Origin of the sequence: Phenylobacterium sp. 58.2.17, from assembly GCF_026411515.1 — a bacterium.
Classification (GTDB): Bacteria; Pseudomonadota; Alphaproteobacteria; order Caulobacterales; family Caulobacteraceae; genus Phenylobacterium.
In genome coordinates this window covers 1-42,678 of the sequence record NZ_JAPMTQ010000028.1, presented here as the reverse complement: position 1 = coordinate 42,678, position 42,678 = coordinate 1, and the positions used below count along the sequence as shown (strand labels likewise).

Annotated in this window: 40 protein-coding genes, 4 tRNA genes and 1 pseudogene (1 of these 45 only partly in view); 18 read left to right on the top strand and 27 right to left on the bottom strand. The window is 67.1% G+C overall.

Annotated features, from left to right (window positions below; genetic code table 11):
- The 4 genes and pseudogenes from OUA97_RS16060 to OUA97_RS16045 form a co-directional block, all read left to right on the top strand.
- Positions 1 to 53 (top strand) — tRNA-Asp (locus OUA97_RS16060) (it extends 119 nt beyond the left edge of the window).
- Between the two features lie 216 nt (positions 54 to 269).
- Positions 270 to 346 (top strand) — tRNA-Asp (locus tag OUA97_RS16055).
- Between the two features lie 685 nt (positions 347 to 1,031).
- A pseudogene (locus OUA97_RS23470) lies at positions 1,032 to 1,160 on the top strand (PEPxxWA-CTERM sorting domain-containing protein); the annotation flags it as partial.
- 113 nt (positions 1,161 to 1,273) lie between these two features.
- Positions 1,274 to 1,891, top strand: a complete 618-nt coding sequence (locus tag OUA97_RS16045; protein WP_267233037.1) for a Pr6Pr family membrane protein — start codon at positions 1,274 to 1,276, stop codon at positions 1,889 to 1,891.
- Here OUA97_RS16045 and OUA97_RS16040 read toward each other — a convergent pair.
- The 6 genes from OUA97_RS16040 to OUA97_RS16015 all read right to left on the bottom strand — a co-directional run bounded on the left by OUA97_RS16040 (position 1,888) and on the right by OUA97_RS16015 (position 7,756).
- Positions 1,888 to 2,463: an NADPH-dependent FMN reductase gene (locus OUA97_RS16040; RefSeq protein WP_267233036.1), complete on the bottom strand. Its 576-nt coding sequence runs from the start codon at positions 2,461 to 2,463 to the stop codon at positions 1,888 to 1,890. The genes OUA97_RS16045 and OUA97_RS16040 overlap by 4 nt on opposite strands.
- A gap of 81 nt (positions 2,464 to 2,544) precedes the next feature.
- Entirely contained in the window at positions 2,545 to 2,955 is a 411-nt protein-coding gene (locus tag OUA97_RS16035; protein WP_267233035.1) for a GFA family protein, read from the bottom strand.
- Positions 2,956 to 2,965: 10 nt separating this feature from the next.
- Positions 2,966 to 4,885 carry a flavin-containing monooxygenase gene (locus tag OUA97_RS16030; protein ID WP_267233034.1) on the bottom strand — a complete coding sequence of 640 codons (1,920 nt, stop codon included), beginning with the start codon at positions 4,883 to 4,885 and terminating at the stop codon, positions 2,966 to 2,968.
- 82 nt (positions 4,886 to 4,967) lie between these two features.
- The gene (locus OUA97_RS16025; protein WP_267233033.1) at positions 4,968 to 6,227 is read right to left on the bottom strand and encodes a cytochrome P450; all 1,260 of its coding nucleotides are present in this window, start codon (positions 6,225 to 6,227) and stop codon (positions 4,968 to 4,970) included.
- A gap of 120 nt (positions 6,228 to 6,347) precedes the next feature.
- Positions 6,348 to 6,815: a nucleoside deaminase gene (locus OUA97_RS16020; RefSeq protein ID WP_267233032.1), complete on the bottom strand. Its 468-nt coding sequence runs from the start codon at positions 6,813 to 6,815 to the stop codon at positions 6,348 to 6,350.
- A 5-nt stretch (positions 6,816 to 6,820) separates the two neighbouring features.
- Positions 6,821 to 7,756 carry an aldo/keto reductase gene (locus OUA97_RS16015; RefSeq protein WP_267233031.1) on the bottom strand — a complete coding sequence of 312 codons (936 nt, stop codon included), beginning with the start codon at positions 7,754 to 7,756 and terminating at the stop codon, positions 6,821 to 6,823.
- Positions 7,757 to 8,260: 504 nt separating this feature from the next.
- Between OUA97_RS16015 and OUA97_RS16010 the strand changes: the two genes are divergently transcribed.
- Positions 8,261 to 8,818, top strand: coding sequence for a sigma-70 family RNA polymerase sigma factor (locus OUA97_RS16010; protein WP_267233030.1), 558 nt, complete (start codon positions 8,261 to 8,263; stop codon positions 8,816 to 8,818).
- A gap of 47 nt (positions 8,819 to 8,865) precedes the next feature.
- Positions 8,866 to 10,182 carry a transporter gene (locus tag OUA97_RS16005; RefSeq protein WP_267233029.1) on the top strand — a complete coding sequence of 439 codons (1,317 nt, stop codon included), beginning with the start codon at positions 8,866 to 8,868 and terminating at the stop codon, positions 10,180 to 10,182.
- A gap of 2 nt (positions 10,183 to 10,184) precedes the next feature.
- On the opposite strand, the gene OUA97_RS16000 is transcribed toward OUA97_RS16005, so the two are convergent.
- From OUA97_RS16000 to clpX, 11 genes are all read right to left on the bottom strand, one after another.
- Positions 10,185 to 10,742: a hypothetical protein gene (locus tag OUA97_RS16000; protein WP_267233028.1), complete on the bottom strand. Its 558-nt coding sequence runs from the start codon at positions 10,740 to 10,742 to the stop codon at positions 10,185 to 10,187.
- A gap of 4 nt (positions 10,743 to 10,746) precedes the next feature.
- On the bottom strand, positions 10,747 to 11,418 hold the full coding sequence (locus OUA97_RS15995) for a C39 family peptidase (RefSeq protein WP_267233027.1): 672 nt from the start codon (positions 11,416 to 11,418) through the stop codon (positions 10,747 to 10,749).
- Between the two features lie 61 nt (positions 11,419 to 11,479).
- Complete coding sequence (locus OUA97_RS15990) at positions 11,480 to 11,866, bottom strand: hypothetical protein (protein ID WP_267233026.1); 387 nt, start codon at positions 11,864 to 11,866, stop codon at positions 11,480 to 11,482.
- 74 nt (positions 11,867 to 11,940) lie between these two features.
- Positions 11,941 to 12,522 carry a hypothetical protein gene (locus OUA97_RS15985; protein WP_267233025.1) on the bottom strand — a complete coding sequence of 194 codons (582 nt, stop codon included), beginning with the start codon at positions 12,520 to 12,522 and terminating at the stop codon, positions 11,941 to 11,943.
- 138 nt (positions 12,523 to 12,660) lie between these two features.
- Positions 12,661 to 12,737, bottom strand: a tRNA-Val gene (locus OUA97_RS15980).
- Positions 12,738 to 12,807: 70 nt separating this feature from the next.
- Positions 12,808 to 13,080, bottom strand: coding sequence for an HU family DNA-binding protein (locus OUA97_RS15975; protein ID WP_267233024.1), 273 nt, complete (start codon positions 13,078 to 13,080; stop codon positions 12,808 to 12,810).
- Between the two features lie 159 nt (positions 13,081 to 13,239).
- Positions 13,240 to 15,639, bottom strand: coding sequence for an endopeptidase La (lon, locus tag OUA97_RS15970; protein ID WP_267233023.1), 2,400 nt, complete (start codon positions 15,637 to 15,639; stop codon positions 13,240 to 13,242).
- A gap of 205 nt (positions 15,640 to 15,844) precedes the next feature.
- Entirely contained in the window at positions 15,845 to 17,293 is a 1,449-nt protein-coding gene (locus tag OUA97_RS15965; protein WP_267233022.1) for an amidohydrolase family protein, read from the bottom strand.
- A gap of 85 nt (positions 17,294 to 17,378) precedes the next feature.
- Complete coding sequence (locus OUA97_RS15960; protein WP_267233021.1) at positions 17,379 to 17,975, bottom strand: DUF3011 domain-containing protein; 597 nt, start codon at positions 17,973 to 17,975, stop codon at positions 17,379 to 17,381.
- An 82-nt stretch (positions 17,976 to 18,057) separates the two neighbouring features.
- A complete protein-coding gene (locus OUA97_RS15955) occupies positions 18,058 to 19,488 on the bottom strand; it encodes a DHA2 family efflux MFS transporter permease subunit (protein ID WP_267233020.1) in 1,431 nt (476 codons plus the stop codon).
- 72 nt (positions 19,489 to 19,560) lie between these two features.
- On the bottom strand, positions 19,561 to 20,823 hold the full coding sequence (gene clpX, locus OUA97_RS15950) for an ATP-dependent Clp protease ATP-binding subunit ClpX (protein ID WP_267233019.1): 1,263 nt from the start codon (positions 20,821 to 20,823) through the stop codon (positions 19,561 to 19,563).
- A gap of 339 nt (positions 20,824 to 21,162) precedes the next feature.
- Between clpX and OUA97_RS15945 the strand changes: the two genes are divergently transcribed.
- The 4 genes from OUA97_RS15945 to OUA97_RS15930 are packed head-to-tail and all read left to right on the top strand — an operon-like array spanning position 21,163 to position 22,823.
- Complete coding sequence (locus OUA97_RS15945; RefSeq protein ID WP_267233018.1) at positions 21,163 to 21,828, top strand: HAD-IB family hydrolase; 666 nt, start codon at positions 21,163 to 21,165, stop codon at positions 21,826 to 21,828.
- Positions 21,829 to 21,851: 23 nt separating this feature from the next.
- Positions 21,852 to 22,169, top strand: coding sequence for a helix-turn-helix domain-containing protein (locus tag OUA97_RS15940; RefSeq protein WP_267233017.1), 318 nt, complete (start codon positions 21,852 to 21,854; stop codon positions 22,167 to 22,169).
- Entirely contained in the window at positions 22,166 to 22,558 is a 393-nt protein-coding gene (locus OUA97_RS15935) for a nucleoside triphosphate pyrophosphohydrolase (RefSeq protein WP_267233016.1), read from the top strand. Before OUA97_RS15940 ends, OUA97_RS15935 begins: the two co-directional genes overlap by 4 nt.
- A 4-nt stretch (positions 22,559 to 22,562) precedes the next feature.
- Positions 22,563 to 22,823: a hypothetical protein gene (locus tag OUA97_RS15930; RefSeq protein WP_267233015.1), complete on the top strand. Its 261-nt coding sequence runs from the start codon at positions 22,563 to 22,565 to the stop codon at positions 22,821 to 22,823.
- Here OUA97_RS15930 and OUA97_RS15925 read toward each other — a convergent pair.
- The 6 genes from OUA97_RS15925 to OUA97_RS15900 form a co-directional block, all read right to left on the bottom strand.
- Entirely contained in the window at positions 22,813 to 23,298 is a 486-nt protein-coding gene (locus OUA97_RS15925) for a hypothetical protein (RefSeq protein WP_267233014.1), read from the bottom strand. The two genes, OUA97_RS15930 and OUA97_RS15925, sit on opposite strands and share 11 nt — an antisense overlap.
- Positions 23,299 to 23,344: 46 nt before the next feature.
- Positions 23,345 to 23,959 carry an ATP-dependent Clp protease proteolytic subunit gene (locus OUA97_RS15920; RefSeq protein ID WP_183770180.1) on the bottom strand — a complete coding sequence of 205 codons (615 nt, stop codon included), beginning with the start codon at positions 23,957 to 23,959 and terminating at the stop codon, positions 23,345 to 23,347.
- 161 nt (positions 23,960 to 24,120) lie between these two features.
- The gene (gene tig, locus OUA97_RS15915) at positions 24,121 to 25,479 is read right to left on the bottom strand and encodes a trigger factor (protein ID WP_267233013.1); all 1,359 of its coding nucleotides are present in this window, start codon (positions 25,477 to 25,479) and stop codon (positions 24,121 to 24,123) included.
- Positions 25,480 to 25,644: 165 nt separating this feature from the next.
- Complete coding sequence (locus tag OUA97_RS15910) at positions 25,645 to 26,652, bottom strand: AraC family transcriptional regulator (protein WP_267233012.1); 1,008 nt, start codon at positions 26,650 to 26,652, stop codon at positions 25,645 to 25,647.
- A gap of 101 nt (positions 26,653 to 26,753) precedes the next feature.
- Entirely contained in the window at positions 26,754 to 27,983 is a 1,230-nt protein-coding gene (locus OUA97_RS15905) for an MFS transporter (protein ID WP_267233011.1), read from the bottom strand.
- A 127-nt stretch (positions 27,984 to 28,110) separates the two neighbouring features.
- Positions 28,111 to 28,195, bottom strand: a tRNA-Leu gene (locus OUA97_RS15900).
- A gap of 203 nt (positions 28,196 to 28,398) precedes the next feature.
- Between OUA97_RS15900 and OUA97_RS15895 the strand changes: the two genes are divergently transcribed.
- Both OUA97_RS15895 and OUA97_RS15890 read left to right on the top strand, forming a co-directional pair.
- On the top strand, positions 28,399 to 28,578 hold the full coding sequence (locus OUA97_RS15895) for a hypothetical protein (RefSeq protein ID WP_267233010.1): 180 nt from the start codon (positions 28,399 to 28,401) through the stop codon (positions 28,576 to 28,578).
- 53 nt (positions 28,579 to 28,631) lie between these two features.
- The gene (locus OUA97_RS15890; protein ID WP_267233009.1) at positions 28,632 to 28,784 is read left to right on the top strand and encodes a hypothetical protein; all 153 of its coding nucleotides are present in this window, start codon (positions 28,632 to 28,634) and stop codon (positions 28,782 to 28,784) included.
- Between the two features lie 7 nt (positions 28,785 to 28,791).
- Here the strand turns inward: OUA97_RS15890 and OUA97_RS15885 are convergent, their stop codons facing one another.
- From OUA97_RS15885 to OUA97_RS15870, 4 genes are all read right to left on the bottom strand, one after another.
- Positions 28,792 to 29,412, bottom strand: coding sequence for a LysE family translocator (locus tag OUA97_RS15885; protein ID WP_267233008.1), 621 nt, complete (start codon positions 29,410 to 29,412; stop codon positions 28,792 to 28,794).
- 252 nt (positions 29,413 to 29,664) lie between these two features.
- On the bottom strand, positions 29,665 to 31,116 hold the full coding sequence (locus OUA97_RS15880; protein WP_267233007.1) for an NAD(P)H-hydrate dehydratase: 1,452 nt from the start codon (positions 31,114 to 31,116) through the stop codon (positions 29,665 to 29,667).
- Positions 31,117 to 31,135: 19 nt separating this feature from the next.
- Positions 31,136 to 31,705, bottom strand: a complete 570-nt coding sequence (locus OUA97_RS15875; protein ID WP_267233006.1) for a histidine phosphatase family protein — start codon at positions 31,703 to 31,705, stop codon at positions 31,136 to 31,138.
- Between the two features lie 4 nt (positions 31,706 to 31,709).
- Positions 31,710 to 33,245 carry an acetyl-CoA acetyltransferase gene (locus tag OUA97_RS15870; protein WP_267233005.1) on the bottom strand — a complete coding sequence of 512 codons (1,536 nt, stop codon included), beginning with the start codon at positions 33,243 to 33,245 and terminating at the stop codon, positions 31,710 to 31,712.
- Positions 33,246 to 33,488: 243 nt separating this feature from the next.
- On the opposite strand from OUA97_RS15870, the gene OUA97_RS15865 reads away from it, so the two are divergent.
- The 6 genes from OUA97_RS15865 to OUA97_RS15840 form a co-directional block, all read left to right on the top strand.
- Positions 33,489 to 33,827: a P-II family nitrogen regulator gene (locus tag OUA97_RS15865; protein ID WP_267233004.1), complete on the top strand. Its 339-nt coding sequence runs from the start codon at positions 33,489 to 33,491 to the stop codon at positions 33,825 to 33,827.
- A gap of 38 nt (positions 33,828 to 33,865) precedes the next feature.
- Positions 33,866 to 35,278: a type I glutamate--ammonia ligase gene (gene glnA / locus OUA97_RS15860; RefSeq protein WP_267233003.1), complete on the top strand. Its 1,413-nt coding sequence runs from the start codon at positions 33,866 to 33,868 to the stop codon at positions 35,276 to 35,278.
- Positions 35,279 to 35,545: 267 nt separating this feature from the next.
- Positions 35,546 to 37,855, top strand: a complete 2,310-nt coding sequence (locus OUA97_RS15855) for a penicillin acylase family protein (protein ID WP_267233002.1) — start codon at positions 35,546 to 35,548, stop codon at positions 37,853 to 37,855.
- A gap of 137 nt (positions 37,856 to 37,992) precedes the next feature.
- Positions 37,993 to 40,050 carry a DNA topoisomerase IV subunit B gene (gene parE / locus OUA97_RS15850; RefSeq protein ID WP_267233001.1) on the top strand — a complete coding sequence of 686 codons (2,058 nt, stop codon included), beginning with the start codon at positions 37,993 to 37,995 and terminating at the stop codon, positions 40,048 to 40,050.
- A 70-nt stretch (positions 40,051 to 40,120) separates the two neighbouring features.
- Positions 40,121 to 41,251, top strand: coding sequence for an acyltransferase family protein (locus OUA97_RS15845; protein WP_267233000.1), 1,131 nt, complete (start codon positions 40,121 to 40,123; stop codon positions 41,249 to 41,251).
- Positions 41,252 to 41,477: 226 nt separating this feature from the next.
- Positions 41,478 to 42,678, top strand: a 1,201-nt coding sequence (locus tag OUA97_RS15840) for a DEAD/DEAH box helicase (protein WP_267232999.1), incomplete at its 3' end; no start/stop codon positions are given.

Genomic DNA, 42,678 nt, shown 5'->3' with positions numbered 1-42,678 from the left:
GCGCCGGCCTGTCACGCCGGAGGTCGCGGGTTCGAGCCCCGTCATTCGCGCCACTTCTTCTTTCCCCACAAGAACTTAACGCAAGGCGCAGCGTCGCTGAGCCGACTTGGCTGCGCCGCACAGAACGCCATTTTAGCGGGCTCCATACCGGTCAAGCCTCCGCCACGCGTCTGCGACTGACCGACGGCTCTCACATCCCCGCACCTAGACCCTTCCGATTCCGATTCAGGTGGGGTATCAGACGCCCCTCGCGGCGACGTCGCCGTCACGCGGATGTAGCTCAGTTGGTTAGAGCGCCGGCCTGTCACGCCGGAGGTCGCGGGTTCGAGCCCCGTCATTCGCGCCACTTCCCCCCGAAAACTCAAGAACATAGGGCAAAGCGGCCACTGCTGGCGCGCGCGTCGTTTCCCACGAAAAACTTGAAATGGCTCCGCTTGACTTGAGGTAGCGCCGGGCGTCCGCTTCTCCCAATGAGGGAGGACGCTATGCCAAGAATTCATGCGCCGGCAGTCGCCATTGCGGCGGCGGCCTGCTTCTGGGCCGGATCAGCCGAGGCGGCCCGCTACTATGAGATCACGCTCAAGGGCGAGCTGGTGAGCGAATTGGGCTACGGCCCATGGGAACTCAACACTGGGGTCGATCAAAATCTGGCGGTGGGCGACATCGTCACGTTGACCGCGCGCTTCAACGCCGATTGGGCCTTCGACCAGGGCGGAGGCTTCGTGGCCGGGCTATATGGCCTGCCGACCGGTGGCGAGGAGTTCTGGCGCCTCGACGTCGGCGGCCTCACCTGGAATTCGATTCACGAGATGTACGACGGCTTCCCGATCTACGTGGATGACGAAAACTATTACGCCGATCCGTCGATCCGCTTCGCCGGCGGCAAGGTCACTGGCGTCTCCGGCGAGATGGTGCCGACCTCGACCGACACGATCCCGGTCTTCCGGCTCTCCGACTTCCGCATCGAACCGGGCGAAGGGCTATATGGAAACACCTACGGGACCCAGGGCTTCAAAGGGACCTGGGACTACGCCAGCTCGTCGGCGATCCTCTCGGGCGTGCCGGAGCCGGCGACCTGGGCGATCATGATCGTCGGGTTCGGCATGACCGGGGCGACGATCCGGGCCGCCCGCCGCCGGGCCAAGACCGCCCACGCCTAGCAACCACCTCCGGGGCGGCGGCTCTCCCGCCCCGGAGCACGCCCCTGGATCCCTGAGACTTGACCATTCCCTCCGACGCGCGGACACCTGCACTGTCGACGGAGGATGCGCGCATGAGGACCTACCGCAGTCTGGCGGCGCTGGTGGTTTGGTTCGGACTGCTGCTGCATTACTTTCTGATGGTCCAGGGGCAGGCAGGCGCGGACTTCGCCACCCGGACCGTCAATTTCTTCAGCTACTTCACCATTCTCAGCAACCTGCTGGCGGCGCTGGCCATGTCGGCCCCGACGCTCGCCCCGGCAAGCCCGCTCGGTCGCCTCTTCGCCGCCCCGGCCGCGCGCACTGCGGTCGTGCTCTATACGAGCGTGACCGCCCTCACCTACATCGCCGTGCTGCAGGGCCTTTGGAAGCCGCAGGGCCTCCAACTGATCGCCGACATCACCCTGCACTACGTGACGCCGGCCATGCTTCTGCTCGACTGGCTCGCGTTCACGCCCAAGGGCGCCCTGCGGCCGTCGATGGCGCCCGCCTGGCTCGTCTTCCCCCTTGGTTTCGGCATCTACAGCCTGGCGCGCGGTCCGTTCGCAGGCTTCTACCCCTACCCCTTCCTTGACGTGTCCGATCTCGGCTACGCGCGGGTGCTGGCGAACATGGGGGTGATGGCAGCCCTGTTCCTGGCGTTCGGGCTGGGCTTCGTGCTGCTCAACCGTCTCCTGGGCCGCAGGGCTTAGGCCGCCCCCTCACGCATTCCCTTCAGCGCCGCGGCCCAGCGAGCCAACTCGTCCAGCATGGTCTTGGCCGAGCCCAGGTGGATATCGTTGGGCGTAAAGCGCTTCTCTTCGTCCAAATGCTGGCTGAACATCGGGATCATCACCTGCTCGGGCAGCGGCATGATCTTGAAGCTGGTCATCATCAGCTTCTCGGTCTGGGTGGCGCGGATACCGCCTGACACCCCGCCATAGCTGACGAAGCCGGCGACCTTGTTGTGCCACTCGAGCACCAGGTAGTTCATCGCATTCACCAGCGAGGGCGGCGGCCCGAAGTTGTATTCGGGCGTCACGAACACGAAGGCGTCGGCGCTCTCCACGCTCGCGCTCCAGGCCTTCGTGTGGGCGTGTTCATACTTGCGCAGGCGCGGATGGTGAGGCTCGTCGAAGACCGGCAGGGCGTAGTCGGCCAGATCTTCGAGGCTGACATCGAAGCCGCCATGCTCCTTGGCGTAGGTTTCGAACCACCGACCGATCGAAAGACCGACACGTCCAGGGCGGGTCGAACAGACGATAACGTTGAGCTTCAGGGCCATGGCGATTCTCCGAGCAAGCCTATCGCCCCCAGCATAGCCGCCCCGGGGCCTCGAAGTCGTCCGCTGGAATGACGCGCGCGCCTATCCGGGCGGCCCGCGCTCGAACACGGGCAGGCCGGGCGTCATCTGGTGCCAGGACGGCGCGTCGACGGTCCAGATGTGCATGCCCGGCGACAACGCCGACGGATCGTCGAGGCCGCCCAGTTTCACGGCCAGGAACGGCAGCACCACCGGGTCGGAGTAGAGCGGCGTGCCGCAATCGGCGCAGAACGCCCGCAGCACGTCCTGCCCGCTGCCGCCGGGACTGACGAACGCCTTCGGCTCGCCCTGCGTCACCTCGAAGGCCTCGCGCATCACCAACGCCACGTAATTCGGGCCGCCGCCGGAGCTGTACTGACATTGCCGACAATGGCAGACGCCCACCCCCATCGGCGCCTGGCTGACCCGGAAGCGGATCTTTCGACAGGCGCAACCGCCTTGAAGTTCACTCATCACCCCGCCCCTAGCCGACCAGTTCGGCGCTCTTCGTCAGCACGAAATCATCCGGGTCGGGCGCCAGCGTCGCACGCCAGTAGTCGACCAGAGCGAAGGGCCAGTTCTGGCTCACGCGGCCGCTCTCGCTCTTGTACCAACTGCTCACCTGCGGCGCGCCCCAGGCCATCAGGCTGTTGCCTGCGTCCACCCGCTCGTTGAACGCATCATGCACCTCGCGGCGCGGCTCCATCGCCGTCGCCCCGGTCTGGGCCAACAGCTTCAGGCACCCGACGATGTAGCGGACGCTGCACTCGGAGAAGAAGATGATCGAGCCGTTGACGACGATGTTGGTGTTCGGTCCGTAGATCATGAACAGGTTCGGGAAGCCTGGCGTGGTCATGCCAAGATAGGCGCGCGGGTCGGCGCCCCAGGTCTCGTGCAGATCGGCCCCGCCGCGCCCCTTGACCTTCATCGGCCACAGGAACTTCGATGCATGGAAGCCGGTGCCATAGATGATCACGTCGAAGTCGCGCGACTTGCCGTCGGCGGTGGTGACGCCCGTCTCGGTGATCTCGGCGATGGAGTCGGTGACCAGCTCAACGTTCGGTCGCTGCAGCGCGGCCATCCAGACGCCATTGTCGAGCAGCGAGCGCTTGCCGCCAACCGGATAGGTCGGGATCACCTTCTCGATCAGGTCGGGCCGGTTCGGGGCCTGCTCGGCGATGGCCATCGCGATCATGTCCCGGAAGCCCTGGTTGAGTTCGCTGACCGCGGTCGGCGGGCCGTTCCAGCCAGGATCGGCGGTGACCATCGGCAACAGGCCGTCCGTCACCATCCAGAACATCCAGAAGCGGTACCATTTGTCGTAGAACGGCACGTGCTCCATCAGCCAGTTCATCCCCTCGGGGACGTCCTCGTGATAGTGCGCCACCGGGAACCCCCAAGGCGGGGTGCGCTGGAAGACGGTCAGGCTGGCGACCTTGCCGGCGATCTCCGGCACGAACTGATAGGCGCTGGCGCCGGTGCCGATGACGGCCACGCGCTGGCCGGTCAGGTCGACGTCGTGACGCCATTCGGCTGAATGGAAGGCCGGTCCGGCGAAGCGCTCCCGGCCCTTGATCTCCGGATATCGCGGCCGGTTCAGCTGGCCGACCGCAGTGACGACGGCGTTCGCCTCCACATGCTCGACGCCCTCCGGGGTCTTCAGGCGGACCTTCCAGACGCCGCGATGATCGTCCCAGACCATCTCCTCGACCGTGGTCGAGAAGCGGATGTGCTTCTTCAGGTCATGCTTGGCGGCGACGCCGCGGAAATAGTCCAGCAGCACGGGCTGGGTGGAGAAGTGCTGCGGCCAGAAGTGGTTCGGCTCGAAGCTGTAGGAATACATGTGGTTCGAGGAGTCGACGCGGCAGCCGGGATAGGTGTTCTCGAGCCAGGTCCCGCCAACGTCGGCGTTCTTGTCGACCACCTGGAACGGCACGCCGGCTTGCTCGAGTCGCAGCGCAGTCAGCAGGCCCGACATCCCGGCCCCGACCACCAGGACATGCAGCCGGCGCGCGACGGTCTTCAGCTCCGGCGACCAGTCGGGATCCTTCGAGGAGTGGCCGTCCAGCGCCAGTTCGTCGGTGAGGAAGTCGCCATAGCTGTCGGGGATGTCGGCCCCGGCCACGAAGCTCATCATTTCCCGGACCATGGCCGGCGACGGCGTCGCCGCCATCGGGGTCTTGCCCGTCAGGTAGTCGGTGATCGCCGTCTTGGCGAGCGCTCGCATCTTCGCTTGCTCGACCTCCGGCACCCCGGTCTCGCCCCGCGAGAGCGGCGTGTAGGCCGGCCGCCACTCGGGCCGCAGCCAACTGGGATCGCCGGTCAGGTGCACGAGCGCCGCCGAGAGCGCCGGCAGATGCGCCGTCGCCAACGCCTGGTCGAGAGGCCCGAGGTCCACCGCCATGACACGTCTCCGCCCTGGTGATCGTTGTTATGCGAGGAGACTACGCCTCTCGCGCCCCAGGGAAAGGGCGCCGCCACGTCAGCTAGGCATGAATGCGGACCGGCAGCGTCTCATAGCCCTTCACGAAGCTGGAGCGGACCCGGCGCGGTTCGCCGACGACCTCCACATGCTTGAAGCGCTTCAGAATCTCCTCCCAGACGATGCGCAGCTGCATCTCGGCCAGGCGGTTGCCGACGCAGCGGTGGATGCCGAAGCCGAACGACAGATGCTGGCGCGGCCGCTCGCGGTCGATGACGAAGGCGTCCGGATTGGCGATCACCTCGTCGTCACGGTTGCCCGAGACGTACCACATGACCACCTTGTCGCCCTTGCGGATCTGCTTGCCGGCCAGCTCGATGTCTTCCAGCGCCGTGCGGCGCATGTGGGCCAGCGGGGTCTGCCAGCGGATGATCTCCGAGACCATTGACGGGATCAGCGCCGGATTCGCCTTCAGCTTGTCGTACTGTTCGGGGTTCTGGTTGAGCGCGAGCAGCCCGCCGCTGATCGAGTTGCGGGTGGTGTCGTTGCCGCCGACGATCAGCAGGATGATGTTGCCGAGATACTCGTCGGGACTCATGTTCCGCGTCGCCTCGCCATGGGCGAGCATCGAGACCAGGTCTCCCGCCGGCGGGCGGTTGACCCGCTGGTTCCAGAGTTCGGTGAAGCTGGCCAGGCATTCCATCAGTTCGGCCTGCCGCGCCTCTTCGGTCTCGCACAGCCCCCCCGGCATCGGCAGGGTCGTCGCCACGTCCGACCACCGCGTCAGCCGTCGCCGATGCTCGAACGGATAGTCGAACAGCGTCGCCAGCATCTGGGTGGTCAGTTCGATCGACACCCGGTCGACCCAGTCGAAGGTCTCGCCGACCGGCAGTTCGTCGAGGATGCGCCCGGCCCGCTCGCGGATGATCGGTTCCAGCACCTGCAGGTTGGCGGGCGAGACCACTGGACTGACCGTCTTGCGCTGCACGTCGTGTTTGGGCGGATCCATCGAAATGAAGCTGGGGCGGCGCAGGTCCGGCCGCGCGTCGCGGATCGTGATCCCGCCCAGGGCGGCTTCCGATGAAAAGGTCCCGTGGTTGGTGTCCACGGCCATGATGTCGTTGAACTTGGTGACTGACCAGTAGGGGCCGAACTCGCTGTCCTTGCACCAGTGGACCGGGTCCTCGCGCCGCAGCCGCTCGAAGTAGGGCCAGTGAGTATCGGTGCGGAACAGATCAGGGTCGCCGGGATTGAACTCCTCCAGCGGCAAGGAATAGGCCCTGGCCTTGGCCTCGTCGGCCAGCTTCATGGCGCCGTCAGCCATCGCGCGATCTCCCTGTGTGATCGACGCCTGGTCGCAGCTGCCGCCGGCGCCGTTGGACCGATGAAAGCCCAATCCGCCGGTCCCCACAACAAACCTTTGAATCCAAACTAAGTTCGGTTCTCAGCGAGCCTGTCGCGACTTCCAGACCGCATAGAGCGAGGGCCCGTCGCAAGGGACCGCCTGCTGGCGGATGTCGATCGCCTGGGCGTCCAATGGCATGGCCATCTGCGCGTAGACAGCGGCCGTGGACAGGCCGAACGCCTCGGCCTCGTCGTTCGAGAAGCAGAAGCGCACCGCCGCCACCCCGGTCATGTGCATCGCCGCCAGGCACATTGGACATGGCTGGCCGCTGGCGTAGATCACGCAGCCGTCGAGCCGCGGGACGCCCAGCGCCTGCGCCGCCCTGCGCATCGCCGTCAGTTCGGCGTGGGCGGTCGGATCCCCCGTCGCGCCGATTTCGTTGACGCCGGTGGCGATCACCTCGCCGTTCTTGACCACCACCGCGCCGAACGGCCGTCCGCCATCGTCGAGGACATTTGCCGTCGCCAGGTCCACGGCTTGCGCCAGGAAATCCGCCTCGGTCGGCATCGCCGCTACTCCACGCCTTGGGCGCGCCGGATCTGATCCATGACCGCCGGCGACAGGGTGACGCCGGAGGCGCCCAGATTGTCGATCAGGTGCGCCATGCGCGTCGTCCCGACCACCGCACAGGACACATGAGGGTCGGCCAGCACGTAGGCCAGCGCCGCTTGCGACGCCGACAGGCCATCCAGCCGCCCCAAGAAGCCGAACCGCGCGCCCTTGGCGATGTCGCCACGGTGGTTCTTGAGCGCGCGCAGGGCATACCAGACGTCCCGCGGCGCGCGCAGGCGCATGACCTGCCGATTGGCGTGCCCCATGGCCAGCGCCATCCCGGCCAGCACGCCCTTGCCCTGCTGCGCCGCCCGAGCGATCAACGCCGCGCGTTCGGGCCGCAGGACGTTGTAGTCGACCATCACGACGTCAAAGACGGCCAGCCCGATGATGTGGTCGATCACCGCCGGGTCGAAACTGTTGGCGCCGACCGCGCCGACGAGCCCGCGCCGCTTCAGCTCCTCCAGCGTCGCCAGCATCTCGTCGTCTAGCTCGGAGATCGCAGGGCCGTGCAGCTGCAGCAGCGGCAGACGCTCCAGGCCGAGGTTGCGCAGGCTCCGCTCGACGCTGGCGATGATCGCCTGCGGCCGGAAATCGCGCGCCACCCGGCGGCCATCGTGAAACGTGCCAGCCTTGGTGGCGACCACCACCCGCTCGAGGTTCCTGCCCTTCAGCGCTCGGCCAAGCCGCGGCTCGGCCCCGCCGCCGGAATAGGCGGCCCCCGTGTCAAGGAAGGTGACTCCACGCTCCAGGGCGGCATGCACGAGGTTCACCGCCTCCCGCTCGTCGAACGCCTTCTGTCCCCACCAACTCGCACAGCCGAGGCCAATCTCGGAAACACTGAGGCCGGTGCGGCCAAGGGCGCGAGAGCGGACGGGATCGGCGAGGCTTGGCAAGGTCTGGTCCGGGACGGCGCCTAGAATTCGCGTTGGCGCGCGCAACGCTTGCGTTAGTCACCGCGTGGGTAGCCGGTTCAGCGCCTTGGATGCAAGCCCGACCCAGCCGCCGCCGCTATCTGAAACCGGCTCACCACAACGGCTTGAGGCGCCGCCGGCCGACCCCAAAGGAATAGACACCACCCGTTACACATAAGTTTTATTTACACGATATCGCGTTCTTTTCCAAACGAAGGAAAATACCACTACCAATATTTCGCCTTAACACTTCGTAACAAGCCAGACCATGAATCGACGCCAACTGACACGTTTCTGACATGGTTGCAGCACTCACCTCAGGTCGAAACCCCACAACACCATCGCTGGCCTTGAATACGAAAACCGCAGAGAATAATAACAACGTTATTCGATACGGGCGCTGCGGACTTCGCACCGCAGGTCGAAAGGGGGAGGCGTAAAGGACGGGGGCCCGCAGAGCCCTCGCGACCAGGAGGGCTACCCCCGATGCGCGACGTGTTCCCAGACGCCGTCATCGCCCTGATTCCGATGATGCGCGGCTATGCCATGAGTCTCACACGCTCCAGATCGGAGGCAGACGACCTGGTTCAGGACACCCTCGTGAGGGCCTGGAGATTCCGCACCGCCTACGAACCCGGAACCAACCTGAAGGCCTGGCTCTACAAGATCCTGCGCAACATCTTCTATTCGAACCATGCCCGTCGCCGCCTGGTGGTTCAGGACGCCGACGGCAAGCTGACGGCCCAACTGTCCTGCACGCCGGAGCAGGAGTGGCAGGTCGAATTCGGCGACCTGCTGCGCTCGCTGGACCGTCTGACGCCGGACACCCGCGACGCCCTGCTGCTGATCGTCGTCGCCGGGCTGAGTTACGATGAGGCCGCCGAAGTCTGCGGCTGCGCGACCGGCACCCTGAAGAGTCGCGTCAGCAGGGCGCGCGCCCGTCTGGCCGAACTGCTCGACTACGACCTGCCCGCCGCGCGCCGCCATCTCGCGCGCCGTCCCGCCGCCCCTCGGGGTGCGAATGAACTCCCAGGTCGGGCCTGACGTTTAGTCGCCGGCTAAGGGGCTCTCCACAGTTCGGATCCGAGCAGATGACCACAGCACCCTCCCGCTCCCTGCGTCGCCTGGCGATCATCGGCGCTGCGATCGTCACGTTCGCGACCACCGCTCCGGCCCGGGCCCAGGAGGACGTCTCCGCCAAGCTCGCGCGCATCGAAGCGTTGCTGATCGACCAGTCCTCGCGGTTGTCGGTCCAGGAGCGCAGATTGGCCGAACAGGCCGCTCTCATTCAACAGCAGGAGCTGGAACTGCGGGCCCTGCGCGCCACACGGGACGAGGCCCTATCGGATATCCGCGCTGGCCGGGCTGCGGCTCCCCAGCAGGCCACGCCGCTCAATCCGCCGTTGGGGCCGGCGCCGACGACGACGGCCGCCGCCCCAATGCCGCCCCGGCCGGTGGGCGAGGCCCCGCCCGCAGCGACCACCGAACAGAAGGCGCGCGAGGTCGCCGCCATCCCAGAACGCCTCGGCGTGCTGACGCCGGCCGGCCGCTTCGTGTTCGACCCGACCGTCGAGTATGTGCGCAGCAGCACGAACCGCCTGACCTTCAGAGGGGTCGAAATCGTGCCGGGGATCAATCTCGGCCTGATCGAGGCGGGCGACGCCGATCGCGATTCCGTCGTCGGCACGCTGGCCGCGCGCTATGGCCTGAGCAGCCGGCTGGAAGTCGAGGCCCGCGTCCCCTACGTCTATCGCCACGACCGCATCACCACCGTCGCCGCGGCCGACCGCGCCGTCACCCGCACCATGGAACTGGACGCCAACGACCTCGGCGACGTCGAGGTGTCCGGGCGCTACCAACTCAACAGCGGCGACAACGGCTGGCCGATCTTCGTCGCCGGCCTCCGGGTCAAGTCGGACACTGGCGTTGGCCCCTACGACGTCGACTTCGATGACTTTGCGGTCGCCAAGGGCCTGGCGACCGGCTCCGGCTTCTGGGCGACCGAGCTTGGGCTGACGATGCTCTACCCCAGCGATCCCGCAGTGATCTACGGCGGGATCAGCTACCTGCACAACTTTGCTGGTTCGGTCGACAAAGCGGTCGGCAACAACATCTTCGTCGGCGAGGTGGACCCAGGCGACGGCGTCAACGCCAGCATCGGGTTCGGGCTCGCCCTCAATCCGAAGTTCTCCGTCTCGTTCGGCTACTCCCACCACTACATCTTCCCGACCGACACTGAGATCAACAACACGACGCAGAGCTCCAACAGCCTCTCGATCGGCGCCCTTCAGATGAGCCTCTCCTACCGCCTGAACCGACGCCTCACCCTGATCAACAGCTTCGAATTCGGGGTGACCAGCGACGCGCCGGATATGCGGCTGACGGTGCGCGCGCCCTACTCCTTCTGATATCAGGGACGGACGGCGTCGCGCAGCGCCGCGCCGACCGCCTCCATCATGCGCATGTTGGCGCGCTCCTGCACCGCCGTCTGCTGGAACTGCGTCAGCTCCGGAATCGCCAGGTCGATCTGAACCTCCTGGCGGATGTCGCGATTGCTCGCCGTGTTGACCACGATGTTGGAGATGCGCGCCGCGCTCAACTCGTGCAGCACGACGGTCGAGCCACCGTCTCCGGCCAGCGCCACTCCCGGCAGCTGCGCCGCCCCCTCCGACAGCGTGACCTGACCGCTCTGCCCTTGGGGCGGGTGGGGCGCCGCCCGCGTCTGCACGGCTCCGAGGTCAGTCCACACGAGCCTGGTTTCCAGGACCAGAGCGCCGTCGACGAAGGTGCGCACCGACGCCCCGAACCCGACCTCCATCCCGGTCGGCAACCGCAGGCCGCCCCGCTCCGCGGCCAGTTCTTCATCGCTCAGCGGCGCGCCGCCGCCGACCGCCCGCTGCGCCGACGCCCCGCCCACGCCGATGATCAGGCTTAGGATCAGCGCAGCGAGGATCGAAAGACAGGGCATGGCGTCAGAACCCCGCCGCCGGTCGGTTCTCCCAGACCACCTGGTAGAGCGGCGGCAGCTGCATCGTGAGGGCGGCCAGGGACTCGTCCGTCAACGGCTGGCCGGCCAGCGGCGTCGTGGCCGCCGCCCATTCGTACGAGGTGTTGTAGAGGCCGCGGCCTGGTCCGGAATGAATCCCGAATATGATGCCGTTCCAGACCTTCTCGAACTCGGCCTGGCGGTAGGACTTTAGTCCCAGCGCGGGGTCGCCGACCAGGATACGGCCCGCTCCGGCGCCCTTCACCACCACGAAGTGCTTGTAGGTCCCCACCGTGATCACCGCGATCGACGGCCACTTGGCGTGGGTCAGCGCGTCCGCATCGACGCGGTAGCCGTCGGCCTTGTAGCCGCGCGCCTCCAGGTAGCGCTTCATGTCGAGTAGCGAGAAGCCCACCTTCTGGATCTTCGCCTGATCGCCCCCTGCGTACATCGCCTTGAAGATGTCGACCTCGGTGACGTCGACCCCGTAGTGATAGCGCAGCAGCGTCGCCAGGGCCGCCGAGCCGCAGCTGTAGTCGTACTGCTGGCGCACGACGGTCTGGAACGGCATGTCGCGAAAGGTCGTGACGCGATCAAGTGCATAGAGCGACCCGCCGTCCGAAAAGGCGATCTGCGCCGTCGCTGGGCTCGCCAGCATTATCGCGCCAGCGATCGCTGCGACGGCCGATTGTCGACCCTGAAGCGGCATGAGTCTGCGCCTAGGATCCGCCAAGGGTGGCGATATTGACGCTGATCACACCCTGCAGATTGTTGTTGTTGCCGGTGTTGACGACGAAGTTGCCGATCCCGGAGTAGTCGCCCGTTGAGAAATCGACATTGCCCGTGGCGACCTGGTCGGCCGCGACCGATCCGGAGTTGCTGGCCGAAAGCTGCTGGTTCGACAGCGCTTCAACAACCACCCCCTGCCCGCCGCTGATGGCGCCGAGCTCGGTGTCGCCGATCGGCGCGACCCTAAGTCCTTCCGGCGCAGCTATCGCCTCGACTGACGTTACGGTGCGCCCGGCCGGCGCATCTTCCGCCAGCGCGGGGCCTGAGGCCCCGAGGACGACCAGGCCAGCCAGCCCACCGAACTTCCACCTGGACATCGCTCCCTCCAAATCGCCGAAGCCGCGGATGCGAGTGCGGGCCGGCGTCCGGGCGGACGCCGGCCCGAGTACGCTTACGGAGCGCCGAAACTGATGTTGGCGTTCGCCGAAAGCGAGGTCGCCGCCTGGCCTTGCGAGTTGATGCCCGAATTGGCGTTGGCGGTCTGGATCCCGCCGAACGCGGCGCCGTCGAACGAAGCGTTGCCAGTGGTGATCGAACCGGTCGCGCCGTCGCCGCCGGTGTTCGACACCGGAGAACCGGTGACCGAGCCGCTGAGCGTCTGGGTCGATACGGCAGTGTAGGTCGCCGTGGTCGAATTGTCCGAGTTGTCCGAATTGTCGGAGTTGTCGGTCGTCGAACTGTTCGAGTTGTCCGAGCTGTTCGAATTATCCGAATTGTTGGAGTTGTCGGAATTGTTCGAATTGTCGGTCGTCGAATTGTTGGAATTATCTGTGGTGGAGTTGTTGGAGTTGTCGGTAGTCGAGTTGTTGGAGTTGTCGGTAGTCGAGTTGTTCGAGTTGTCAGTGGTCGCTTGGTTCACCGTCGCCGTCGAGGTGTTGTCGGCGGAGGTGTTGTCGACCTGCGCGATCGCCATGGTGCTCATGCCGAGGCCGATCACCAACGCGGCGGCCGAAGTGAGAAGCTTGGATTTCATAAGGTCACCCTCCCAGGGTCGCTGATGTTTGGAGGCGCCTGTCCTCCGGCCGCCAGAACCGGCGGGACATAGGGAGAGTTCGGATCACATGACCGTGAGCCCGATTTGTGAACCGCCTGCGGCTCCGTTCGGGACGTGTGGTGGGCGGCGAGGGGTTCGAACCCCCGACCCCCTGGGTGTAAACCAGGTGCTCTGACCAGCTGAGCTAGCCGCCCTCATAGAATGCGAAAAGGGCGACCTCCACGCCGGGAAGCCGCCCTTGAACAAAAACCGCTTGAACGGTTCTTAGTTCAGCGAGCCCTTCAGGCCTTCGCCGACGCGGAAACGCGCCGTCTTCGAAGCCGGACGGCTCACGGTCTCGCCGGTGCGCGGGTTACGCGCGGTGCCCGCCGCGCGGGTCACCGGCACGAAGCTGCCGAAACCAACGAGTCGGACTTCTTGGCCCGCCTTCAGCGACTCGGTGACGCTGTCGATGAACGCTTCCAGAGCGTCCTTCGCCTGAGCCTTGTTGAGGCCCGCCTTGTCGGCGATCGCCGTGACGAGTTCGGCCTTGGTCATTTCTTGTCTCTCCCAGCCCGTTATCTCAAACCGCGAACCTCTCGCGGAAGCGCGAGGCTGCTTCGCGTTGCGCGATTATGGCGGTCGATTCTCGCCCGTCAAACAAAGGCGGCGCGGAGAGACCCCGCGCCGCCTTATTTTTTCTCAGTTTTCCACCGTTTAGTGGGTGATCATCGCCTCATCGGAGCCGTCATCGGCCGCAACCGATACCGCCGGTTGCTCGGCAGGGTTCCATTCGATCGGAGTCAGAGGCTGAATCAGCGCCCGGGCAAGGACTTCATCGACATTGGAGACCGGGACGATCTCCAGCGCCGACTTCACATTGTCCGGGATATCAGCCAGATCCTTCACGTTCTCCTGCGGGATCAGCACGGTCTTCACGCCGGAGCGCAGGGCCGCAAGTAGCTTCTCCTTCAGGCCGCCGATGGCCGTCACCCGGCCGCGCAGCGTGACCTCGCCGGTCATGGCGATGTCCTTGCGGATCGGGATGCCGGTCAGCACCGAGACGATGGCCGTGGCCATGGCCGCGCCGGCGGACGGGCCGTCCTTGGGCGTGGCGCCGTCCGGCACGTGGATGTGCACGTCGGTCTTCTCGAAGACCGGCGGCTCGATTCCGAAGTGCGTCGCCCGGCTGCGAACATAGCTGGCCGCCGCCTGGATCGACTCCTTCATCACGTCCTTCAGGTTGCCCGTGATGGACATCCGGCCCTTGCCCGGCATCTTGACCGCTTCGATGGTCAGGATGTCGCCGCCGAACTCGGTGTAGGCCAGGCCGGTGATGATCCCGACCTGATCTTCCTCGTCCGTCTCGCCGTAGCGGTACTTTTGAACGCCCGCGTACTTGGCCAGCCGCTCGGCGTCGACCGTGATCGAGGTGACGTTCTCACGGCCCAGGTCACGCACCGTCTTGCGCGCCAGGTTGCCCAGTTCCCGCTCCAGCGAGCGGACGCCGGCTTCCCGGGTGTAGTAGCGGATCAAGTCGCGGATGGTCTCGTCCGGAACGATGAACTCTTCCGGCTTCAGGCCATGGTCCTTGGTCTGCTTGGGCAGGATATGGCGCTTGGCGATCTCGACCTTCTCATCCTCGGTGTAGCCGGGGATGCGGATGATCTCCATGCGATCCAGCAGCGGCTGGGGCATGTTGAGGCTGTTGGCCGTGGTGACGAACATCACCGGCGACAGATCGTAGTCGACTTCCAGATAGTGGTCGCCGAACGTCGAATTCTGCGCCGGGTCCAGCACCTCGAGCAAGGCCGAGGCCGGGTCGCCCCGGTAGTCGCTGCCCATCTTGTCGATCTCGTCCAGCAGGAAGAAGGCGTTGGTGGACTTGGCCTTCTTCATCGACTGGATGATCTTGCCGGGCATCGAGCCGATATAGGTCCGGCGGTGGCCGCGGATCTCGGCCTCGTCGCGCACGCCGCCCAGGGAGACGCGCACGAACTCACGGCCGGTCGCCTCGGCGATCGACTTGCCCAGCGAGGTCTTGCCGACGCCGGGAGGGCCGACCAGGCAGAGGATCGGGCCCTTCAGCGAGCCGACCCGCGCCTGCACGGCGAGGTACTCCAGAATCCGCTCCTTGACCTTTTCCAGGCCGAAGTGGTCGCGGTTCAGGATCTCCTCGGCCTTCACCAGGTCGATGGTCTTGGTCTTGGTCTTGCCCCACGGGATCGAGAGCAGCCAGTCGAGGTAGTTCCGCACGACGGTGGATTCCGCCGACATCGGGCTCATGTTGCGCAGCTTCTTCAGCTCGCCCTCGGCCTTGGTGCGGGCCTCCTTGGACAGCTTGGTCTTCTTGATGCGCTTTTCGAGCTCGATCAGTTCGTCGCGCTGATCGTCCTGCTCGCCCAGCTCGCGCTGGATCGCCTTCATCTGCTCGTTGAGATAATATTCGCGCTGGGTCTTCTCCATCTGCCGCTTCACGCGGTTCCGGATCTTCTTCTCGGTCTGCATGACCGAAATCTCGCCCTCCATCAGGGCGTAGACCTTTTCCAGGCGCTTTACGACGTTGAAGATCTCAAGCAGACTCTGCTTTTCGGCGATCTTCACCGACAGGTGGCTGGCTATGCGGTCGGCCAATTCGCCGGGCGCGTCGACCTGCGGCATGGAGGCCAGCGCCTCCGGCGGCACCTTCTTGTTCAGTTTGACGTAGTTCTCGAACTGCTCGACGACCGCGCGCGACAGCGCCTCGGCCTCGGGCGAAGCCGCGCCGTCCTCGGAAATGAAGGCGATCTCGGCCTCGTAGTACTCGTCCTGCGCGGTGAAGCGGGAAATGCCGGCGCGCGCCTTGCCTTCGACCAGCACCTTCACGGTGCCGTCCGGAAGCTTCAGCAGCTGCAAAACCGTCGCCACGACCCCGACGTCATAGATGGCCTCGGGCGACGGATCGTCGTCGTCCTTGTCCTTCTGGGTCGCGAGGAGGATCTGCTTGCCTTCGCCCCGCATCGCCTCTTCGAGCGCGCGTACGGATTTCTCCCGGCCCACGAAGAGCGGCACCGGTTGATGCGGGAACACCACGATGTCCCGCAGCGGTAGAATGGGAAGGGTCTTAATCTCGGACATGATGCGTTCTTAACTCCTGCCGGCCTGTTGGAGGATCAGGCTCGGCCCCCGGACCGCGGTTACTTCAGACGATGCGTCTGAGTCGGACGGCCCGTCCGCCTTCGAAGGCGGCTTATCGGCTCATTTATGTGGACGCTTACGACCGTCATTCAAGCGCAGCCGCAAATATGCCCTCGATCCATCTAGGGACGATGCGGCTCGATACTCAAGCGCCGCCGGAGCGGGCGGCGGCCTCCGCCGCGCTTTTCAACATTTCATCCAGAGCTTTCCGGTCGAAGTACCGCCCTTTGAGCACGACGCCGTCGATCGCGCGTGTGGCGGCGATATCGGCGAGCGGATTGCGCTCGAGGATCAGGATGTCGGCGGCCTTGCCCGCGGCGATCGCGCCATAGCGGTCGGCATGGCCAAGGAAGCGCGGTCCGTTGACCACCGAGGCCTGCAGCGCATGCAGCGGCGACAGCCCGGCGTCGACATAGATCTTGAGCTCGTCGTGCAGGCCGATGCCCGGATAGTTGAACGAGTTGAGGAACCCGGCGTCGGTCCCCGCCAGGATCGACACCCCAGCGGCCTGCAGCATCGGCACAAGCGAGGCGTTCTTCTCGTAGATGGCGTGCCGCCGCGCGATCGCCGCCGCATCATCCTTCGCCGCCCGCTCCACACGCCACGCATAGGTCGCCTGGAGGCCCTTGCCGATATAGGCCAGGTAGGCGTCGCCCTTGTGATCGTCCTGGTCGAGATAGGCGGTGGCCTTGCTGCCGTTCAGGGTCGGCGAGACATAGGTTCCCCGCGCCGCCAGCCGGCGGAAGCCGGCCATGGCGGTGGCCGCGTCGAAGCTCGCCAGCGTCCGGTTGGTGGCCTCGGCCCCGGAAATCCTGCCGTTCGCGACGTCGGCGGCGATCTGCGCCTCCTGCGGCGAGCCCATCCGCAGCGCATAGCCCATATGTTCGATGGAACTGAGCCCGGCCTCGCTGGCCATGTCGACCGTGATCGCGGCCGGAATGTGGGCCGAGGTGACCAGGTCGCGCGCCTTGGCCTGCCTGAGCGTGTAGAGGAACAGTTGCGGCGTCAGCGTGTTCTCTGTGATCTTCACGAAGTCGACCTTCAGGCCCTGCAGCCTGTCCAGCGCAGCATCGGCCTCGGCCTCGGTTCCGACCTCGATCGTCCCCTTCCACATCGGCTTCACGCCCTCGATCTTCGGGCCGGAGGTGAAGATGGTCGGGCCGAACAAGGCGCCGGACGCCACCTCCCCGCGCCAGGCCAGCACCTCATCGGGCAGGTCGCCCGAAGCGTCGCGAACCGTGGTCACGCCGTGCGCCACATAGAGCGGCAGCAGGGCCTTGTTCTCGCCGATCAGCTCGCGGCCGCCGCCGAAGTGGACATGGTTGTCCCACAGCCCGGGCATCACGAAGCGTCCCTTGGCCTCGATGGTCCGGCTGGCGGTGAAGTCAGCCTTGGCCTTGGCGGTCGGTTCGACCGCGATGATGGTGTCGCCACGGACCGCGATAGCCGCGCCCTTGGAGAGTTTGCCCGTCGCCACGTCGATGACGGTCGCATCGACGATCAGCAGATCGACCCTCTCGGCCCCGTAGGCGGCTACGGAACCGCCCATGAGCAGGGCGATGGCGAGAGGAGCAGCAAGGGTCGGGTTACGCAATCTGGGCCTTCCGGAAAACTGAAGGCGTCGTTTAGCCGCTCATGGCCGCGGCGTCCCCGACATATCGTCGCGCGGCCGCCGCGCCTCAGTTCAGCTCGACGCGGGCGTAGCGGCCGTCGTAGTCGCAGTCGAAGCTGTAGGTCACCGACCGCGGCCCGACGTCGACGGTGACCTCCCCCTCGACCGAATGGCCCTGTCCCTGTGGTCTGGTCTTGGTGATCTGGTCGATCCGGGCGCGGGCGCCATAGCGCGAGGCCTGGTTCATGGCTTCGCTCGAACAGCTGTCGACCGCCTGGCGCGCCTCCGGCGACGATCCGCCGCCCTTGTCCTTCGAGCCGGCCGCCAGCGCGCCCAGCAGCAGGCCGCCCAGCAAGAGGCCGCCGACGACCGCGGCGGTGTTGTCCTTGTCGCTCTTGCCGTTGTCGCCATAGCGATCTTCGACCCGGAAACGGCCACGGCAACCGCGATCCACCCAGATCCCGCCTCCGTCCCAGCCCCAGCTCCGGTTCTCGATGCAGGCGCCGTTGCTGTTGCTGTACTGGTAGTCGAGCCAGACCCGGCCGCCGGACCTGACCGGGCAGTAGTTCCGGGCGTATCCCGACGACGAACAGTCAACGTAAGAGTCCGCGTAGGCCGGCGTGACCGGCGCGGTCAAAAGACCGAGCACCGACGCGGCAATCATCAAGCCTACACGCATTCCTGAACTCCGACGCCTCTCAACCTTCACCCTAGCGCCAGCAGCCTCCTGTTGAGAATAGCGCTTGTCAGCGGCCGGCGGAGGGCTGAGGCCGCATGGCGAACGCCCCGACCAGACCGGCGGCGGCGGCGGCGCAGGCCGCGGCGATCATCGCCGCCTGGTAAGCCTGGGTCATAGACTCGCCGCCGGCCTCGCCTGGGGCCAAGACGAACCCAGCGAGGGCGACGGCCAGCAGGCCGCCGATCCGCGCCGTCGCATTGTTCACCCCAGACGCCGCGCCTTCGTAGGCGTTTGGGACCGCGCCCAGAACCGCGTCGGTCAGCGGCGCCACCGCCACCCCCATGCCCAACGCCAGCACGGCCAACCCCGGAAACACCCCGGTCCAGTAGGCGCCGTCCCGTGCGCTCCAGGCCAGGCCTGCGAAGCCTGCGGCGGCCAGCAGGGGACCGATGGTCAGCATCGCCCTCACCCCGATGCGCCCCGACAGGACGCCGGAGATCGGCGACAGCGCCGCCAGACCGATCGACAGCGGCAGAAGCGCCGCCCCGGCCTCCGTCGCCGGATAGCCATGAACCCTGATCAGCTGGAAGGGCAGCAGGAACAGCGCCCCACCGAACGCTGCATAGAGCAGCAAGGTCAGCAAATTCGCCCCCGAGAAGGCCGGGCTTCGGAACAGGTCCAAGGGGACCATCGGGCTGGTCGCCCTGCGCTCGATGTGAACAAAGGCCGCCAGCAGGAACGCCCCCGCCGCGCCGAGCCCCCAGACCGCCGGCGAGCCCCCCGCCGTCGAAGCCTGGGTCAAGCTCCAGGTCAGGGCGCTGAGCCCCAGGGTGGCGCAGACTGCTCCGCTCCAATCCACCGGTCCGGCCGCCGGCTCGCGGCTCTCGCGGGCCCCGGACAGGATGAACCCGACCGCCAAGGCGGCCAGAGGGAGATTGATCAGGAACACCGCCCGCCATGAGACCACGTCGGTGAGCCAGCCGCCCAGCACCGGGCCGATGGCGCTCATCAGGCCGCTGGCGCCGGCCCAGACGCCGACCGCCCGTCCCCTCGCCTCCTCGTCGAACGACGCGCCCAGCAACGCCAGGCTGGCCGGGACCAGCAGCGCCGCCCCCACGCCCTGCAGCGCCCGCGCCATGATCAGCAAAGTCAGGTTCGGGGCCGCGCCGCACAGCGCCGAGGCCGCCGAGAACAGCACCACGCCGACGACGAACACCCGGCGACGGCCATAGCGGTCGGCCGCCGCTCCCCCCGCCAGCACCAGCGCGCCCAGCATCAGCGCATAGGCGTTCATGATCCACTGGGCGCCGGCCGCGTCGCCGCCCAGCTGGCGCTGGATCACCGGCAAGGTCAAATTCACCGCCGATCCGTCGATGAACGCTAGGCTCGACCCCAGCACCGTCCCGGCGAGCACCAGCCGACCGCTGACGGGGGTCACGGCAGGCTCGGTGGCGGCGACCACGCCGCGGTCGCAGGGCGTCGCCCCGATCTGGCTCATCGCCGCTCCCAAACGAAAAGGGCCCCGCGGCGCTGGTCCGCGGGGCCCATGATCATTGGTCGCTCAACCGCCTCAGGCGGCGCCGCCCTTGTCGCGGCGCTCGGCATAGATGACCAGCGGCTGGGCGCGGCCTTCCACCACCTCGGCGTTGACCACGACTTCCTCGACGCCGTCATAGGTCGGCAGCTCGTACATGGTGCCGAGCAGGATGCCTTCCAGAATCGAACGCAGGCCACGCGCGCCGGTCTTGCGCTGAATGGCCTTGCGGGCGACGGCGCTGAGCGCGTCGTCGGTGAAGGTCAGCCCGACGTTCTCCATGTCGAACAGGCGCTGGTACTGCTTGACGAAGGCGTTCTTCGGCTCGGTCAGGATCTTGACCAGCGCGGCCTCATCAAGGTCGTCCAGGGTCGCGATCACCGGCAGACGGCCGATGAACTCCGGGATCAGGCCGAAGCGCAGCAGGTCGTCCGGCTCCACCTGACGGAAGATCTCGCCGGTGCGGCGGTCGTCCGGGTCCGACACCTTGGCGCCGAAGCCGATCGAGGTGCCTTGGCCGCGGGCGGAGATGATCTTCTCCAGGCCGGCGAAGGCGCCGCCGCAGATGAACAGGATGTTGGTCGTGTCGACCTGCAGGAATTCCTGCTGCGGATGCTTGCGGCCGCCCTGCGGCGGGACCGAAGCTACCGTTCCTTCCATGATCTTCAGCAGCGCCTGCTGGACGCCCTCGCCCGACACGTCGCGGGTGATCGAGGGGTTGTCCGACTTGCGGCTGATCTTGTCGACTTCGTCGATATAGACGATGCCGCGCTGAGCGCGCTCGACGTTGTAGTCGGCGGCCTGCAGCAGCTTCAGGATGATGTTCTCGACGTCCTCGCCGACATAGCCGGCCTCGGTCAGGGTCGTGGCGTCGGCCACGGTGAACGGCACGTCGATGATTCGAGCCAGCGTCTGGGCCAGCAGGGTCTTACCCGTGCCGGTCGGACCAATGAGCAGGATGTTGGCCTTGCCCAGTTCGACGTCGTTGTTCTTCGTCGCGTGGTTCAGGCGCTTGTAGTGATTGTGGACGGCGACCGAGAGCACCTTCTTGGCGTGGTCCTGGCCGATCACGTAGTCGTCGAGGACTTCACGGATCTCCTTCGGAGTCGGAACGCCGTCCTTCGACTTCACGAAGGAAATCTTGTGCTCTTCGCGGATGATGTCCATGCACAGCTCGACGCATTCATCACAGATGAACACAGTCGGGCCCGCGATTAACTTGCGGACCTCGTGCTGGCTCTTGCCGCAGAAAGAGCAATACAGCGTGCTCTTGGAGTCTCCGCTCGCGGCCTTGGTCATGCTCTTTTCTCACTCTCTCGACAGCGCCGACCGCAGTCTACGCCATCGTTCGGCCCAGGGGCGTCCCTGACGCCATCAGTGCAGGATACGTGCCCGGGGTTGTCTAATCCTTGACATTCCCCGATCCGAGCCACGATCACAAGCCTCTGACATGCTTCAGTGACATTTGGCGGCGGGGCGCCCGATGGCGGGCATGTCCGAATCCCTAGATGGGATTGTGTTCAAACGGCGCAAGTGAGACGCCCTGGCGCAGAAACCGCCCTCCCATAACGGCCGGACCGACGCCAGACGCGATGACTTGAGTTGACACGTCTCAGAACGCGGCGTGTTGGGGGATTTATGGCTAGACGACAACTGCGGCGCATCGGCGCCTCGCAGGTGGAATCCTTGGACGAGCAGATCGAAGACGCGGGTGTCGTCGCCTTCGACTTCGACGGCACCTTGACCACCCACGACAGCTACACCGCCTTCCTGAAGTGGCGCGCCGGCGCACCACGCTACAATCTTGGCCTGGCCAAGCTGGCGCCGGCGGCGATCTCGTATCTCGCGCACCGCAATCGCGGCCGGATCAAGGCGGCCGCCACGCGCGAATTCCTGGCCGGCGTGTCGCGCGAACGGCTTGAAGCCGACGCTCGCGCCTTCGCCGAACTCATGGCCCCGCGGATGCTGCGCCCGGACGCCCTGCGCACCTGGCGACGCTGGGGCCAGCGGCGCGCCAAGCTGGTCATCGTCACCGCATCGCCCGAGATCATCGTCGCCCCCTTCGCCCGCGGCCTGGGCGCTGACCTGCTGATCGGCACCGAGCTCAAGTTCGACGCCCGAGACCGGGTGACCGGCGCGTTCGACGGCCCCAACTGCCGGGGGCCGGAGAAGGTGCGGCGGCTGCAGGAAATGTTCGGCCCCGACGTGCGGTTGCGCGCGGCCTATGGCGATACAAGCGGAGATCGTGAGATGCTCGCGATCGCCGACGAGCCCGGCTACCGGGTCTTCCAGGAGAAGCCCTGAACCGCCCGACCACAGGAGGATCCATGACGTCCGTCGTCTCCGGCGCCCAGATCGCCGCCGCCCGCGCCCTGACCGGGGTCAGTCAAGCCAAGCTGGCCCAGCGCGCCGGCCTTGAGGTGGCCGCGCTGCAAGCCCTGGAAAGCGCCGGCCACGCGCCATTGGATCTCACGCCGGCGATCGAGAAGCTGCTGCTGACGCTGGACTCGTTCGGCGTGCTGCTGATCGATGACGGCGATGGTTTTGGATCGGGCGTCCGATTGAAGTTCAGCCGCAAGCAGGCCCAGGCGATCGGCGCCTGGGAGGACGAAGGCGGGGTCGTCGGCGACGACGACGTGCCATGACCATGCGCTTCCGCGTCCAGAAACTGATCCGCGATCGGCTGCCCGAAATCATGCGCGGCCAAGGACTGGCGGTGTTCGACCGACGGCTGGACGACGCCGAATTCGTCGTCGCCCTTGGCGAGAAGCTGGTCGAGGAAGCCCACGAAGCACGGCTCGCGGGTCCGGGTGAGATCGCCGGCGAACTGGCCGACGTCCTGGAGGTCGTTCATGCCCTGGCCCAGGTCCACGGCCTCAGCCTTCAGGACGTCGAGACCGCCCGTCAGGCCAAGCGGGCCGAGCGCGGCGGCTTCGACGCGCGGGTCTACAATGCTGCGGTCGAGGCGGCGGACGGCCTGCCCGCGGCGGCGTACTATCTGGCCCGTCCGACCCAGTACCCACGCGAGGACTGACGCCATGAAGCATGCCGGCCCAGGCGCGCTCGACCAACTGGAGCCCCTGCTGGCCCAGCTTCGAGGCCTGGGCGGCATGGTCGAGAAAAAGCGCGGCGTGTTCTATCGCAAGAGCCAGGCGTTCCTGCACTTCCACGAAGATCCGAAGGGGCTGTTCGCCGACCTGCGCGAAGCGATGGGCGCGGACTTCGAGCGGTTCGACGTCACCGCCGCAGCCGGGCGCGAGCGGCTGCTGGCCGCGGCGGCCTCCCGCCTCAGGGCCTAGCCGACCAGGGCTCCACCTGGCCGACGACGCTGAGAAGCCGGTCGCTGCGCACGGCCTCCAGAACCCCTGCCGAGATCTCGTCGTTGGTCAGCCAGCGCGATCGGTCGCCGACCACCCGAAAGCCAAGCACCACCTGCCGCAGACGGCAATCGACAAGGCCGTCGGCGACGATCGCCGCCGAGGCCAGCCGATGCGGATGCGCCGGGTCTGCCGTGGCGCTGCCCAGGACCTGGAACATCCGCCCCCTCACCTGCTGCGCCAGCACCCGCGGCGCGGCGATCTTGAGCGTGTGGAACCAGGCCACCGCCAGGTCGATCGGGCCGTGACGTCGCACGGCGGCCTCCAGGGCCGCGCGAAACCCAGCCTCGTCGTGGTAGTCGCAATCGAAGCCGCCCGGATGCTGTGAAGCATGACGCGACAAAAGCGAAAGGCGCCCGCCGTCGCCGGCGAGCGCCTCCACGAGTCCTGTCAGCATGCCGGTCCCGCCCACGACGAGCACATGACCGGGCACGGCGACGCCTCTAGTCTTCGGCGCGGCGCTCGATCACGTGATCGACTAGGCCCCACTCCTTGGCCTCTTCCGGGGTCATGAAGGTGTCGCGGTCGAGCTTTTCCTCGACCTCTTCGTACGAGCGGCCGGTGTGCTTGGCGTAGATCTCGTTCAGGCGGCGCTTGGTCTTGATGATGTCCTCGGCGTGGCGCTCGATGTCCGAGGCCTTGCCCGAGTAACCGCCCGACGGCTGGTGGACCATGATGCGGCTGTTGGGCAGCGCGATGCGGTTGCCCTTCTCGCCAGCCATCAGCAGGAACGAGCCCATCGACGCGGCCATGCCCATGCACAGGGTCACGACCGGCGAGCGGATGTACTGCATGGTGTCGTAGATCGCGAGACCGGACGTCACCACCCCGCCGGGGGAGTTGATGTACATCTGGATCTCTTTCTTGGGGTTCTCGGCCTCAAGGTAGAGCAGCTGGGCGCAGATCAGCGCCGACATGCCGTCTTCCACCGGGCCGTTCAGAAAGATCACGCGCTCCTTCAGCAGGCGCGAGAAGATGTCGAAGGCGCGTTCGCCGCGGCTGGTCTGCTCCACCACCATGGGCACCAGGTTCAGCGCGGTGATCTGCGGGTCACGCATAAAGGGAAGCCTCTCTCATTGATCGACTCTGCGCGCAGAGCCGCGTTCCCCTCCGATATCGCGTGGCGGAGGGGCCAGCGCAAGGTGACCGATAGTCCTAAAGAAAATCCCTCCCGTTTCCGGGAGGGATTTCTGCGTCCGCCGTCAGGGGCGATCAGCGCTTAGGCGCTGTAGCCTTCCGGCATGTCGTCTTCCTTGAGGAGGTCGTCCTTGGAGACCTTCTCGTCGGTCACGGTCGCCTTGTCGACGATCAGGTCGACGACCTTGTCCTCGAAGATCGGGGCGCGCAGTTGGGCCTGCATGCCGGCGTTCTGGCGGAACATGTCGAAGATCTGCTGGGCCTGCTGGCCATAGCGCATGGCTTCCTGGCGCATGGCGTCCAGCAGCTCCTGGTCGGTGACCTGGACGTTGTTGATGCGGCCGATCTCGGCCAGCACCAGGCCCAGGCGCACGCGGCGCTCGGCGATCTTGCGGTACTCGGTCTGCAGTTGGTCGTCCGACTTCTCGGCGTCTTCCGGCGGCAGGCCGCCGCGTTCCTTGTCGGCCTGGACCTGCTGCCAGATGGCGTTGAACTCGGCTTCCACCATCTTCGGCGGCAGCGGGAAGTCGTGCTTCTCGTCCAGCACGTCCAGCAGGGCGCGCTTCAGCTTGAAGCGCGAGGCGCCGGCGTACTGCGACTCCAGGTTCGACTTCAGCAGTTCCTTGAGCTTCTCCAGGCTCTCGACGCCCAGACGCTCGGCCAGGGCGTCGTCGGCCTTGGCGTCGACCGGGGCGCGAACTTCCTTCACCGTGGTGGTGAACTCGGCGTCCTTGCCGGCCAGGTTGGCGGCTTGGTAGTCGGCCGGGAACGCCACCTTCACGATGACTTCATCGCCCGGCTTGGCGCCGACCAGCTGGTCTTCGAAGCCCGGGATGAACTGGCCCGAGCCCAGCACCAGCTCCGAATCCTCGGCGGTGCCGCCCTGGAAGGCTTCGCCGTCGATGCGGCCGACGAAGTCGATCAGCAGCTGGTCGCCGTCCTTGGCCTTCAGCGACTTGCCGGTGCGCGGCTCGTAGGTGCGGCTTTGCTTGGCCAGTTCGTCCAGCGCCTCGTCGACCTCGGCCTCGGTGGGCTCGTAGACCGGACGGGTCAGGGCGATCTTGGAAAGATCGGTCGGCTCGAAGTCCGGCATGATCTCCAGCGAGATTTCGTAGGAGAGGTCGGCCTTGCCGTCGATCACCTGGGCGATGTCGCCTTCCGGCTTCAGGTCGGGCTCGCTGGCCGGACGCAGCTTGTTCTCTTCCAGCACCTTCTGGGTGGTTTCCGAGATCGTCTGCTCGACCACTTCGGCCATCAGCGCTTTGCCGTGCACGCGGCGGACGTGGGCGGCGGGCACCTTGCCGGGGCGGAAGCCCTTGATGTTGAGCTGGGGCGTGATCTCGACGATCCGCGCCTCGAGCCGCTCGTTCAGGTCCGCGACCGGGACGGTCACGCCATAGACGCGGCTCAGGCCTTCGCCAGACTTTTCAACGATCTGCATCGACATTCTCGAATTCCGGAGTGCGGCGCGGGCTCGCGCCGGCAGGTCCGCCCTAGGGGTGAAAAGGTGGTCGCCGCCGAACGAGCGGCGGCGAGCGGGCGCTCTTATGTCATTTCGCAGCCCCTAGTCCAAGCGCAAAGACGGCCCCGCCTGCCGCGGCAAGGCCTAGCCGGCCCTGGCGGTCTGGGTCGCACCCTCGCCGCCGCGGCCCCGTAGCGCCCCTGGCGACACCCCCAGGTGCCGCTTGAAGGCGCGGCTGAAGGCCGGTCCCGACTCATAGCCAAGCCGTCCGCCGACCTCGGCGATGCTCAATCCCTCTTCGGTCAGCAGGCCGCTCGCCAGGTACATCCGCCAGCGTGCGATGTACCGCGCCGGCGAGACCCCGAGCACGCGGGTGAAACGTTCGGCGAAGATCGTCCGCGACAGCCCCGCGGTTCGCGCCAGGATCTCGATCGACCAGTTGTGCGCCGGATCCTGGTGAATCGCCGCCAGCGCCCGGCCGATCTTCGGATCGCGGATCGCGGCCATCCAGCCCTCTGCCTCGCGGCCGCCGTCGCGAACCCAGGCCCTGATCAGTCGGGTGATGACCACGTCAGCCAGCCGCGACAGCACGGTGGCCGCGCCGATGTTCTGGTCGAGCACCTCGTCGGCCATCGCCCCCAACAGGGCGCCGAGGGTCGGATCGCTGCGCGCGCCTGCGACCGAGACCACGACCGGCATCAGGTCGAGCAGCGGATTGAGGCAGGGCTCGCGGAAACGCACGCTGCAGCAGGCCAGCACGACATCGCCCCGCCCGGCGTCTTCGAGCTGATAGACGCGGTCGCCGATCACCCGGACCGGCATCTCCGAGATGCAGGTCGCCCGCCCCTCCTCGGTATCGCTCAGGCAGTGGGTCGTACCCTTGGGCAGCAGCACGGCGTCGCCCGCCGACAGCGGCATCGGATCCTGCCCTTCGACCCGCAGCCAGCAACGGCCCTCGACGACGAAATGCAGGCGTGCGGCGCCGTCCTTCGGGAAGTTGACGCCCCACGGCGCGGCCAGACGGCAGCATCCATAGGAGACGCCTACGATCCTCAGATCCCGCAGGATCCGGCTCAACGGATCGTCGTCCATCGCCCGGTGCAGGTCGCAGACCGGCGGACTGAGTTGGGCCTGCAAACTGGCGGTGCGCACGACGTACTCCCAAGGCTATGGGCGATCAGAGATGTGGGCTCGCTGCCGGAAGAACCATGTCCGCCCCTCCATTTTTCGGCGCCGTTCGTCCGGGATGACCGTCAGGCGGCGCAGGCGGCCGCATGGGCGATGCGGCGGCGGCGCAGCGCCAGCACCAGGCAGGCGCCGACCGCGGCGGCGGCCCCGCAATAGACCGAGGCGCTCAGCACGCCGAAACGGTCGACCAGCAACCCGCCCGCCACGGCCCCGCTGGCGATCGCCACCTGGAACGCCGCGGTCAGCAGCCCGCCGGCGAGCTCAGGCCGGTCGGGGACGTCGGCCACCATCCAGGCCTGGAACCCGACCGGCAACATCGCGAACGCCAGGCCCCAGACGGTGAGCGCCACCGCCGCCAGCCAGGGCGTCGCGCCGAGCGCCACCAGGGCGGTCATGGCGGCGCTCATCAGCCCCGAGCCGGTGATGATCGCGAGCTTCGGGTCGCGCTCGGCGAGGAAGGCGCCGACGAAGTTGCCGATGAACCCGGCGCAGCCGAAGGCCAGCAGAACCAGCGAGATCGCCGCGACGTCGAGGCGAACGACCTGCTCCAGCACCGGGCGGATGTAGGTGAAGCCCGCGAAGTGCCCGGAAATCACCACCACCACCGAGGCCAGCACCACCATCGCCCGCGGCCGCACGGCGACCTCCGCCAGGTCCTTCAAGCCCGCAGTCGCGCCGGGCTTCAGCCTCGGCAGGGTGAGCCAGAGGCAGGCCAGCGCAGCCACGCCGACGAGACCGGCGATCAGGAAAGTCGCCCGCCACCCCAGGAGGTCCCCGACATAGGCCCCGACCGGCGCGGCCGAGACCGTCGCGACCGTGACGCCGGTGAAGACGATCGACATGGCGCGCGGCAGCACCGGCATCGGCACCAGCCGCATCGTCGTCGCAGCAGCCATCGACCAGAAGCCGCCAAGACTGACGCCGAGCACGACCCGCGCGGCCAGCAGCATCGGCAGGTTGACCGCCGTGGCAGTCATCAGGTTGGACACTCCAAGCAGCAGGAGCAGGCCCAGCAGGACCAATCGCCGGTCCCAGCGGCTGGTGACGACCGGTACGAGCAGGGCGGCGAACGCGCCGACCACGGCGGTGGCGGTGACGGCCTGTCCCGCTGCGCCCAGGCTGACGCCGAGATCGCTCGCCAGCGGCGTCAGCACGCTAGGCGGCAGGAACTCGGCCGTGACGAGCCCGAATACGCTGAGCGAGAGCGCGGCGACCCCGCTCCAGGCGGGCCGCTCGGGCGGGGCGGTATCGTGGACGGCCGCGGCGGCCCCGTCGGCGGGATGGGCGTCAAGCATGAGGTACTCCGGATCAGCGCCCCGAGGTAGGCGGCGACGGCCCGCGTCTCAATGTCAGCCTATCCGGAAGAACTGGCCGATCGTCCGGGCGCGCCTCGGACGCCGGGCTCCTAGGACCAGGAGCCAATGGTGCGGGCGAGAGGACTCGAACCTCCACGCCTTGCGGCGCTGGAACCTAAATCCAGTGCGTCTACCAGTTCCGCCACACCCGCAACGTCCGCTGCATAGGGCGTTGCCCCCTGCCAAGGCAAGTGCCGCTCGCAGCGCCCCGCCGAAACGCCAGCCGCGCGCATTGGACGCACGCGCCGCGCGGAGTGGTTGTGGCGGGCGCGAGCCGACGAGGTTATCGAGGTTCGGGGGCGCGATACGCGGCTGCCGGCGCGTCGCCGGCGGACGTCCAGGCGGAGTCTCCCCCATGTCCGGTCTTGAGCGTCTTCAGGCGCGTGCGAATGCGCGCCGCGGCCAGGTTGGGCGCCGCGCCCTGGCGATCATCGCCCTGTGCGGCTTCTTGGCCCTGGGCATGGCGCTGGAACTGACGAACCGCGGCCAAGCGCCCGCGATCGATGGTCAGCCCGAGGCCTTCTCGCCGCGATAACCCGGAACGCCGGCCGCTGCGATCGCGTTCAATCGGCGAACCGGAGCCGGATCATGGAAACCATCAAAGAGCGCCGCAGAACCTACGAGACGACCGGCCGGAGCACCGAGCACGCCGTGCTGCTTGTGCTCCTGCTGGCCGTTTCGGGTCTGTTCGCCGGATTCTCGATCGCGACCTTCATCGGAATGTTGTCGGGCGCGGGCTGACGGCGCGCTAGCGCGCGCCCCACAGCTCCAGCGCCACCGGCGCCAGCGATAGGACGAGCAACAGCGCCATCCCGACGTTGAAGGCTCGCAGAACGGCCGGCCGGTCGAGAAAACGCCGCAGGCCGACGCCGAATCCGGTCCAACTGGCGACACACGGCAGGTTGATCGCCGTGAAGATCACCGACACCACCAGGATGTTCGCCACGTACCCGTCACGTGGCGCATAGGCGGTCACCGCGCCCAGCGCCATCGCCCAGGCCTTCGGATTGACCCACTGAAAGGCGGCGGCCTGCAGGAAGGTCTGCGGCCGAGCCCCCGCCTCCCCCATGCCGAGTCCCGATGAGGTCGCGATCTTCCAGGCGAGCCAGAGCAGGTAGAGCCCGCCCGCGACGGCCAGCACATCATGCAATTCCGGATAGGCCGCGAACAGCCCGCCCAGTCCCAGCCCCACGGCGACCACCAGCAACAGGAATCCCCCGGAGACGCCGATCATGTGCGGGATCGAGGCGCGAAAGCCGAAATTGGCGCCCGAGGCCATCAGCATGGTGTTGTTCGGCCCCGGCGTGATCGACGAGACGAAGGCGAACAGCGCCAGCGCCGCCAGAAGTTCGGGAGTAAGCGAGGACATGGGAGTCTCCATCGGATGGCGATCCGGCGACGGACATGGGCCCCAAAAGCAAAACCCCTCCCGTCGCCGGGAGGGGTTTTCTGCTGTGCGTCAGGTTCGGATTCGAACCCTAGACGCCCCTGCCCTCCCAAACACGCATGATCATCCGCCCGGCGATTACCGGACGGCCGATAGCCACGATGGCGGCTGCGCGTTGGAGGTTCGAGGTCATCACGACGGGCGTTACCATGCCCCGCGCGGCCTGGCCACCGTCTAGCCGAGGCGTCCTTCGTAGAGCCGGCGCAGGACGCTCGGCGCTAGGCCCGGCAGGTCCTCGGCGATGAGGCCCGGCCCATGCAGCTCGGCCGCCTCGGCGTGGATCCAAGCGCCCGCGCAGGCGGCCTCGAAGCTCTCCATACCCTGGGCGATCAGCGAGCCGATGAAGCCCGCGAGCACGTCGCCCGAGCCTGCCGTCGCCAGCCACGGCGAGCCGTTGGCGTTGACGCAGGCGCGTCCGTCCGGGGCGGCGATGACCGTGTCGGCGCCCTTCAACAGGACGATGGCGTCGGCCTGTCGCGCCGCGCGGCGGGCCGCAGCGATGCGGTCCGGCGCCTCCTTCAACAGACCGGGAAACAGCCGCTCGAACTCACCCGGGTGCGGGGTGAGCACGTCATCCACGTCGAGCACCGAGAACAGCTCCTCGGGATCGTCGCGGAAGACCGTGATGGCGTCGGCGTCTATGACTAGCGCCGCGCCGGTCCGCGCCAAGGCCAGGACGTTGACCAGGGTGTTCTCGGTAACCCCCGCCGCCGGGCCGATGATGGCGGCGTCGACGTCCGCGGCGGCCTGCTCGAGCTCGGCCTCAGTGTCGAAGCCCTTGAGCATCACCGCCTCCAGGTGCGCGGCGTTCACCGACAGCGCCTCGCTCGGCGACAGCAGGGTGACGACGCCGGCTCCCATCCGCAGCCCAGCCCGCGCCGACAAGCGCGCCGCTCCGGTGCTCCAGGCCTCGCCCGACACCACCACCAGGCGGCCGCGCGCGTGCTTGTGGGAATTGGGCTTGGGCCACGGGAAACGGGCCAGCCAGGCTTCCGGGCCGTTCTCGATCAGGTCGCTGGCCGTCTCGGCCAGGCCGATGTCGGCGACCACCACCTCGCCACAGAGCTCATGCCCGGGCTGCAGCACGTGGGCGGGCTTCTTGGCGTGGAAGGTCACCGTCAGGCCGGCGACCACCACCGGGCCGCGCGGATCGCCCGTGTCGCCCGGCAGGCCCGACGGCACGTCCACCGCCACCACGCTCTCGGGATGGGCGGCCAGCCGCCCGGCCATGATCGCCGCCTCGCCGTTGAGCGGCCGCGCCAGCCCCGCCCCGAACATGGCGTCGATGTAGAGACGCGCCTCCAGCGGCGCGTCCCAGGCGCTCAGGCCGCCGTCCCAGAGGGCGGCCGCCGCCTTCGCGTCGGCGCTCTGCGGCTCGGCCAGCGCCCGCACCTCGACCGGCCAGCCGCGGGCCTTGAGCAGCCTGGCGGCCACATAGCCGTCGCCGCCATTGTTGCCCGGCCCGCAAAGCACGCAGACCGAACGCTGCGAGAAGCGCTCGGCGATAGCGTCGGCGACGGCCGCGCCGGCGCGCTCCATCAATTCGGATCCGGGTGTGCCCGCCGCGATGGCCGAACGGTCGGCCGCGGCGATTTCCGCGACCGTGAGAATCTTGCGCGCAGCCACGGCCGCTCCTCGTCTGCCCCTACAGGACCTGCGTAGAGGCTTCGCGCCCCCGCTCCACCAAGATCAAGCGCTCGCCGTCGGTTTCAAGGGTCGAGATCGAGGCGTGATCGGGGCGGAAGACGAGAACGCGTTCGTCGCCATCCAGATGCGAGATCGCGGCATTGATCGCCACATAGTGCGAGAACACCGCCGCCCCGCCCTTGGCCTGCAAGGCTTTCACGACGTCGCCGCGCCAAGCCTCGTAGTCGAGGTCGCCCTCGACGTCCTTCCAGCGGCCCTGGAAGACGCCGCGCAGCCAAGCCGGCCGCTCTTCGGCGCTGAGCCCCTTAGGTGTCGGAATCTCGCCGACGAAGGGATCGATCTCGACTTCAACCCCCAGCGCCGCCGCGGTCGGCGCGGCGGTCTCACGGCAGCGCCGCAGGGGCGAACTGAAGACTCGTCGGGGGCGATCAGCCTCCGGCAAGCTCATCAAATGGTCGCGCGCGGCCTCGGCTTGCGCCTGACCCGCCGCGTCCAGACCGGGGTCCTCGTCGGCCTCGCCCCAAACGGCGGCCGGTTTGCCGTGGCGGATCAGGTACAGTCGGGACATCAGATCAATCCGGTACGAAGATGTTGCGGCTTCCGTCCTCGGAACGGCTGACGGTTCCGGTGCGGCCGACCGCTTCCTTAGCCTCTAGTCCAGCCAGCGTCGCCTCGTCCGTGGGCGTATTGGCCACGAAACGGCGGCCCTCTGCGTCGCGGCCGACGACGATCCCCATCATGTACCCCTCGCGCCCGTGCACCACAGTATAGGTCTCGATTGTGGCCGCGCCTTTTGGCTCTTCGATGACAGTCGGGTGCGGCAGGGCGTCGATCTGAGCCTGGATGATCTTCGGATCCTGCCGGTCGAACGGCCCCTTGGGCGGGGCGGTCGAATAGACGCCGGTCGACTGCTTGGTCAGGAACCAGCCGTTGGCGGTCACCAAGCCGTAGGATCCGGGGTCGTCCCGCAGCCGCTGCATCATCACTGCGATCGAGTGCATGGCGTAGTTGTTGCCGGGTCCGCCCATATAGGGCAGCCCGCCGGTGACCGTCAGGCCGCGAGGATCGTCCAGCGCCAGGCCCAGTTCCTCCGCGCCGACCTCCACCGCCACCGGGAAGCAGGAATAGAGGTCGATGTGGCCGATGTCGGCCAGGCTCACGCCGGCCATCTCCAGCGCCCGCTTGCCAGTCAGCCGCATGGCCGGGCTCGAATGGAAGTTCTGGCGGTCGAGCGGATACCAGAGGTCCGAGGCGTCGGCGCAGCCGTGCAGATAGACGAGTTTGTCCTCGGCCACGCCGAGCTCACGGGCGGTCTTCAGGCTGGCGACCAGCACCCCGGCCGACTGGTCGACCTCCATGATCGCGTTCAGGTATTTGGTGTAGGGGAAGCCGACCATGCGATTGCGGTCGGTCACCTCGACCAGTTCCTCCGCCGAACGCTCGACCGGGAACCAAGCCTCCGGATTCTGCGCAGCGACCTTGGTGAACGGCGCGAACAGCTCGCCCAGCCGCTTCTGGTGATCGGGGATCGAGCGTCCGTCTCGCGCCCGCAGCGCGTTCTCGAACAGCGGGTAGCAGTTGATGGGCCGGCCCAGGCCGTGCTTGGCCTCGTAGGCCGTGACGCCCGGCCGCGGATCGCCGATCCGTTCCGGCGCCGGCAACTCCTCAGCGTCGTCCCAGTCAGCGAAGCCCAGGCCCTTGGTCAGCCGCTTGGTGGCCGAGCCGAGAAACTCGCACCCGACCACCAGGGCCAGGTCGGTCTCGCCCTTGGCGATGCGCTCGCTGACGATGTTGACCAGCTGCTGGGGGCTGTTGCCGCCCATGTGGGAATAGACGGCGTGCCGCGGCTGCGCCCCGATGCGCTTGGCCAAGGTGGCCGGCGGATTGGTCGAGTGCGGCACCAGCCGCCCGCCCCCGGGCGCATCGATCGTGAAGCCGACCACCGCCAAGGTATCGATCTTCGAGAGCTTTTCCGGATCGAGGCCGGCGTCCTGCGCGGCGCGTTCCGCCGCAATCTTCAGCAATGCCGTCGGGGAAGGCGAAGACGCCGGATCGCCCCGATAGGTGAATTGGCCCGCTCCGATGAGAACTGGGGTCCGCTCGTCCATCATTTCCCTCCCCTCGGCGATTGATCGGCCGCCACGGGGGCCGCCGAACAGACGCGAACAGTATGTTTCCGGCAATGATCGTGATTTGGGCGCCGGGCGCCTAAAAAGGCATCATTCACATCATCGCATGCTCCCGCGACGGAACCGCAAGCCCATCCCTCTTGTGACTCCGCTCCGGAGCGTGCTCGTAGCCGCCAACCGCTTCGGCGGCGCCGCGCATCGAGTGAGGCCAGTGAGCTTGGAATGAAAAAGATCGAAGCCATCATCAAGCCGTTCAAGTTGGACGAGGTGAAGGAGGCCCTGCAGGAGCTGGGCGTCCAGGGCATGACCGTCATCGAGGCCAAGGGCTACGGCCGCCAGAAGGGCCATACCGAACTCTACCGCGGCGCCGAGTACGTCGTGGACTTCCTGCCGAAGATCAAAATCGAAGTCGTCGTGTCCGACGACCAGCTCGAAGCCGCTCTCGAAGCCATCGTGGGCGCCGCCCGAACCGGCCGGATCGGCGACGGCAAGATCTTCGTCTCGGAAATCACCGACGTTCTGCGCATCCGCACCGGTGAAACCGGCGCCGCAGCCGTCTAACGACTTTAGCTATCGGACTTCTTCAAGGGGATAAGACCATGGCCGTCACCGCCAAGGACATTCTGGATCAGATCAAGGAAAAGGACGTCAAATACGTCGACGTCCGCTTCACCGACATTCGCGGCAAGATGCAGCACGTGACCTTCGACATCGACCTGGTGGACGAAGAGTTCCTGACCGACGGCACCATGTTCGACGGCTCGTCGATCGCCGGCTGGAAGGCCATCAACGAGTCGGACATGAAGCTGCGTCCCGACCTCGAAACCGCGATCATCGACCCGTTCTATCAGCAGACCACCCTGGCGCTGATGTGCGACATCGTGAACCCGGACACCGGCACCCCCTACAACCGCGACCCGCGCTCGATCGCCAAGGCCGCGCTGAACTACGTGAAGGCCTCTGGCATCGGCGACACCGTGTTCTTCGGCCCGGAAGCCGAGTTCTTCATCTTCGACGACGTTCGCTGGAACACCCAGCCGCACAACACCGGCTATTCGTACGACTCGAGCGAACTGCCGGCCAACACCGGCCGTGAGTATCCGGAAGGCAACATGGGCCATCGCCCGGGCCCGAAGGGCGGCTACTTCCCGGTCAATCCGGTCGATAGCTGCCAGGACCTGCGCGGCGAAATGCTCGCGGTCATGGGCGAACTCGGCATGAAGCCGGAAAAGCACCACCACGAAGTGGCGCCGGCCCAACACGAACTCGGCCTGAAGTTCGACACCATGATCGTCATGGCCGACCGGATGCAGCTCTATAAGTACGTCATCCACAACGTGGCCGCGGCCTACGGCAAGTCGGCGACCTTCATGGCCAAGCCGATGTTCGCCGACAACGGTTCGGGCATGCACGTGCACCAGTCGATCTGGGCCGACGGCAAGCCGCTGTTCGCGGGCGACAAGTACGCCGGCCTGTCGCAGATGTGCCTGTGGTACATCGGCGGCATCATCAAGCACGCCAAGGCCATCAACGCCTTCTCGAACTCGACCACCAACTCCTACAAGCGTCTGGTGCCCGGCTACGAAGCCCCGGTGAAGCTGGCCTACTCGGCCCGCAACCGCTCGGCCTCGATCCGCATCCCCCACGTCGACTCGCCGAAGGCCAAGCGCATCGAAGCCCGCTTCCCGGACCCGATGGGCAACCCCTACCTGACCTTCGTCGCCCTGCTGATGGCCGGCCTGGACGGCATCATCAACCAGATCGACCCGGGCGCCGCCCAAGACAAGAACCTCTACGACCTGCCGCCGCGCGAGCAGAAGAAGGTTCCGGAAGTCTGCGGCTCGCTGCGTGAAGCCCTGGAAAACCTGGACAAGGACCGCGCCTTCCTGAAGGCCGGCGGCGTCATGGACGACGACTTCATCGACTCCTACATCGAACTGAAGATGCAGGAAGTGATGCGCCTCCAGCTGCATCCGCACCCGGTCGAATTCGACATGTACTATTCGTGCTGATCGAAGCGCCCTGAGCGGGTTGAGGAGAACTGAAAAGCGGTCTTCCGCCCGCAACCCGCTCTGCGCTTTGAAGGGTCGAGCACGATTCAGAGATCGGGCGATGCCCGCCTGATCTCTTAGTGTGAGGCGAACATCGGAAGGGCCGCGGATCAATCCGCGGCCCTTTTCGCATCCCCAGCAAGCTTGGCGTTGACGAAACTGGTTCAGTCAGCGCGTCATCCCGCCACAACCTTGCGTTTCAGCAGGGGACAAAGTCGGGGAAACGCCATGAATAAGCTGCTTCTGAGCACGGCCGCCTGCGCGCTGGCCGTGGGAATCGCCTCCAACGCCGCCGCCTACGAGGCGCAGATCATGCGCACCAAGTACGGCGTGCCGCACGTGACGGCCAAGGACTTCGGCGGACTCGGCTATGGTCAGGCCTACGCCTTCGCCCAGGACAACCTCTGCCTGTTGGCCGATAAGATCACCACCGTGAACGGCGAGCGGACCAAGCACTTCGGCGCGGACGCGACCAACGTTGTCGCCTTCACCGACATCAAGAACCTCGAGAGCGACTTCTTCTTCCGCTCGAACATCGACGTCCCGGCCCTGCGCGCCAAGCTCGACAAGGGGCCGGCGGACTATCGCAACCTGGTCTACGGCTATGTCGCGGGTTTCAACCGCTACCTGGCCGATACGCCGAAGGACAAGCGCCCGGCCGATTGCCGCGACGGCGCCTGGGTGCGGCCGATCACCGTCGACGACATGGTGCGCCTGAACGAGGAGCGCATGATCCAGGCGAGCGGCGGGGCGTGGCTGCGCCAGACCAACGCCGCTGCGCCGCCCGCCGCAGCCGCCCCGGCCAAGGCCGCCGCCAATGTCGGCCTGCCGAACATGGCCGAGCAGATCGGCCTGGGCTCCAACGGCTGGGCGTTCGGCCGCGACGTGACCACCAACAAGTCAGGCCTGTTGCTCGGCAACCCGCATTTCCCGTGGGAGACCACCAATCGCTTCTACCAGGTCCACCTCACCATCCCGGGCAAGTTCGACGCCATGGGCGTGACCATCGCCGGCGCCCCGGGCCTGTCTATCGGCTTCAACAAGGACGTGGCCTGGACCCACACCGTCTCCACCGACCGCCACTTCACCCTGTTCGAGCTGGCCCTCGATCCGGCCGACCCGACCGCCTACCTCGTCGACGGCAAACGCCACGTCATGGAGCGCAAGACGGTCAGCATCGACACCCCCGCCGGCCAGCAGACCCGCACCTACTACTCGACGCTCTACGGTCCGGTGGTGGTCATGCCGCAAGCGGGCCTGGCCTGGACGACCAAGACCGCCTACGCCCTGCGCGACGCCAACAAGGGCAACAGCGCCTCGGCCGGCACGTGGCTGGACATCGCCCGCTCCCGTTCGGTGGGTGAAATCCGCGACACCATCACCAAGTCGCTGGGCATCCCCTGGGTCAACACCATCGCCGCCGACCGCCATGGCGACGCCCTCTACGCGGACATCACCGCCACGCCCGACGTCTCGGCCGAAAAGCTGAAGACCTGCGCGCCTAGCCCCGCCGCCGCCAACCTGGCCGCCGCCTCGCGCATCTACGTGCTCGACGGTTCGCGCGCCGCCTGCGACTGGGGCTCGCCCGGACTGATGGCGGGGGCGACCATGCCCTCGATGATCCGTCAGGACTACGTCGCCAACAGCAACGACAGCTATTGGCTGACCAACGCCAAGGCCCCGATGGCCGCGGTCTCGCCGATCGTCGGCCTCACCGACATCCCGCAGAACCTGCGCACCCGCTCGGGCATCGTCGAGATAGACGCTCGGCTGGCGGGAACCGACGGCCTCCCGGGCAAGGGCTTCGACCAGGCGGCGGTGAAGACCATGCTGTTCTGGAACAAGAACCACGCCGCCGAGCTCTTCCTCGACGACACGCTCAAGGCCTGCGGGACCGGCGGCGCGGTCGCCCTGGCCGACGGCAAGAGCGTCGACATCTCCCAAGCCTGCGCGATCCTCGCCAGGTGGGACCGGCGGATGGACAACGACAGCGTCGGCGCCCTGCTGTGGATGGAGTACTGGCGCCAGGCCCAGAAGATCGCCGACCTCTACGTCACGCCGTTCGACGCGGCCGATCCGGTGCACACCCCGCGCGGCCTAAAGACCGATCCGGACACCGTCGCCAAGCTGCGCCAGGCGCTCGCCGGCGCCGTGGAGCTCATGGCCAAGCAGAACATCGCCCTCGACGCTCCCTACGGCGCCCATCACTTCGCGATCCGCGGCGAACACAAGATCCCCGTCCACGGCGGCGAAGGCTCGGACGGGGTGCTGAACGCCCAGCAGGCGCACTTCAACGCCAAGGCCGGCGGCTACGTGCCCTATCACGGCTCCAGCTACATCCAGGTCGTGACCTTCGACGACAAGGGTCCGGTGGCCGACGCGGTGCTGTCCTATTCTCAGTCCACCGACCCGACTTCGCCGCACTTCGCCGACCAAACCTGGCTGTATTCCAAGAAGGGCTGGCACCGCCTGCCCTTCCATCCGGTCGACATCGCCGCCGACGAGCCCAGCGCCCCGCTGGTGCTCAAGGGGAAATAGCTCCGGCGAGGGGCCAGGCCGCCGCGCCTGGCCCGCTTCGGAAAGCCTGCGCTCTTCGCCGGCCGCGGGGTCGCATTGATTTAGACGTCTGCGCGATTCATATGGGGCGGTCTCGAATCGTTCCATTTTCAGGTCGCATGTCCCAGGCCTCTACTCCCCAAGCTTCCCTCTTCGACGACGCGCTCAATCCCGCGCCGGCCGCGCCGCTGGCGCAGAGCCATGAGCCGCGCCCCGATCCGGCGGTGCTGACCGAGAAGCCGGCCAGCGGCTACTCGGCCAAGGACATCGAGGTCCTCGAAGGGCTGGAGCCGGTGCGCAAGCGCCCCGGCATGTACATCGGCGGCACCGACGAGCGGGCGCTGCACCATCTGTTCGCCGAAGTGCTCGACAACGCCATGGACGAGGCCGTCGCCGGCCACGCCAAGGTCATCGAGGTCAAGCTCGACGCCGACGGCGTGCTGAGCGTCAAGGACGACGGCCGCGGCATCCCCGTCGACCCGCACCCCAAGCATCCGGGCAAGTCGGCGCTGGAAGTCATCATGACCGTCCTGCACTCGGGCGGTAAGTTCTCGGGCAAGGCCTACGAGACCTCGGGCGGTCTCCACGGGGTCGGCGTTTCGGTCGTCAACGCGCTGTCGGCGCGCGTCGACGTCACCGCCTGGAAGGACGGCTTTGAGTGGCGCCAGTCGTTCAGCCGCGGCAAGCCGCTGGGCTCGATCGAGAAGCTCGGCGCGACCCGCAAGAAGGGCACGGCCATCGCCTTCCTGCCCGACGAGCAGATCTTCGGCGAGGGCTGCGCCTTCAAGCCCGCGCGCCTCTATCGGATGGCGCGGTCCAAGGCCTACCTGTTCGGCGGCGTCGAGATCCGCTGGAGCTGCGATCCCTCGCGCATCCATGACCAAACCCCGGCCGAGGCGGTGTTCCGCTTCCCCAACGGCCTCGCCGACTTCCTGGCCGAGCGGGTGAAGGACATCGAGACCGTCACCCCCGAGCCCTTCGCGGGCCGCTATGAGCGCCCGGGCGAAACCGGCAAGGTCGAGTGGGCCGTCACCTGGACTCCGGCCGGCTTCGGAGAGGCCGACAGCTTCATGCAGTCCTACTGCAACACCGTGCCGACCCCCGAAGGCGGCACGCACGAGGCTGGTTTCCGCGCCGCCCTGACCCGCGGCCTGAAACAGTACGCCGAACTGACCGGCGAAAAGCGCGGCGGCCTGATCACCGCCGAGGACGTCGTCGCCCAGGCCGGCTCCCTGGTCAGCGTGTTCATCGCCAACCCGGAATTCCAGGGTCAGACCAAGGAAAAGCTCTCCTCGTCGGACGCCCAGCGCCTGGTCGAGAACGCCCTGCGCGACCCCTTCGATCACTGGCTGACCGCCCAGCCGAAGTCCGCCAGCCTGCTGCTGCAGTTCGTCATCGACCGGGCCGAGGAGCGCCTGAAGCGCCGCCGCGACCGCGATGTCCAGCGCGCCTCGGCGACCCGCAAGCTGCGCCTGCCAGGCAAGCTGGCCGACTGTTCGGGCCAGGCCACCGACGGCACCGAGATCTTCCTGGTCGAAGGCGACTCCGCCGGCGGCTCGGCCAAGCAGGCCCGCAACCGCAAGACCCAGGCGATCCTGCCGCTGCGCGGCAAGATCCTGAACGTCGCGTCGGCCTCGGTCGACAAGCTGGTCGCCAACAAGGAACTGTCCGACCTGCTGCTCGCGCTCGGCGTCCAGCCCGGAAAGAAGTTCAAGGAAGAGGACCTGCGCTACGAGCGCGTCGTGATCATGACGGACGCCGACGTCGACGGCGCCCACATCGCATCGCTGCTGATCACCTTCTTCTATCGGACCATGCCGGAGCTGATCCGCGCCGGCCGCCTCTATCTCGCCCTGCCGCCGCTCTACCGCATGAGCCACGGGGGCAAGACCATCTACGCCCGCGACGACGCGCACCGCGAGGAACTGCTGGCCACGGAATACAAGGGCAAGAAGCCTGAGATCGGCCGCTTCAAGGGCCTCGGCGAGATGATGCCCGGCCAGCTGAAGGAAACCACCATGGATCCGGCCACCCGGACCATGGCGCGCGTCACCCTGCCCCGCGCCGAGGAGACCGTGGAGGACCTGGTCGAGGCGCTGATGGGCCGCAAGCCCGAGCTGCGCTTCCGCTTCATCCAGGAAAACGCCGAGTTCGCTGCAGACGACCTCGACGTGTAGGCAAGCCGCAACGCTACCCAAACAGGACGAATCCAGCCCTAGGATGTCTCGCGCATCCTAGGGGGCTTCCTTGCCTGTCACGAACCCGCACGCCCATCGCCCGCATCTGCCGGGCGTCGAAGCCTTGCGAGGCTACGCCGCGTTCGCGATCGTGATCTTCCACGTGATCCACCTGACCCAGGCGGCGGTGCCGCAGAGCCTGGAGTTCATGAAGTGGTTCTTCGGCTACGGCGTGCCGCTGTTCTTCGTCGTCAGCGCCTTCAGCCTGGCCTACGGCTATGCTGGAAAGCTCTCGACCGGTCCGCAGATCAACGAATTCTATCTGCGCCGTCTGTTCCGCATCGCGCCGCTCTACTACCTCGCCATCCTGACCCAGCTGGGGATCATCGCCTATCTGGGCGGCGAGCAGCCTTCCTGGCGCAGCCTGCTGCTCTGCATCGGCTTCCTGTTCAATCTCAGCCCAACCATGGTGGACGGCATCGCCCCGGCCTCCTGGTCGGTCGGCGTCGAAATGCTGTTCTACGCCATCTTTCCGCTGGTGCTGGCGCTGGCCTCGACCCTGCCGCGCGCCATCCTGCTCACCGCGGCGTTCACCGCACTGGCCGTCGTCTATGGGATCGCCGTCAACAAGCTCAAGCTGAACCCGTCCTTCATCACCCACGGCCTCACGTTCAACCTGCCCTATTTCGGCTTCGGCCTCATCGCCTATCAGCTGCTGCTCAAGACCCCCGCCCGCTGGGGCGCAGCGGCGACCTTCGTGGGGCTCGGGCTGATCGTCGTGGCCTGGGCAAGCGCCCCGGTCTTTGCCGGTCCAGGGGCCGGCGCCGTGACCAATATACTCTACATGCTGCTAGGTTGGGGCGCATCGTTCGGCCTCCTCAGCCTCGGGATGGCGCTGGCGCCGCCGGCCGTTCTGTCCAACAAGGTCACCCAGTTCCTCGGCAAGATCAGCTTCGGGGTCTATCTGGGCCACCCACACGTCATATTCCTGCTCGACCGGATCGGGGTCTACACGCGCATCCGCGAGCTGCCGGGCGGTTCTGGGGTGACCTTCCCGCTGGCGGTCCTGGCCACCTGCGCCGTCGTCGTTCCGATCGCCTGGGCGCTGTTCAGGTACGTGGAGGCGCCCGGCATCAACCTCGGCCGGCGCCTCGTGGCGCGGCTTGCGTCCCGCCGCACGGGCCGGACGATCGCCGCCTGACCTCGCCGAGATGCCGCCCGCCAAGCAGTCTCAGAGATTGCGCCGCGGCCCGCCTTGGACCACTACATCGACGAACCTCGCGCCCGCCCTTGAACTGCAAGGGGCAGAACGCGTTTGACTTGACGCTATGTCTCCGTATCTTCCGCGTCGCGCGACGATCGCCGTCTGCGCCGCCGCGGTTCGCTAGCTCGTCTTCGGGCGAGCCTTCCGCCCCCATTGCTGCTGAATGACCGAATTTTCCGAACTGGGCCTGTCGCCCGCGACGCTCCAGGCTGTTGCCGACACTGGCTACACGACCGCCACCCCGATCCAGGCCCAGGCCATTCCTGTGGCCCTTCAGGGTCGCGACGTCCTCGGCATCGCCCAGACCGGCACCGGCAAGACCGCCGCCTTCACCCTGCCGATGATCGATCGACTGGCCGCCGGCCGGTCCAAGGCGCGGATGCCGCGCTCGCTGGTCATCGCCCCGACGCGTGAGCTGGCCGACCAGGTCGCCGCCTCGTTCGAGAAGTACGCCAGGGGTCAGAAGCGCACGCTCTCCTGGGCCCTCCTCATCGGCGGCGTCTCGTTCGGCGATCAGGAGCTGAAGCTTGATCGCGGCGTCGACGTGCTGATCGCCACGCCCGGCCGCCTGCTCGACCACTTCGAACGCGGCAAGCTGCTGCTGACCGGCGTCCAGATCATGGTCGTCGATGAAGCCGACCGCATGCTCGACATGGGCTTCATCCCTGACATCGAGCGTATCTTCAAGCTGACCCCGGCCAAGAAGCAGACGCTGTTCTTCTCGGCGACCATGCCGCCGGAAATCACCCGGCTGACCAAGCAGTTCCTGAACGATCCGCTGCGGATCGAGGTGGCGCGCCCGGCGACGACGGCCGAGACGATCACCCAGCACATGATCAAGCTGCCGACCTCCGATCCGAAGGCCAAGCGCACCGCGCTGCGCATGCTGATCGAGCGGGCCAAGGTCGATACCGGCATCGTCTTCTGCAACCGGAAGTCCGAAGTCGACATCGTCGCCAAGTCGCTGAAGAAGCACGGCTTCGACGCTGGCGCCATTCACGGCGACCTGGACCAGGCGACGCGCATGCGCACCCTGGAATCCTTCCGCAAGGGCGAGCTGAAGCTGCTCTGCGCCTCCGACGTCGCCGCCCGCGGCCTCGACATCCCGGCGGTCGGCCACGTCTTCAACTACGACGTCCCGCACCACGCTGACGACTATGTCCACCGCATTGGTCGGACCGGCCGCGCCGGCCGTACCGGCGAGGCGTACATGATCGTCACCCCCGCCGACGCGAAGAACATCGACAAGGTGCTGAAGCTGATCGGCAAGACCCCGGAAGAGGTCGTGCTCGAAGGCGTCGACTTCGCCTCGATCAAGGACGAGCGCCGCGCCAGCAGCCGCGACCGCGGCGGCCCGCGCGAGC

What these genes read in the sequence shown, in the direction of transcription:
- OUA97_RS16045 (WP_267233037.1), top strand. Translation starts at nt 1,274, where the DNA reads ATGAGGACCTACCGCAGTCTGGCGGCGCTGGTGGTTTGGTTCGGACTG.
- OUA97_RS16040 (WP_267233036.1), bottom strand. Translation starts at nt 2,463, where the DNA reads ATGGCCCTGAAGCTCAACGTTATCGTCTGTTCGACCCGCCCTGGACGT.
- OUA97_RS16035 (WP_267233035.1), bottom strand. Translation starts at nt 2,955, where the DNA reads ATGAGTGAACTTCAAGGCGGTTGCGCCTGTCGAAAGATCCGCTTCCGG.
- OUA97_RS16030 (WP_267233034.1), bottom strand. Translation starts at nt 4,885, where the DNA reads ATGGCGGTGGACCTCGGGCCTCTCGACCAGGCGTTGGCGACGGCGCAT.
- OUA97_RS16025 (WP_267233033.1), bottom strand. Translation starts at nt 6,227, where the DNA reads ATGGCTGACGGCGCCATGAAGCTGGCCGACGAGGCCAAGGCCAGGGCC.
- OUA97_RS16020 (WP_267233032.1), bottom strand. Translation starts at nt 6,815, where the DNA reads ATGCCGACCGAGGCGGATTTCCTGGCGCAAGCCGTGGACCTGGCGACG.
- OUA97_RS16010 (WP_267233030.1), top strand. Translation starts at nt 8,261, where the DNA reads ATGCGCGACGTGTTCCCAGACGCCGTCATCGCCCTGATTCCGATGATG.
- OUA97_RS16005 (WP_267233029.1), top strand. Translation starts at nt 8,866, where the DNA reads ATGACCACAGCACCCTCCCGCTCCCTGCGTCGCCTGGCGATCATCGGC.
- OUA97_RS16000 (WP_267233028.1), bottom strand. Translation starts at nt 10,742, where the DNA reads ATGCCCTGTCTTTCGATCCTCGCTGCGCTGATCCTAAGCCTGATCATC.
- OUA97_RS15995 (WP_267233027.1), bottom strand. Translation starts at nt 11,418, where the DNA reads ATGCTGGCGAGCCCAGCGACGGCGCAGATCGCCTTTTCGGACGGCGGG.
- OUA97_RS15990 (WP_267233026.1), bottom strand. Translation starts at nt 11,866, where the DNA reads ATGTCCAGGTGGAAGTTCGGTGGGCTGGCTGGCCTGGTCGTCCTCGGG.
- OUA97_RS15985 (WP_267233025.1), bottom strand. Translation starts at nt 12,522, where the DNA reads ATGAAATCCAAGCTTCTCACTTCGGCCGCCGCGTTGGTGATCGGCCTC.
- OUA97_RS15975 (WP_267233024.1), bottom strand. Translation starts at nt 13,080, where the DNA reads ATGACCAAGGCCGAACTCGTCACGGCGATCGCCGACAAGGCGGGCCTC.
- lon (WP_267233023.1), bottom strand. Translation starts at nt 15,639, where the DNA reads ATGTCCGAGATTAAGACCCTTCCCATTCTACCGCTGCGGGACATCGTG.
- OUA97_RS15960 (WP_267233021.1), bottom strand. Translation starts at nt 17,975, where the DNA reads ATGATTGCCGCGTCGGTGCTCGGTCTTTTGACCGCGCCGGTCACGCCG.
- OUA97_RS15955 (WP_267233020.1), bottom strand. Translation starts at nt 19,488, where the DNA reads ATGAGCCAGATCGGGGCGACGCCCTGCGACCGCGGCGTGGTCGCCGCC.
- clpX (WP_267233019.1), bottom strand. Translation starts at nt 20,823, where the DNA reads ATGACCAAGGCCGCGAGCGGAGACTCCAAGAGCACGCTGTATTGCTCT.
- OUA97_RS15945 (WP_267233018.1), top strand. Translation starts at nt 21,163, where the DNA reads ATGGCTAGACGACAACTGCGGCGCATCGGCGCCTCGCAGGTGGAATCC.
- OUA97_RS15940 (WP_267233017.1), top strand. Translation starts at nt 21,852, where the DNA reads ATGACGTCCGTCGTCTCCGGCGCCCAGATCGCCGCCGCCCGCGCCCTG.
- OUA97_RS15935 (WP_267233016.1), top strand. Translation starts at nt 22,166, where the DNA reads ATGACCATGCGCTTCCGCGTCCAGAAACTGATCCGCGATCGGCTGCCC.
- OUA97_RS15930 (WP_267233015.1), top strand. Translation starts at nt 22,563, where the DNA reads ATGAAGCATGCCGGCCCAGGCGCGCTCGACCAACTGGAGCCCCTGCTG.
- OUA97_RS15925 (WP_267233014.1), bottom strand. Translation starts at nt 23,298, where the DNA reads ATGCTGACAGGACTCGTGGAGGCGCTCGCCGGCGACGGCGGGCGCCTT.
- OUA97_RS15920 (WP_183770180.1), bottom strand. Translation starts at nt 23,959, where the DNA reads ATGCGTGACCCGCAGATCACCGCGCTGAACCTGGTGCCCATGGTGGTG.
- tig (WP_267233013.1), bottom strand. Translation starts at nt 25,479, where the DNA reads ATGCAGATCGTTGAAAAGTCTGGCGAAGGCCTGAGCCGCGTCTATGGC.
- OUA97_RS15905 (WP_267233011.1), bottom strand. Translation starts at nt 27,983, where the DNA reads ATGCTTGACGCCCATCCCGCCGACGGGGCCGCCGCGGCCGTCCACGAT.
- OUA97_RS15895 (WP_267233010.1), top strand. Translation starts at nt 28,399, where the DNA reads ATGTCCGGTCTTGAGCGTCTTCAGGCGCGTGCGAATGCGCGCCGCGGC.
- OUA97_RS15890 (WP_267233009.1), top strand. Translation starts at nt 28,632, where the DNA reads ATGGAAACCATCAAAGAGCGCCGCAGAACCTACGAGACGACCGGCCGG.
- OUA97_RS15885 (WP_267233008.1), bottom strand. Translation starts at nt 29,412, where the DNA reads ATGTCCTCGCTTACTCCCGAACTTCTGGCGGCGCTGGCGCTGTTCGCC.
- OUA97_RS15875 (WP_267233006.1), bottom strand. Translation starts at nt 31,705, where the DNA reads ATGTCCCGACTGTACCTGATCCGCCACGGCAAACCGGCCGCCGTTTGG.
- OUA97_RS15870 (WP_267233005.1), bottom strand. Translation starts at nt 33,245, where the DNA reads ATGGACGAGCGGACCCCAGTTCTCATCGGAGCGGGCCAATTCACCTAT.
- OUA97_RS15865 (WP_267233004.1), top strand. Translation starts at nt 33,489, where the DNA reads ATGAAAAAGATCGAAGCCATCATCAAGCCGTTCAAGTTGGACGAGGTG.
- glnA (WP_267233003.1), top strand. Translation starts at nt 33,866, where the DNA reads ATGGCCGTCACCGCCAAGGACATTCTGGATCAGATCAAGGAAAAGGAC.
- OUA97_RS15855 (WP_267233002.1), top strand. Translation starts at nt 35,546, where the DNA reads ATGAATAAGCTGCTTCTGAGCACGGCCGCCTGCGCGCTGGCCGTGGGA.
- parE (WP_267233001.1), top strand. Translation starts at nt 37,993, where the DNA reads ATGTCCCAGGCCTCTACTCCCCAAGCTTCCCTCTTCGACGACGCGCTC.